Below are 56,480 nucleotides of genomic sequence, written 5' to 3' on the forward strand. Positions count from 1 at the left end.
GGTAACCGGTCAAAGTCCGTTCCGCAAAGCGCAGACGCCAGGACAGCATGGCTTGTGCGTAGCGCAGAACCTCGGATGCTCGACTTGGATCGGCCGCAAGAGACGTGAATTGGCCCGGATCCTGAACCAGGTCGAAGTAGAGGCTCGGCAGTTTGGTGAAGTGAACGTACTTGCCGGCCTCGTCCTCGACGACAGCGAGGCTCGCCTCGTCGAGATCGACGCCCAGCACTTCCTCCGGCCGCGACGCGCTCATGAATACATTGCGATAGTCGTACTCGTAGTACACATGGCGCCGCCAGTCAGGCGGTGCGGCGCCCTCGCGCACGAACGGCAGGAGCGAACGGCCGTCGACCGTGCGCGGCGTCTCCAGACCGAGCCAATTCAGTATCGTCGGCATGATGTCGATGGACTCGGTAAAAGAGTCCACGACGGTGCCACGCGTTGCATCCGCGCTCGCATCAGGGTCGCGGACGATGAGCGGGATATGGAAGCTCTCGTCGAAGTAGCCGACTTTGCCGAGAATGTAGTGGTCGCCGAGCTGCTCGCCATGATCGCTCGTCAGGATGATGAGCGTATCGTCCCACTGCCCGCTATCGCGGAGGAACTGGAGCACGCGGCCGATCTCGGCGTCGCACTCGGAAATCAGGCCGTAGTACGTCGCGCGCATCTGACGGACTTCGGCCACGCTCATCGAGCTTGCAAGCCCTTTGCCGTTCTCGAAGAACCGCCGCTTGTCGATCGAATCCAGGAAGAATCTGAGCAGAGGGTGCTGGCGCGCTTCCTCCTCGGGCGTCGATGCGCGCACGGGCGCCGGCGCATCTTCGATCGAGTACATGTCATGGTAGGGCGCAGGAGCCGCGAACGGCGGATGCGGGCGATAGTAGCCGAGATGCAGAAACCAAGGACGCTTCGCAGCGCCCAGCAGATAGATGAGCGCCCGCTCGGTGAACCAGCGCGTATCCGAAAGGTGCGCAGGAATGCGCGACGGCTTGCGCGTGGCGCCCAGCTCCTCCTCGGTCACGCCTTCGGGAAGCCAGATGTCGCCCCGGTTCTCGGGAAGCTTGTAGCCCTGGCTCGCCACCCAGGCGAAGTAGCCTTCCATGCGCGGCTCGAAGGCGCCGACCGGCCGCCATCCATGCATAAGATCACCGAGAACGGTGAAGGCCGGATCCATGGCCGGCCATTCGCGCGGATCGGGCGTGGTCGTCGTGTAGCCGACAATGGCGGGATCCCAGCCGCCCTTTCGGACTTCCATCGCCAGATTGGTGTGGCGCGCGTCGAGCGGGATGGTGTTCTGCACGGCGCGGTGGTTCATCGCGTACATGCCGGTCAGGAGCGATGCGCGCGCCGGCCCGCACGGCGAGGTGACCGTGTAGTGCCGCCGGAACGTCACGCTCTCGGCCACCAGCGCATCGATGTTGGGCGTGCGGATCGACTTGTGCCCGGCGGCCTTCAGCGTGTCGCCGCGCCACTGGTCGACGACGATGAGAAGGACATTCTTGCGCTTGGGATCGGCAATCGTTGGCATGGAGAGCGGTTCCAGTGGCTGGAGAGCAAGGCCGCGGCCGGGATGGTCCCCGGCCACGGCCTCTCAGATCGTCACTTATTAACTTTCAGATTGTGAGCGCGAAAGTCCATAGCCAGCGTCGGCGAGTACTTCCACTCTAGATCCTTCCGCTTGCCGTAGAAAAGCACCGTGCGGTGGAGGACCGTATAGCCCGGATCATCGCGCTCGATGATCTCGAGCATGCGCCGGAACATGGCCGGACGCTTGGTCTGATCGGTCGACGTCTCGAGCTCGGCGCACAGCTTGTTGAACTCGTCGTTCGCCCACTCGCCGACCTGCTGCTGCTGCCCACGCGGGCAATGCTGGGTTACCATCGACGACACGGGATCGTTGAAGGCCGCCGAGTTCGACCAGTCGCGAACGGCACGCGGGTTATCCTTGGCGAAGATCTGCTGCCAGTTCTCCTTCATCTCGATCCGAACGTTCGCCCCCACGGCACGCCACATTTCCTGCAGGATCTGAGCCGTCGGCACCTGGTTCGCATAGTAGTTGTTGAGGACGCGGAAGGGGATCGGCTCGCCGTTGTAGCCGGCTTCCTTCAGCAGCTTCTTGGCGAGATCCGGATTGTACTCCGGGGCCTGCCAGTCCTTGACGAACATGGGGCCGTAGTATTCCCACTGCAGGCCCTGCGGGATCGACGTCCGCCCCGACCAGAGCGTATCGACGATCAGCTTCCGGTCGATGGCCAGAGTGAGAGCGCGGCGGATGCGCGGGTCCTGAAGTTGCGGATGGTTCTTGTCGAACACCACGATGCGGTGATTGAGGACGGGACCGCCCACGACTTCGTGCTTCTGGCTCGCCTCGATGGTCTTGATCTGATCGGGCGGGATGTCGGTGACGAAGTCGTACTGACCCGAGATCAGGCCGTTGACGCGCCCGGCAACCTCGGGAACCACAATGAAGCGAACCTCGCGCACGCTCGGCTTGCCGCCCCAGTAGTCGTCATGGGCCGTGAGGACGAGGACGTTGTCGGGCTTGAACTCCTTGACCTTGAAGGGGCCGGTCGCGACAGGCGCGGACGCGAAGGTCTTCCAGTCGGGAGCCGCGAGAAACGCCTTCTTCGAGACGACGTTCATGCCAGTGCGGGTCAAGCGCCCCTCGAGCGTGACGTCGGGCGTCTTGTTGTGAAAGCGCACGGTATGGCTATCGACGATCTCGATGCGCTCGAAGTCGGGCAGGAGGCGGCGCGCCACGGCGTGCACCTCGGGCGGCGCTGCAGTCGACTGGCCGGCCGTCTGGGAGAAAAGCACCTGCCCCGTCTTGGCGGCTTCACCGGGCTTCGCAAATCCCCACATCCGCTCCGGGCCGAAGGAGAACACGACGTCCTCGGCGGTCATCTCCTCGCCGTTGTGGAACTTGACGCCCTTCCTCAGCTTGAACTCGATCGTCTTGTCGTCGATGCGCGTCCAGCTCTCGGCGAGAGCGGGCTGCTGCGAGAGATCACCCTGGCGATCCACCTGGATGAGCGTATCGAAGATGCTCGCAAAGATGCGCGATCCGACATTGGATTGCTCGCGCAGCGTATCGAGAACGCCCGCATTGACGATCTGCTGCACCGCGACGGTGATGACCGGGCGGTCATCGGCGCGCGCCGACGGCGCAATCGCGCTTAAGCCTGCTGCAACGACCGCGATGGCGGCGCTCGATCTCGCGCAATGGAAAAGGCTGCGTCTGCCCATCTCTCTTCCTTTCTGGCTTCAATACTCGGGGGCGGCATAGGGACGAACCATCTCAGCGTTGTGACGCTGTGCATTGCGAGCGGCGCTGGGGGTGCCTTCAGCGCAGCGTGGGGTCGAGGCGATCGCGCAGCCAGTCACCAAGGATGGATACGGAGAGTGTGGTCACGATGATCACGACGGCAGGGGCGAGCAGTATCCAGGCCGCGGTCTGCATGTACTCGCGGCCATATCCGACCATGTTGCCGAGGGAAGTGAGCGGCGGCTGCACCCCCAGGCCAAGAAAGGAGAGACCGGACTCAAGGAGGATCACCTCGGGGAAGTTCAGCGTCATCGAGACGATCAGCGTCGCGGCGATGTTCGGAAGGATATGCCGCCCGTAGATCCGCCATGGACCGGCGCCGAGATCGCGCACGGCAGACGCGTAGCCCTGCTCGTTGGCCGAGATGGCAAGACCGCGCGAGATGCGCGCGATACGCTCCCAGCCGTGCAAGCCCATCAGGAGCACGAACAGCATGAGGGAATTGCCGAAGAAGGCCAGCACCGCAAGCGCGATGATCAGGAACGGCATGGAAGCCTGCAGATCGATCAGCACCTGCACGAGCTGCTCGACGATGCCTCTGAAGTGCGCTGCGGCGAACCCGAGGAGCACACCGACGACGGCGGCGATCAGCGTCGAGGCCAGCGCGATCAGCAGCGACACGCGGATCGACTCGATGAGCCGCGAGAGGACATCGCGACCGAGCTCATCGGAGCCGAGGATGTGCCGCCAGCTCCCGCCCATGAAGACGGGCGGCTGTAGCCGGCCGCGCAGGTCGAGCGCCTTGAAGTCATACGGCCGGATGTAGTCGGCAGCGAGGGCGATGATGAGCATCAGAGTGAGCCAAGCGATAGCCATCAGAACCATCGGCGGCCACGCGTCGAAGAACCGGCGAACAGCCGAGCGTCGATGCGTGATGCTTTCCGGAAGAGGTCGCGGTTCGGCATCGCGCCGCTGCTGCAGGTCGCTCGGCATCGTTCCCCTCCTCAGGTCTTCCTGCTGCCGCTGCGGCCGCGCAGCCGCGGGTCGATCAGGCCATATGCGATGTCGACGAGAAGGTTCGACGTGACCATGCAGACCGCCACAAGCAGCAGAATGGCCTGAACGATCATGAGGTCGCGGTTAGCAACGGCGGATATCAGCAGGCGCCCCACACCCGGCCACGAAAACACGCTTTCGACGACGACGGCGCCAGCAATGAGCGAGCCAACCATCAAGCCGACGACCGTGAGCGTCGGAATGGCGGCGTTCGGCAGCGCATGACGCCGCACGGCTTTGGGCCAAGGCACGCCCTTGGCGCGCGCGGTGCGAATGTAAGGCTGGCCCAGAACCTCCAGCATGGCGGAACGCGTGTAGCGGGCGATGATCGCCGCGCCCGCCGTGCCGAGCGTGACGATCGGGAGAATGGCATGGCGCCATGTGTCCTGGCCGCCGGAGGGCAATACGCCGAGGTTCACGGCAAAGACCAGGATCAGAATGAGGCCGAGCACGAAGCTCGGCACGGTGTAGCCGGCGACCGAGATCATCATGACCAGACGATCGAGGAACGAGTTACGATGGAGGGCCGCGTAGATGCCAGCCGGAATTCCGATGCCGATCTTCAGGAGGAACGCGGGCACGGTCAGCGCGAGCGTGAGCGGAATGCGCTCGACGACGACATCCCAGGCATCTCGGCCATCGCGCAGGGATTGACCAAAGTTGCCCTGCAGCAGGTTCCCCAGATAGCCGATGTACTGCTGCCAGACGGACGCATCGAGGCCGTACCGCTCGCGAAATGCTTCGATCGCCTCTGGCGGCGCATCGACGGACATGATGAGCAGTGCCGGATCCCCAGTCGCGGCCAGGATCGTGAACGAGAAGGTCAGCACGAGAGAGATCGTGAAGATCGCGCGCCCGACACGCGTCGCGATATAGGCCAGCATGAGCGCGTCTTCCTCTGAGTTTATGCGGCGCCGCGCGCCGATGTGATGCTCACTCCCGCGCGATGACAGGCGACGTGACGTTGCTCGCCGAACGGGCGCAGCTCCGGCGCCTCGCTGCGGCAGCGGTCGGTCGCGAGCGGGCAGCGCGGGTGAAACGCACAGCCCTTGGGAATATCCACGGGACTTGGCGGATCGCCTTCGAGCACGATGCGTTCCTTGCCGCGCGCGCGGGGGCTCGGCACGGCCGATATCAAAGCCTGCGAATAAGGATGCGCCGGCGCGCGCATGATTGCCTCGGGCCGACCGCTCTCCACAATCCGGCCGAGGTACATGACGGCGACGCGGTGGCTGACGTGCCGCACGACCTTCAGGTCATGACTGATGAAGAGATAGGCGACACCGAGCTGCTCCTGGAGATCCTTCAGGAGATTGATGACTTGAGCCTGGATGGACACATCGAGCGCCGAAATGGGCTCATCGCACACGAGAAGACTTGGCCTCAGCATCAAGGCGCGCGCGAGAACGACGCGCTGGCGCTGACCGCCGGACAGCTCATGAGGATAGCGATCGACGCTCGTGCGCGGGAGGCCCACGGCATCGAATAGCGCGAGCATCCGATCGCGACGCTCGGCCTTCGTCCCCTCGCCAAATATGTCCAGCGGCTCCATGGCCTGGGCCCCGACCGGCAGACGGCGGTCGAGGGCGCCGAGCGGATCCTGGTAGACCATCTGCATGCGCCGGCGCTGCTCGCGCCATGCGCGCTTGCTGTCGGCGGCCACGGGCTTGCCTTCGAAAACGACCTTGCCCGATGTCGCTGGAATGAGACCGAGGACCAGCTTCGCGGTCGTGGACTTTCCGCAGCCCGACTCGCCGACGAGCCCGAGCGTCTCGCCCGGACGGATATCGAAGGAAACACCGTCGACGGCCTTGAGCTCGGCTGTCGGCGAGAACCACCCGCCCGTGGTCTTGACCTTGTAGGTTCGGCGCAGCTCGCTCACCGAGATCAGCGGCGCGCTCGTCATGCCAATTCCAAAGAGCGGAGAGCCTCGGGCTTGGCTGTATGGATCAAGGCGCAGGCCGCGGCATGATCTTGCGCGATCGCGCGCATAGTAGGCACAGTCTCGTCGCAGACATTCGCATTGGCTTGCGCACACCGCGGCGCGAACGGACATCCCGGCGGCAATTTGTGAGGTTCCGGGACCTGCCCCGGTATGGCGACCAGACGCTCGAGGGCGCCGTCGATCTCGGGGAGAGCAGCGAGCAGCCCGCGCGTGTAGGGATGGCGGGGCGCATCGAAAATACGGCTGACCGGCGCCGTTTCAACGGGCCGCCCCGCATACATGACCACTACTCGATCCGCGAGCTCCGCAACGATCCCGAGGTCATGGCTGATGATCACCAGCCCCATCCCGGTCTCGCGGCGCATCTCCTTGAGCACTTCGAGGATCTGAGCCTGGATGGTGACATCGAGAGCGGTCGTCGGCTCATCGGCAATGAGGAGATCCGGCTCGCCGGCGAGCGCCATGGCGATCATCACCCGCTGGTTCATCCCGCCGGAAAGCTCGTGCGGATACTCCGAAAGCCGCTGCGCGGCGGCCGCGATCTGCACACGCTCGAGGAGACGCCGTGCTTCGGCGCTCGCTGAGCGCGCGCTCATGCCGCGATGGAGCACGAGGCTCTCGACCAACTGCCGGCCGATGCGGTGGACGGGATTGAGAGAGGACGTGGGATCCTGGAAAATCATGGCGACGCGCTTGCCGCGGATCGCGGCCATTTCGCGCTCACCGAGGCCGAGGATCTCACGCCCATCGAGCCGCACGCTGCCGGCTACGCGGGCGCGCGGGCCGAGCAATCCCAAAGCGCCGAGCCACGTGATGCTTTTGCCTGATCCCGACTCGCCGACGATGCCGACCGCTTCGCCCTTCTCGATCTGGAGGTCGAACCCATGAAGGGCTCGCACGTTGGATTGGCCAGTATCGAAGTCAATGGTCAGCCCATTGATGCGAACGAGCGGTTCCCGCATGCCGCCGTACTCCTCAATGTCTCGGACGTTGAGCCGTGTTTGGTGAGCGCGTAACGACCCTGTGCGACATACGGATGACGGTTCAGTGGTCCGGCACGCCATGGCGGCGCTGCGTCCGCGCCCCCGCGCGACGCCATAGAAGAGCGCAGGAAAAGCACCGGCGTTCCGGTGTCACAAATCCGAAGTAACGCCCGATTACTGTTCCACAATTTCTAGAGTGGCCTTAGTCAATGGATCGGGTTGTGTGGAACGTTCGGGCGTATCGGTCGTGCAGAGCGCACTAGCTGCCGCCCGAGTCGGAGTCTTGAAGACCTGCCTCGGGCTCTCGGCCGTTCTTGTGCCCGTGGTCCCCGCCGAAGCGCGACAGCTCGCGCAGAATTCCCGTGCTTTTGCCTCTCCCGCGCTCCCGTCCGCTACCTTGGCTCGCGAAAAAGCGTGCGATGAGCCGCGCGTGCAGTTGATGCCCGAGCGGGGCGGGCGCACACGCATTGCCATCGACACGGCCTGCCGCGCCCAGCAATTCGTCGTGCTCGAATACGCCGGCGCCGTCTTCATCAGATTGCTCGATGTCAACGGCAGCGATCTGTTCGTGCTCGATTGCTTCGCCGGCGAGGTGGAAACCATCGCCATCAAGTTCGAGGACAATACAAAGATCGTGCGGCAGCCCGTCGCCGCAGACATGCGCGATGTCTCCAAGGTCGCGATCGTGTGGAGCGACGGGGTGGATCTGGATCTGCACGCCTTCGAATACGCAGCTGAATTCGGCGGCGCCGGCCACGTCTGGTCGGGGGAGCCCGGCACACAGGAAGAGGCGAGCGCACGTGCTTTGCGTGACGGGCGCGGGCAGGGCTTCATCAGCACCAGCGGCGCAGGCGGCGAGATTGGCATGAATTTCGAAGTCTACACGTTCATGCATCGGCCCGGACAGACGGCCGGAGCCGTCAAGCTCGCCGTCGACTACAAGACGAGGGGCAGCCGCCCCGCCGACAAATTCTGCGGCACGGGGACGTTGGCGGAAGTTCGCTTCAAGGCCTACGTCATGGAGCGGGGCAGACCGGCACGCCAACTCGATCTCGCATTCTCCGCCGTGCCGTGCGGCGCGGACCTCAGCGCGAGAGCGCGTTTCAATTCCAGACTCATTCCTGACCTGGCCATCCGAGGATGAGAGGCATGTATGGACGCGTGCTCAAAGCGACGCTGCTGAGCCTGTGCCTCGGCTTGGTGACGAGCAAGAACTTGTGCGCACAGGATACGGCGCGCTTCGGCATTTATGGCTCAAATACGATCGGGGCCCGGCTCATGCCGAACCTGGTCGAAGCCTATGCCGCGTCAGCCGGCGCAAGCACGGCGCGGTCGGCCAGCAACGATCCAGAGCAGGTCGAGCTCAATCTCACCAACCGGACGGGCGCACCTCTCGCCCAGGTCGACATCCGGTCACATGGCTCGGGCACCGGCATCCCGGCTCTCATTGACGGCAAGGCGTCCATAGCCATGCTGTCCCGCCCGATATCGGAAAAGGAAACGCTGGCTCTCCAGCAGGCCGGCTTGCCGGATCTGCGCAGCGCGGAGTATGCGCACGTCCTAGCCATGGACGGAATCCTCGTCTTCGTCTCTCCCAAGAACCCTTTGTCGACGCTGTCGCTCGATGAAATTGCGGGCATCTTTGCCGGGACGATCCGCGATTGGGCGGCGGTAGGGGGCGTCCCTGGCTCCATCAACGTTTATGCGAGGGACAACAAGTCCGGCACCTTCGATACGTTCAACTCGCTGGTGCTCAGAACCCGCAACCTCGCCCTGCGCAAGGACGCAAAACAATTCGAGTCCAGCGAGGAGCTGTCCGACGAAGTCGCCCGCGATCCGAACGGTATTGGGTTCTCGGGGTTCGCCTACCTGCGCAGCGCCAAAGCCCTCGACATCGCCACGGAGTGCGGCATCACGAGCAAGCCGACGACCTTCAACGTGAAATCGGAGGAGTATCCGCTCTCGCGCCGGCTGTTCCTTTACACCAAGCCGCTGGCAAACGGCACGGTGCCGGCCAACGTCCTGCGCTACGCGCTATCGATGGACGCTCGCCCGAGCATCCTCGCTGCCGGTTACATCGACCAGGAATTCGAGTGGCTCGACAAGGGCGAACATATGCTGCGCTTCGCCAAATCCTTGGCGCTGAGCGATCCGGACATCGACGCCGCCCTTCTGAAGCAACTGGCGGGCGACCTCCAGGCCTACTCGCGCATGTCGACGACGTTCCGCTTCGATTCGAATTCCGCAACACTCGACAACAAGTCCATCGCCGACGTGCAAAGACTGGCGCGCTTCGTGAGATTCCTGGTCGAGACGAGGCAAAGCAGGACGATCATTCTCGCCGGCTTCACGGACTCGGTCGGCGATTTTGCCAGCAACGCCACGCTCTCGCTGACCCGGGCCGAGCAGGTCAAGGCAGCGGTCATCAAAGCCGCAGGAGTGGCCGTCCCGGCCGAGACGATCATCACGCGCGGCTACAGCAAGCTCCTGCCGACCGCGTGCAATTCCTCCGATGCGGGACGCCACAGCAATCGCCGCGTCGAGAGCTGGTTCAGGTAGCGCCGGACCTCAGTCAGGTTCGGGGCGATCGCGCCGCATCTGTTCCTCATGACCAGATAGCCAGCCCGCAACAATAGAGCGCGGCCGCTTCGGTTGGGAGCCGGCGCGGCAAGATCGCTCCGAACGACGTGCGGGCGCATTCCTTGATCCTGCGCAATCTCAGCAGTCATTGGACTTGGCATTCTTCAAATCGATCGGAACCGCAAGCCAAGCCCGTGACATCGTGAAAAATATCAAGCTGACGTTCATCGCGCTCCTCCTCGCGCTTACGGTTCTGTGGTTGCTGGCGGATACGGTCGCGCCTCAACCGTTCACCTACTTCTCGTTTCGAGCCGTCGTGGTGCAGTACACGGGCATCATCGCGATCGTCGCCATGAGCATCGCGCTGCTGCTCGCTCTTCGCCCGAGATGGATCGAGCCCAAGCTCGATGGGCTCGACAAGATGTACCGGTTGCACAAGTGGCTGGGCGTCACCGCGCTCGTCTTCGGCGTGATCCACTGGTGGTGGGCGCAAGGGACGAAGTGGATGGTCGGCTGGGGCTGGCTCGCAAGGCCGGAGCGCGGCCCACCGGCTGGGGCGATGCCAACCCTGGGTCCTGTCGAGAGCTGGTTGCGCGCACAGCGGGGCCTGGCTGAGTCTCTCGGCGAGTGGGCGTTCTATGCGGCAGTGGTGCTGATCGCTCTGGCCCTGTGGAAGCGGTTTCCGTACCACCTGTTTGCCAAAACCCATAAATGGCTGGCGGCGACGTATCTCGTTTTCGTCTACCACGCCGCCGTCCTTGTGAAGTTCGAATACTGGGCGGAGCCGATCGGCTGGGCGATCGCCGCCTTTCTGCTCGCCGGCACAGTGGCGGCACTAGCGTCCCTGCTCGGTCTCATAGGCTTTGGACGCAAGACGGACGGGGAAGTCGAAACGATCATCCACTATCCGGGCTTGCGCGTGCTCGAGACATCCGTTCGGCTGCTCGATGGATCATGGTCCGGTCATGCGCCCGGTCAGTTTGCGTTCGTCACGTCCAGGAAGGATGAGAGCGCGCATCCTTACACCATCGCGTCCGCTTGGAATCCTAGCGAACGGCGCATCGTCTTCATCACCAAGGAGCTTGGCGATCACACCAGCCGGCTGAAGGACTACGTGAAAGCTGGCCTGCCCGTGACGGTGGAAGGCCCCTATGGCTGTTTCAATTTTCGCGGTGAGCATCCTCTGCAGATCTGGATCGGAGCCGGTATCGGCATCACGCCTTTCATCGCCCGCATGAAGCATCTGGCCCGCGCACCACGGGCGCAGAAGGTCGTTCTGTTCCATCCAACGGCCGATTTCCAGCAGGATGCCATCGACAAGCTCACGGTCGATGCAAAGGCCGCAAACGTGGAGCTGCACGTCCTCGTCGATGCGAAAAACGGACTGCTGAGCGGCGAGCGCATCCGAGCAGCCGTGCCGGACTGGCACTCGGCGAGCATCTGGTTCTGCGGTCCGCCCAGATTCGGCGAAGCTCTGCGCCAGGATTTTGCCAGGCATGGCTTCTCGGCCGCCGATTTTCATCAGGAGCTGTTTGAAATGCGCTGAACTCGCTGACGGCCGCACAGCCGAACGCTGTCAGAACCGACCCGACTTTATAGTCCGGCGATGTATCCAGGCCCGGGTTGGCACGCCGAGCAGCGGACTTTCGTTCCGCGTATCGAGGTGCTAGCGCGGAGGCTCAGCATCTTCCCCAAGCAGGAAGGCGGTCACCTCATCGGAGAACTGCTTGCGTCTGCCATTGATGATGACGCTCGCGGGATCGTCGGGATCCCGGTGTGCGGTCGGCATCCCGTGGCTGACGAGAGCGTCGGCGCAGGCCAACCAGTCGCCACCCTCGACCGGCTGGTTGAGCGAGGCCCAGCTCAAGGTGCCGCACGCATTGTCTCCGAAGCCATGCTCCTCAGTCCACGACGCACCGTGCTCGAGCAGGAAGCGCGCGAGCGCGCCATCGCCGCGAAACACCGCATGGTTCAAGGCGCTGGCACTCCAATCGCCACCACGAACAGCAACAGGCCAGCCGAGCTCGATCATCACCCGGACCGGCTCGGCGCAACCGGCGGCCGCCAACTCGGGAAGGAGCTGCAGTTGCGCCTCATTCAGCGCCAGTGGAAGATCGGGCCGCCGCGCCTTGATATGTCGGGCCGCGTCGGCATCGCCGCGCGCGCACGCGGCCACGAAAAGATCTTCATCCGACACGTCCTCCATCGCACCTGCGTTGTGCAGAACATCGGCAACGTCCGACAACCCGTAACGCAGAGCTTGCGTATACGCGCTGACACCGTCCCGAGTTTTGACTGACGGATCCACGCCGGCCGCGAGCAATGCCTCGATGTGTGCCGGCGATCGTCGCCGCCTGATCGCCCACAGAAGCAGCCGCCCTTCGCTCAGCTCCCTGGCACCACGTGCGTGCGACAGCAGCAGTCGGAACGTGTCGATGTCATCGAGGTCCAGGGCGCGCAAGAGCGCGTTTGTGCCGCTGACGATCGCGCCAGCCTCCAGGAGGAGGCGCGTACAGGCCGGCGCTTCCAGCGAATGATAAAGCGACTCCCCGTCGTTTGGATCGGCACCCGCCGCGAGCAGGACACGGGTCAGATCCGGATCGTGGTTCTGTCCAGCCGCACCGTAAAGTGCTGTGAGCTTGTGGTCTTGCGACGGCGCATTCAGCGACGCAGGCGACCAACGGCTACCCACGGCCTGATTGGGATCTGCACCCTTCTCGAGCAGCAAGTCGATGGTCTCATGCAATCGATCCCTGTATTCCGCCCGGCGCAGCAGGCTCGAATGCGTCGCGGCAACAAGAGGCGGCAGATTGAGCGGGCCCCCCGGCCGATTGATCCACGACGGGTCCACATCGATCTGGCGCCGGACCACGGCGACATCTCCGGCAGTACACGCGAGCCATGGATTCTGCGCGATGAGGCTCGGATTGTCGGCAAGCAGTCGAGCCGCGGCACTCGGCCGAGCGCGGTTCGTGCCGCCCGTGATGTCGCCGGCATAAACCAAGCGCGCGAACACAGCCTCGAGCACCGCTGGCTCGGATGCTTGGAGGCGGGTCGCGTCGACGAAGCTGCTGAGATCGACCCAGGAAGCAAATCCGTATTCGCGCGCAATGCACGACTGCGCATCATGCAGCCGCAAACGCAATTGCGCGATCGCCTGATCATCGCGGCCAACTGCTGCCGGCAACGATTTGCGGAAGCGTTCCGTAGCTTCTGGATTGCCGCGCCTATATTCGGCCAGCAACTCTTTCGCCTGGCGCTTCAACTGATCGATGTCGGGCCGGCGGGGAAGCGACTTCATGAGAACCTCCGTGCATCTGACGCCGACGACCCGCAATACGGCTGCACAAAGGTTGGAATTTGTCAGCTTTTCGCTGCAAGTGGGCTCTGCCCTTCCCGCGGGTCCGGAAGCGGCTTGCACCGCTACCAGCAGGCTATGAGAGTGATCCCGCGCTGTCAAATATTGCGGAAGCTCGCCATCAAAGCCGTCGCGCTCCACTGTCGCGCCGACCACAGAAGCTGGATCGCAAGCTGGATGCCGGTCCCTAGGCGAGCTTCGCTGATGTCAGCGCTTCGAAGTCTGACATCCAAGTACGAATACCCCGGCTGGTTGCCTGATAGGTAGCCGCTCCTGCAGCCTCACCGATCGCCGTATGCAGCCCCGCATAGGGCGCACCGTCGATGCCCGGTGGCGCAACGATGACCACGCAATCGGTTCCGGTTCCTGTTACGGCGACGCCTCCCCGCCGCGCACCAGAGTCGAGGACAGCCGCCGTCCGCGCCTGCACGACAATCGAGAGCGTCTCCAGCATGGCCGCTTCCGATAGCGGCAAGGACAGATGAAGCATCGTATTTATTGTCCCAGGGAGCCGCACAGGCTCAGCACATCTCCCGCCGACACGCTCACCATTCGAAAGCCCGACCGTCGTCAGGCACGTAGCTACTACTCCTTCGATGAGCGACTGCTCAATTTGATGACGACGCACGTCGCGCGAAGTCATGAGGGCGAGCGCGTCCGTGAGATCGTACTCCCCAATGCGGCGCTTCACGTATGCGATGGGATCTACTCCCTCGGGCAAATCGCAATTGCGCACCTGGAGCCAAGCCACATCGCGCGCTTTCTGAAAGCCCGGTCGCGTTATGGACCAGCTCAGCATCTGCTGTGGCTCGCTAAACGATGCCACCAATAGCGGAGGCTTGCATGTAAGTCGGAAAGGAAGTGCCACCTCGAAGTGATCCAACGCCGCGATGATCTTTGTTCTCTACAGGCTTGTGCCTAGCACTCGTAGTCTCTGGCAATCCGAGCCAAAACTCAGAGCACCATCATCGTGAGCACGCCGCGAAGCAAGCCCATTGCGATCTCCTGTGCAGGCGCCGAGGCGCGGCTCGGCACTCCGTGTGCGCGAGCTTGTCGCCTGCGCTCAAAAATTGGCTGGAGCGGTGGTTTCGGGATGGCGGGGAGCTGACAGGGACTGCCTCCCCCGATACCTCTTCGTCTTGAGGCATGTGACTATTTTGTATCTCGGCGTAGACCCCGATGAAGGCTGAGTGCTTTCAGGTTGACAGTGGGCGTGACTTGAGGCGCATTGGTGAACGTGACGGTGAAGTCACATGCGCGTAAGGCATGTGACTGACAGGGAACACGGTGAGACGCCTGCAACGTCGAAACCGAGGCTGCGCCCGCAACTGTAAGCGGCGAGTTGACTCCAAAGATGCCACTGATCGTTGGCAACAATGATCGGGAAGGCTGGAGAGCAACGCTAGAGCCGCGAGCCAGGAGACCGACCGGCACGAGTCGCCCATCCTCCGTGCGGGCCGCGCGGTGGAACGGTTACCCGTAGTGGCGACTGATGTGCAACCGATTGGGAGCGACGTCAGCAATGCCCGGGGTCTTCATCTCACTCTGACATGTTGAGATCCTTCTGCTCGTAAGAGCGAGCCCGCATAGAAGGCGTGCCCTTAGCGCGCCCGAGCGGTCGCCTTTTTGCTGCAGGAGATTCTGGGCCTATGAGCGCCGTTGCTTCCGTCATCATTGGCGACGGGGGTAGGGGGAAAATGAGAGGCAAGTATCGTGTCTGCGCTGCTGCGCGGGCGTCTAGCGTATCAGTTGTTGCTCTTGCGGTGGCCTGCGCGTTTTTGCCAGCATCTTCGGCCAACGCCCAAGATGTCACTCCCCTCGAAGGGATCGTGATCTACTCGGCTAACCGGACGCCTACCGACGCGGCCAAGGTCGGCTCATCGGTCGAGGTGATTACCGAAGAAGAGATCAAGGCGCGAGCACAGACCTACGTTAAGGACTACATCGAGACGCTGCCCGGCGTAAATTTCTCGCAGGCCGGCGGTCCCGGTGGGACTTCCACAATCAGCCTTCGCGGGACCACGGGCGGCTATGTCAAGGTCCTGGTCGACGGCATCGATATCAGCGACCCATCGAACACCGTGACTGCTGCACACTTCGAGCATCTGCTCGTTGGGGACGTCGCGCGCATCGAGGTCCTGAAGGGCTCACAAAGCGGCCTCTATGGCGGCGACGCCGTCGGCGGTGTCATCACCATTGAGACGAAAGCTGCACGCAAGCTCGGCTTCTCGCAGAGTGGTGGCGCAGAGTATGGCGCTTACAATACATGGCGCGGCGCCTATACCGCCGGTTACTTGGCTGCCGATGGCAGCAACATATCACTCACGGTGCAGGGGGTGAGTACGGACGGCTTTTCGTCCGCAGCCGTAGGCCGGGAGGACGACGGCTACAAGAACCTGACATTCTCCGGTCGCGGCGAGTACTACTTGTCGCCGAGCGCCAAAATTTTCTTCGCGGCTCGCTCCATGCGCGCGCGATACGAATACGACGGCTTCCTATCTGTACCACCCTACACGTTTGGCGATGCAAATAACTACGGGACGGTCACCCAGCACGCTGGGCGCGTTGGCACCGAGTTCAAACTGCTCGACGGCGCCTTCACCAACACACTGGCCATTCAGGGCATGCGCATCGAGCGGGATAGGTATGAATGGGATGCGTTTGCTGGAGGTTTCTCGCATGGTTGGTTCGAGGGGGATCGGGTCAAGGGCGAGTACAAGGGTGTTCTGCGCTTCAACGAATCCCTCTCGCTCCTCGCGGGCGCTGACTGGGAGCGGACGGGTGCGAGGACCGAGAACACGGCGGGCCGGAACACAGCCGATGTGAGTGGCGTGTATGCCCAGCTCATGCTCGAGCCGATCGCGGGTCTCGTTCTCACGGCCGGTGGGCGCATCGACGAGCACAGTGCTTTCGGAAACTTCAACACTTATCGCCTGACCGGCGCCTATCTCGTCCCAGGCACGGAAACCAAGTTCCGAGGCAGCATGGGCACCGGCTTCCGTGCCCCGAGCCTTGATGAGTTGTACGGATCATACAGTTTTGCGCCCGAGTACGGGAACCCCAATCTTCTCCCTGAGGAAAGCGAGAGCTGGGATGCTGGCGTCGAGCAGGGCTTCCTCAATGGGCGTTTCAAAGTTGGGGCCACCTACTTCGAGATCGATACCCTCAATCTCATCACGTACAGGCCGACCTGCGGACCTCCCGGTGTGATCTGCCTGTACAATGCACCCGGCATAACCCATCGCCAGGGCGTTGAACTCTCGGGGGGCGCAAAAATCTCGTCCGGCATTACGGTGACGGCCGGCTATACCTACACCGATACAGAAAGAGCTGATGGCGCCCGGCTTTCACGCGTGCCGCGGCATGCGCTTGCCGTGGGGCTCAATCTCAAGCCGATGGACAAGGTCGAAGCCAATGTCCTCGTCAAATATGTTGCCGGCACGGTCGACGGCGCCAGGGAACTCGACGACTACTTGTTGGTCAATGCCAAGCTCGCTTACGAGTTCAGCCCAGGCGTGAAGGCCTATATTCGCGGCGAGAACCTGTTGGATGAGAAGTATCAAACGGTTTTCGGCTACAACACGCCTGGGCTCTCGGTTTACGGCGGTATTCAGTTTGCGTTGCCGAACAACTAAGATGGTCTGAAGGGCCATCTGCAGGTGGATTTGACCGGTGGATCCCTCGATCCGCCGGTCAATGTGCGTTTCACTTGCGCCGTCTTTGGAATTGAATCGGACCGCATGACGATGTCGCGCGACTGGGACGCAGTCGTTCTAGCTGTTCAACCAGGTGGGCAATCGCTCGCCGGGGCGCAGGACGATTTACGACCTGTCATTCCGCCTTCCACAGAAGAAGGCGGCCTGCTGCGCGCAGTGTTCAAGTGTGTAAGCTTCGCCAGCTCTCTGGCACTGCATGTCGGAGCTGCCGCGGCGATGCTCGTCTGGTTCGAGCCCAAGCCCGGCGCCATCTCCGTCCCCACAGACGCCATCACGGTGGAGATCATCGCGAGTGATGTCATCGAGGCCATGGAACTCGCACCGTTGACTACGACGTCAGCGACAACAAGCGCTCCTGACGTCCAGGCCGGGAGCGCGCATGAGGCGCCGGCTAAGCAACAATCAGACAAGATCACACCCGCAGCGGCCGATCCGGCAAACGAGGCTGCCGAGGAGGCCGATCCTAAGCCTTCGCAAGAGACAGAGCCAGTACGCGCGGCAGTCCCTCACGAGGCGGAACCGCTCGATGAAGTGCCTAAGGCCTCCGAGCAGGCTGCAGCGCGAGAGCAAGTCACAGCGAAGCTCGATGAGGCGCTGGAGAAGGTCGTGCCAAGCGGAGAGGAAGCGCCGGCCAATCCCCCTGACTTGCCCGAACAGCTCCAACCGAAGGAGAGCCGCGAAGATGACAGTCCCGCTGCTGTGAAGCCGCCTCATAAGCCGCCACCGCAAAAAGACGCGAAGGAAAAAACAGCGCAAAGCAAACAGGCAGCTAGTACGCCGTCACGCAAGGGGGGCGATCCGTCGCGCGCGACACGAACCTCGAAGGCCAATCCTTCCCGTGCCTCTGCCAGCGCAGGCGCGGCTATCAACTACGCCGCGATCGTCCGCGCTCGTGTGGCATCGCGTCGACCTCCCGGACAGGGACAGCGGGGCACTGTGTACGTTACGTTCGGCGTATCCCTGTCGGGGGGGCTCTCGTTCGCGAGCATTTCACGCTCGTCGGGCGATCCGAACCTTGATCGAAGCGTCTTGGCGGCTGTACGCAGTGCCGCGCCTTTTCCGGCACCGCCCGCGGGAGCGTCTTTGCGGCAGCGACAGTTCAGCATGCCGTTTCATTTCCAGTGAGAGCTGAGCGCGACTATGGATGATTGGATTCACCTGCCTTGCCTTGGCCCGTCAGCCGAACATGCAGCCATCGCCGAAGCTCGCCAGAACCAATTGACGAAACCGCGCGGCGCTCTGGGGCTTCTTGAAAAGCTGGCCATCAATCTGGCCGCTCTGCAATCAACCGAGCGCCCGAGCGCCGATCGTGTGCGCATTGTAATTTTTGCCGGCGATCATGGCGTCACGGCGCAAGGCGTCTCGGCTTATCCCGCCGCCGTAACGGTGGAGATGCTTCGCAATTTCGTCAGAGGTGGCGCGGCCATATCTGTGCTCGCGCGCGAGATCGGCGCCCCGCTCGAGGTCGTAGACGTCGGAACTCGCGCCCCTGAGCCGATCACCGGCGTAACGACGGACAAGCCGCGCTGCGGCACGCGCGACTTCTCTCTTGAAGCAGCAATGACGGCGGAGGAGGTGGCCGCATCACTTGCCAGCGGTCGCCGTGCTGTCGAGCGCGCCGCGACGGCAGGTGCCGATATTCTCATCCTTGGCGAGATGGGTATCGGCAATACGACGTCGGCAACAGCCATTGCTGCAGCCCTGCTTGCGCTGCCGCCTTCCGCATTGACCGGAGCGGGCACCGGTCTCGACGATGTGGGCATCCGCCACAAGGCCGACGTGGTGGCGCGGGCCGTGAGACGTCATGGCTTGCTGGAAGGAAACGCTGATCCACTTGACGTGCTGGTGCGCGTCGGTGGATTTGAGATCGCGGCGCTGACGGGGGCGCTCATCGCTTCTGCGCAGGCGAATGTACCCGTGCTCGTCGACGGCTTCATCGTCTCCGTTGCTGCTCTGCTGGCCGTTCGGCTGAATCCGAGTTGTCGGCCATGGCTCCTGTTTTCGCATCGCTCATCGGAAACCGGACATCAGCACGTATTGTCCGCCCTCGGTGCGGAGCCTCTTCTCGATCTCAAAATGAGATTGGGCGAAGGATCGGGAGCCGCGCTCGTGTTACCTGTCATTCGACTAGCCTGCGCGCTTCACAATCAGATGGCGACATTCGAGGAAGCGAGTGTATCGGATGCCATGTGATGCCGCTCATTGATCTTATCCGACATGGTGAAGTAGAAGAGCGAGGCTTGCTTCTCGGTCGGACTGACACCGCGTTGTCGACACGCGGGTGGGACCAGTTCGAGCGGCAGACAGCCAATCGAACGTGGGCCTCAATCAGGACTTCGCCACTGCGTCGTGCACGCGAGCCCGCAGAAAAGCTCGCCGCGCTCCTCGAGCTGCCCATCGCGATTGACGGGGACTGGGCAGAGATGGACTTCGGCGCCTGGGATGGCCGTTCGATATTGGAACTGCGCACGGATGCTCGTATTGCCGAGCAGCTCGACGCACTCTACCGATCCTCGGATGCAGGCAGCGCGCCGGATGGGGAGAGCGGCTCGGATCTGCGGCTGCGCATTCGGCGGGCTCTCACCGCATTGGCTGAAGCGCCGGCGTCGGATCGTATTCTCGTCGCTACTCATGGAGGACCGATCCGAGCGGCGATCTCGATCGCCTGCGATATCGCCTTCGAGCGGACCTGGGCCTTTCGGATCGACTACGGAACGCGCGTTACGCTCGCCCTGGGACGTGCCGCAAACGGCTCTACATGGGGTGAAATCATAGAGGTTGCCCAGCCATGAACGTGCGCGGCCTCACACTTGCCCTGCAGTTCCTGACGCGCCTGCCGACGCCACAAGTCGAGGACTTTCGCGCTGAAGATCTATCGCGCTCGGCTGATTGGTTTCCGCTGGTAGGACTGCTGATCGGCGGGTGCGTGGCTGCCGGCGTGTGGGCAGGAAGCCATGGCACACAGTGGCTTGGCGCGCTCGTGGGCCTCGTCATCTGGGTCTGGATCACTGGCGCTCTGCATATCGACGGACTAGGTGACGTCGCCGATGCGCTTGCAGCAGCACACCGCACCCCGGAGCGCTTTCTCGAGGTTCTGCGTGACCCGCACATTGGTGCGTTCGGCGCCATCGCAATCGTCCTGCTGCTCATGGCAAAGCTCGTACTGCTGGCCGAGATCTCGCATTCGTCAACGCTCGTCGCTCTCGTACTCGTGCCGGCATGGGCTCGCTGGGGGACGCTCGTATGGAGCTCCACCGTGCCGCCTTTGGCGAGCGGAACGGGCGAGCGGTTCTCGTGGCGCATCAGCCAACTCAGCACGATCGCACAGGGGATTGGGCTTGCGGTGCTCAGCATCTGGCTGGCCCCGGTCCTGCTTTCGGCGCTGATCGTTGTCCCGGCGCTGAGCCTGTACTGGCGAATGCGCCTCGGTGGCATCACGGGCGATTGCCTGGGTGCCAGCGTCGAGGTGACCGAAACTCTGCTTCTGGTCGGAGTTGTGCTTGCAGCATCAAAAACCCTGTAAATATGCGATCGGGCACATGCCCGCTCGCATCCACTCGCGCGACCAATGGAGATGGATATAGACATGGCTCAGCGGGAACTTGGCATGGAGCGGCGCCTGCTCTGGATCGGTCTGCTGACGGCGGCGAGCGTGGTGATGAGTGGCGTGTATGCCTGCGCAACGCCCTTCGCAGCTCTGGGCGCGTTGGCTGCTCTCGACAGCAACCGACGGGATGGTCTCCTGCTGATCGCCGTTGTGTGGCTGGCCAACCAGATTGTCGGCTTCGGCTTCCTCGGCTATCCGCACGAGCTTCAGGCATATGGATGGGGAATTGCCATCCTGACAGCGGCAGTCATTGGCTTCCTGGCCGCGCGCGCACTCGTCACGGCGCTCGCACCAGTGAACGCACTGGCGACCGTCGGCGCCGCCTTCCTGATCGCCTTCGTCGGCTATCAGCTCGGGCTCTACGCGGCCGCGTTTGTGCTGCCGAGCAGCTCCGGCGCATTCAGCTATGCGGTCGTGAGCTACGTGGCGACCGTCAATGCGATCGCCTTCATCGCGCTCCTGGCACTTCACTGGCTGGCATCGATGGTTGGCCTTGTACGGCCGAACACCGTGGAAGCCCGGCTCGTCGCCGCCGGCTGATCACACGGCTAGGCCGGCGGCGGGCCTGGATAGAATATTGCGACTGGCGCTGCGTAGTCCGGCAGCGCCAGTGCGCTTGGAAGCTCTTCCCCCGATGCGAGGAACTGCGGCAGAAAATGCGTGTGCGCCCCGGCTGGCGATTTCCCGCCAGGCGGCGGGATAGGCGAGAATACCTCTATCCGTGCAAGCTGCGACTCCACTACGCGCGCCGGGCTTTCGGCGAGGATTGCCGCACCCGCCTTGCTGAAGACGTCCCCCCACGGCAGCCCAGCAAGCTGATTTAGCCGCATGAACAGTTCTGCGTTGCCCGTTCGGATGCAGAAACGGCTGAAGCGGCGACCGAGGCCGAAATCGAACAGCAGCTCACGGTTGTGCCGTGCATCGATCGCATTCTGATCCGGCCCGAGCGGCGTAAACTGGCTCAGCGGCGCATCGTTGGCACGCGCGCGAGAAAATCCGATCACGATCGGACCACCTTGCTCGAAAGCGAATGCCCTCAACCGATCGGATGCACGCAGCCGAAAGAGTGCGTCATCGGCGCGGCCAATGAGCTCCTCAGCGCCGATATGAACAGTCAGGTCCCGGCCGGGCTCGCAGGGGAATTCTGCAATCGCGCCGGGCATTCCCGTGACCCATGTCCCCTGCCGATCAATGATGGTGCGTGCAGTCCACTCGATGATTTCGCTGCCAGTCCAAGGCATGAGCCGAACGCGCAGCGCGAGCGACGCCACGCGCTCGGGCAGCTTCTGCCAGATCGCGTCGCGGCCCTGCTCATCCAGAGAGCTCCAGGAGGCAATCTCAGCGCCGGAGCGAGCACAGCCGAGGCAGAGGCCGGTCGCCTCGTCCAGCTTGCAGACACCGATACAGGGAGAGTGGCGCGAGCGTGGAGGGAGTGCAGCAGATGTCGTCATAGTGCATCTCACGCACAACAATCATGCCGCGGCAAGGCCTGTGTGCGGTCTACGTGGCCCTTATAGTATGCAGGGCATCTTCCAGACGCCGCCATGCGTGTTCGTCCGCCGGGAGACCGAACCGAAGCCACGTCGGGTGTCCGTGGAACTGCCGCACGTGAATGCCGTGCTGCCCGAGGGTAGCAGCCAACTCTGCAGCAGCCTGATGCTCGAACAGCCGGAACAGCAACGTGCCGCCAATGAGTGCGCATCCGCAGGCTAAAAGCAGAGCGTCGAGGCGACGTTGGTCCTCCTGCAAACGGCGAACCGCGACCTTGAGCCATTGGTCATCGGCGAGCGCCACTGTACCGATGTGGAGCGCAGGTCCCGAGACGGCCCATGGCCCGAGATAGTCGCGCAGGCGAACGGCCATGAGCGGCTGCGAGATCGCGAAGCCAAGGCGCAGGCCTGCCAGGCCGTACATTTTTCCGAACGAGCGGAGGACGATTGTCGCGTTCGGAATGTCGGCAACGAGGCTCGCTTCAGCAGGCAGGACGTCCGCGAAGGCTTCATCGACGACAAGGAGGCCGCCACGGGAGTCGAGTTCGCGCGCAAGCGCGTGGAGCAAGGGCCGCGGAATAAGCCGACCCGTAGGATTATTGGGATTGACCAGCACGACGACGCGCGCTCGGCGAATGGAGCTGAGGTCCGGCACCTCGCGGACGTCGTGCCCCTCACGGCGCCATGCAACGGCGTGCTCGGCATAAGTCGGCGCGAGCACGGCAACATCACTCCGATCTACGAGCCGCGGCAGGATCTGGATGAGCGCTTGAGTGCCCGGCGCGGAAACGATCATGCCAGGATCGCCCGCGCCATAGCGGTGCGCCGCCGCCGCCCTCAACGCCAGCTCCTCGGAAGCGAACGGGAGGCGTGACCAGCACATGGGCGACATGTCAGGCAATGGATAGGGAATGGGATTGATGCCTGTCGACAGGTCGATCCAGGGTTCCTGCGCATGAGGCCAGCGGGCGCGGGCACTATCGAGATCGCCGCCATGCGGGACCGGTTCCGGCGACGCGCGAGACATGCTAGCTCCGGCGCGCCCGTCCGGGCACAGGATAGACAGCCATGTTTTTCACGCTCGCCCTCACGTCTCTCATTTTGGAAGCTGCGGTCGGATACCCGCAATCGCTGTACCGGCGGATCGGCCATCCCGTCAGTTGGGTCGGCCATTTGATAGCATGGTGCGATACCCGCTGGAACAATACGCAGGATGCATTTGCCACAAGGCGCCTCTGGGGCGTCGTGACGCTCGCCCTTTGCCTAGCCGTCGTATTCGTTGCGAGCATGGCTTGCGTGCTTGCCGTCGGCAACGCCATCGCATGGCCAGTCAATCTCATCCTGCTGGCTCTGCTGGCGAGCTCGCTGATCGCACAGCGCAGCCTCCATGATCACGTCGCAGCAGTCGCCGTGGCTCTGGAGCAGCACGGCCTCGATGATGCCCGTAAAGCCGTCTCGATGATCGTCGGGCGGGACCCTGCTTCGCTCGACACACACGCCGTGAGCCGCGCGGCGATCGAGAGCCTTTCGGAGAACTTCTCCGATGGCATTGTCGCTCCCACTTTCTGGGTTGTCCTGGGAGGATTGCCCGGGGCGGCGCTGTACAAGGCAGTCAACACCGCCGACAGCATGATCGGGCACAAGAGCGAGCGCTATCGCGCCTTTGGATGGGCCGCCGCGCGCCTTGATGATCTGATCAATCTTCCTGCTTCGCGTCTCTCGGCGTTTTGGATCGTGCTTGCAGCTTGCCTTCTGCGCGATACGAGCGGTCCGGCTTCACTCAAGGCTGTGCTCAGGGATGCCTCGGCTCATCGCTCACCAAACGCAGGTTGGCCCGAGTCTGCGATGGCAGGCGCGCTCGGCCTAAAGCTCGCGGGGCCGCGTGTGTACGCGGGCGTGAAGGTGGAGGATCACTGGATGGGTGATGGTCGCGCCGAAGCGCAGGCCGCCGATATTCGTCGCGCACTCAGCGTCTATCGGCTCGCCTGCTTGCTACAGGCAGGTGTAATCGCGGCCCTGGCGATGTTGTTCAGCACCTGATCGCGGCGATGCGCGCGATTTGCAGGAGAGCCCCTATATCGAGGCGCTCCTCCAGATGCGATACCTTGAACCATGATGGCCTTGGCCGGCGGCCCCAGCTATTTCAGAAGAAGGGGCAATCCCGCGACCACCAGCGCGGCGCGATCTGCGATCTGTGCCACGCGTTGGTTCAACCGCCCTTGCTCATCTCGAAAGCGCCGCCCGAGAGGTGTCTCGGGCACGATGCCGAAGCCGACTTCGTTCGAAACCACCACGAGCGGCCCTGGCGCCTTCTCGAGGGCCACTATGAGCCGATCGCTTGCCGCATCCAAATCGAGGTCGGCGAGCAGACAGTTGCTGAGCCAGAGAGTAAGGCAGTCAACCAAGATCGGACGGCGCAAGTGCTCGAGACTTTGCAGCACTTCCGGCAGATCGCGGGGCGCATCCACAGTCTGCCATCGATCATCTCGTCGGCTGCGATGATGAGCGATGCGCTCGCGCATTTCATCGTCCAACGCCTCTCCCGTCGCGACATAAATCCACGGCGGAGGCAATTCACTCACGATGGACTCGGCATATCGGCTCTTCCCGGAGCGTGCTCCGCCAAGAACGATCGTCAGGCGATGATGCTTGGACATGGGACGGATCAGGGCTCAACCTTGAGAGACGACCATCCATGTATACGGGATCTGTCGTTCCCAGTCAGGTCGAACTGGCTGCACCTCATGATGTGGGCTGGCGAAGTCCCCGGGCGCTGACGGGAGCCACTCCCGCGCTCGCGCGAGCGGGACAGACGTCGATCCGTGCCGCGCCCATTCGGCTCAGGCATCGGCTTACCGGCTCGATCATCGTTCGAGCCACGCGAAGGCGCGCTCAAGGTACGCCTTGCCGTCGCAAGTCACAGGCGTTCCATGCGCCATCAGCACCTTTCTTGTCGGCCACGCGAGAATGCGCGCGAGAGGCGCCCGCGCCGCGCGCCGGTCGGTGAACGCAATCCGAAACTTTCGCGGCACAGACGGCTCGGGCTCGAGCATCAGATCCCACTTGGCGAGCGCGGCCCGCCAGCCGGAGAACCAGCGCGGGGGAAACTGCTGGAGAAGATCCGTAAAGAGAACCGTCCCGCTTCTGGCGTGAAAGAAGACGATCTCCGTCGTGATGCGGTTGCCGTGCATCGCGACCTGATCGATATCCGCGCACCAATCGTGATCCTCGGCTCGCCCCAGGTCGCAATCGAAGGCGATGTCCTTGCGCTTCTGCCGCAAGCCGGGGGGCGCGTACAGCTTGGCATGTGGGTAGGCGCGCTTCCAGTCGGGGATGAACACGTGATGGAGCGAATTGGGAGCGACGATGTGGCGGACCGGGCCGAGGGCATCGATGGCCGCACCGAGGCTCTGCGTGAGCGCAACCGGTGACCAAATGAAGAGATCGCCGTCGGACAACCGGATGATGGCCATGCGCGTCGGATAGCGAAAGCCGACGACCGCCACTTCGGGCCCATCGGCAATCCAGATCTCGTCGTCGAAGGGCGTCAGCATCGCTTATCCTGGTGGGAGGCACCAAATCTTTATCGCGCGAGCGCCCGCTGCAGAACCGGCATCACCCGCCGGTCGTCGCAGTGCGCCACATTGAACCGCATGAAATCAGCCGCGGACTGCGAAGCACTAAAGACATTTCCGGGCGCGAGCACGACGTTCTCTGTGAGCGCCGACCGCGCCACGTCGGCCGAGTCGCGCCCCTCTGGAAGACGGCACCACAAATAGAAGCCGCCGCGCGGCATCAGCCATGGCTCGATACCCAAACGCAGAAGCTTCTCGGCGGCGTTGCGCCGCGACCGCGCCAAGCGGCGGCGCAGTTCGTCCATGTGCTTGCGGTAGCTGCCGCCGGCGAGAACGGATGCAATGATCTCGGTGGCGACCGGACTCGGCCCGCCAAAACTGGTTGCGACCTGCAGGTCGACGAGATCAGCGATCCACTCCGGCCGGGCGGCGATGTACCCGCAGCGTAGGGAGGCGGACAGCGTCTTGGAAAAGCTGCCAATGCGGATGACGCGCCTCAGCCCGTCGAGGACGGCCAGCCGCGCCGAGGGCTCGGGCTCGAAATCGGCGAAGATGTCGTCCTCGACGATCGTCAGGTCGTGAGTGGCGGCGGCCGTCAGCAAACGATGCGCAGCGCGGGCCGACAGCGTTGCACCGGTCGGATTATGCAGCGCCGAGTTGGTGATGTAGAGGCGTGGCCGCTCGGCGGCGAGGACGGCTTCGAAGCGATCGATGTCCGGTCCCGAAGCGGTGTAGGGCACACCGACGATCTTCACCTGATGCGCGCGCAGCAACGCCCGAAAGTTGAAATAGCAGGGATCGTCCACCACGACCGTATCGCCGGGGCGAAGCAGAAAGCGGCAGATGAGGTCGATGGCCTGCGTGCCGGAAGCCGTCAGCAAAAGTTGATCGGCGGACACGTCGAGCCCGTCCTCGGCAAAGCGCCCCATCAGGAGACGCCGGAGCGCGAGCGAGCCGCGCGTCGCACCATAGTCGGCGAGCACGGCGGGCTCAGCCCGCGCGAGGGCGCGCATCGCGCGGCGTAGAGCATCGACCGGCATCCAGTCGGCCGGCAACCAGCCGCAGCCCGGCTTCGGCATCGTCGCGTCGGTGTCGAGCGATTGGCGGGAAACCCAGAGCGGATCGACGGCGCGATCCATCGGCGGCCGGTCGTCGGCCAGAGACAGCGGCGGAAGAGCAGTGGAAGACACGTAGAAGCCGGAGCCGCGCCGGGCCCGGACCAGGCCCTCGGCCACCAGGCGGTCATAGGCCTCCACCACGGTCGAGGGCGAGACGCGCATAGTCGCCGCGAAGCTGCGGATCGACGGCAGGCGGTCGCCGGCCGTGAGCGCGCGGCTCGCCACTTTGGCGCGGATCGCCCGCATCACGCCGGCGGTTCGCGTCATCTCCTCGACTTCGGGCTTGCTCAAAGCGTATGGCTTTCTTCAGGCATACAGTTTGACGATATTGTACTGATCTGTAGCTCCCATGGCTATCAGGAGCCGCCTATTCTCGCGCCGAAAAAGCGAGGAGCCATGGACGAGCTCAAGGCATCGATCGGAGCTTGGGGCAGCGGCCTCCTGGGCGTGATCATTTTCAGCGGATCTCTGCCGGCGACGCGCGTCGCCGTGGCCGGGTTCTCCCCGCTGTTCCTGACGTCCGCACGAGCCATCATCGCTGCGCTCCTCGCGGCGGCCCTGCTCGTGCTGTTGCGCCAGCCGCGCCCCGAACAGCGCGACCTCGCCTCTCTGGCGATCGTGGCCCTCGGCGTCGTCATCGGTTTTCCGCTGCTGACGGCCCTGGCCCTTCAACACATCACGTCCGCCCGCTCAATCGTCTTCATCGGCCTGCTGCCGCTCGCGACTGCCGTCTTCGGCGTCCTGCGCGGCGGCGAGCGGCCGAGGCCGGTCTTCTGGCTGTTTGCATGTCTGGGGAGCGCCACCGTCGCCGCCTTTGCGTTCTCCAGCGATGGATCGGGCGCGCTGATCGGCGATCTTCTGATGATCGCCGCCATTATTCTCTGCGGCCTTGGCTATGCGGACGGGGCGGTGCTCTCCCGGCGGCTCGGGGGCTGGCAGGTCATCTCGTGGGCACTGGTCCTCGCCGCACCGCTGATGTCGCTGCTGACGATCATGACGCTGCCCACGTCATGGCAGGGCATCGGCGTTCCTGCCTGGCTCAGCCTCGCTTATGTGTCGGTCTTCAGCATGCTGGTCGGCTTCGTGTTCTGGTACCGGGGGCTGGCGCTCGGTGGCATCGCAGCCGTCGGCCAACTGCAATTGCTCCAGCCGTTCTTCGGCCTGGCTCTCGCCGGCCTGCTACTCGGCGAGCCGGTTGCCTGGACCATGATCGCGGCGACCGGACTCGTCGTCGTGTTCGTGGCCTTCGCCCGGAGGTTCGCCTGAGAAGCGACTGACGCCGCTTCGGCATCCAGCCATCACCCGTCGCCGGGCACGCTCTGCAGTGGGGGCCACAGCATCTGCTTGTCGGGCAGGATGGGAGCGTTGGTGACAACATTTGCGATTTCGGCGGCCGCGCGCTTGAGCCGCTTGGCAGCGCGCTTTGCGAATGCGGCCGTGCCGTCGATCGCCTTCTCATAGGCAATCAAGCCCACAGAGTACGAGACCGCTCCACTTCCCTCGTGGACCGGGCAGGCAATGCCCCACAAGCCCGCTTCACTCTCCCCGGCGGACAGCGCGTAACCCAGGCGTCGGATGTCCTTCAAATGTGCGATGAAAGCGTCCGGGTCGGTAATGGTGCGCGCCGTAAAGCGTTCGAGCGGCTTGGCCAGGAGCTGCCGAAGTATCCAGCTTGGCTGATAGGCGAGGAGGGCCTTTCCGCCGGCCAAAGCATGGATCTTGAAGTGGCGGCCGGGATGGACGGTCGGGGCCTTTGCGGTGCGAGGCGACTGCACCGCCAGGATGTAGGCCTCGAACTCGAATAGACCCGCGATGTAGGCGACCATGCCGAACTCATCCGCGATCTCTTGCGCGATCGGCCGCGTTCTGTCGACAATGGATCCGCTGCCGGCGATCGTTTGGGCAATGCGTCCGAGGCGCGCCCCGACGATGTATTTTGCGCCGCGGCCCTCACCCTCGAGGACGCCGAGTTCGCTGAGCCGCTGCAGTAGCCGGTAAGCCGTCACGAGCGGCAGGTTCATGTGATGCGCGACCTCCGAGGCCGTCAGCCCGCCGCTCGACATGGCGACGAGCTCGATCACGCCGAACGCGCGCCAGAGCGGCAGCGAGCTGGCAATATCCTTCGTGTCGCTTTTGGCCGTGCTGCGGCTCATCGGCATATTTCCGACTTCATCGACGTCGGATCCTCGTGTGATGATCGTCGTCCCAGGCAAGTTACCTCAGACGAGTTGACATTTCAAAATATGAAAGCGTAACTTGCAAAAAATGAATGCAAAGCCACGGAGAGCCTTCGAATGGTCAGCCGCGTTGGTTCAGATATCGGCGGTACATTCACGGATATCGTGATCCTGTCCGAGGATGGCTCCACTTTCGAAATCGGCAAGGTCCTGACGACCCCTGACAATCCCGACGAGGCCGTGGTCGTCGGCATTTCGGAGGCGCTGGCTTCTTCCGGCGTGCCGCCTGGCGATATCTCCTACGCCGCACACGCCACGACCCTGTTCACCAATGCACTTATCGAGCGCAAGGGCGCGCGAACGGCACTCATAACAACGCTTGGCTTTCGCGATGCCATCGAGATCGCCCGCGAGCATCGCTACGACATGTACGATCTGCGCATGGAGCGCCCGCGCCCGTTGGCGGCGCGTCATCTGCGCTTCGAGCTCGACGAGCGCGTGCTGGCCGACGGCAGCGTGCGAAAGGCACCTGATGACGCCGATATCCTGTCGATCATCGAGCAACTCAAAGCTGAAAAGATCGAAGCCGTCGGCGTCTGTCTCATTCACTCATACGTGTGTCCTGCGCACGAGCAGCGTGTCGCCGAGCTTCTCGCGCGCGAGCTTCCGTCGGTTGCAGTGACCATTTCGTCGGAGCTCGTGCCGGAGATCCGCGAGTACGACCGTACATCGACGACGCTCGCCAATGTTTACGTGAAAGGTATTGCCGAGCGGTACTTGAAGCAGCTCAGCCGGCGCATTCGTGACGAGCTGGGGATCGAGTGCGCGCTCTTCATCATGCAGTCCAATGGTGGGGTCAGCGAGATCGAAGCGGCGCGCCGATATCCGATCCGCCTCGTCGAGTCCGGACCCGCAGCCGGCGCACAGGCAGCCGCCTACTTCGGCCAGCTTCTCGGCCACCCGAACCTTTTATCGTTCGACATGGGAGGAACCACCGCCAAGGCTTGCGTGATCGCCGATGGCGAGCCGCTCATTGCGCCGGAATTCGAGGTCGACCGGCAGTATCAGTTCAAGAAGGGTAGCGGCCTGCCGGTGAAGATCCCCGCCATCGAGATGATCGAGATCGGGACAGGCGGCGGCTCGATCGCGCAAGTGGATGCTCTTCGCCGCCTGCAGGTCGGTCCCAGAAGCGCGGGCTCGAAGCCAGGGCCCGTCAGCTATGGACTGGGCGGTACCGAGCCGACCGTGACGGATGCGGATCTCGTTCTCGGCTATCTCGATCCGAAGTTCTTCCTCGGCGGCAAGATGTCGTTGGATGCCGACGGTGCGCGGCGCGCCCTGGTGGAGAGGATCGGCAAGCCGCTCAATCTCGAGGTAACCGAAGCCGCATGGGGTGTGCATCAGCTCGCCAACGAGAGCATGGCGTCTGCTGCGCGCATTCACGCCATCGAACGCGGCAAGGACGTCCAGAAGTTTCCCATTTTTGCCTTCGGGGGCGCGGGCCCCGTTCATGCTTATGGCGTCGCGCGGATCCTGCGCAGTCCGAAGGTGCTTTATCCGGTTGGCGCCGGCGTCCTGTCGGCCATCGGCCTGCTCACAGCGCCGCTCGCGTTCGACTTCGTGCGTTCTTTGCCAGGGCCGCTCGATAACCTCGATCTGGATGCGGTCAATGCGCTCTACGAGCAGATGGAGGCGGAGGCGCGCGAGATCCTGAGCCGCACCGTGCCTGTCGACAAGATCACATTCCGCCGCTTTGCCGACATGCGCTATCGCAAGCAGGGTTACGAGATCCGCGTGCCATTCGCGGGCGGGAAGCTCGCCGCCGCAAGCATTCCGACGCTCCGTCAGAGCTTCGAGGAGCACTATCGCGATCTCTACGGTCACACTGTGCCGAACGCATCGGTGGATACGGTGTCTTGGCGCTTGGTGGCGCTCGGACCTCGCCCGGAGCTCAAGCTCCCCAAGATTCCGGCGTCAGGAACGGATGCCAAGGCTGCACTGAAGGGTACGCGCCAGATCTACCTCGCCGATGCGCGGCACTTCGGGGAGGTCCCGGTCTATGATCGCTACAAGATCGGCGCGGGGACGAAGCTGTCCGGGCCCGCCGTTATCGAAGAGCGCGAGTCCACGGTCGTGATCAATGGGCCGGGGCTCATCTCCGTCGACGAGATCGGAACCTTGAGTGTCGATCTCGAGAACAAGAGCTGATCGCCCCCGCCTCGGAGTCTCAAGCATGTCTATTGACCAGATTACGCTCGATGTCCTCTGGAGCCGACTGATCTCGACGGTGAACGAGCAGGCAGCCGCACTGATCCGCTCGTCGTTCACATCGATCGTCCGCGAGGCGGGCGATCTTTCCGCAGGCGTCTTCGATAGGCGCGGGCGCATGGTGGCGCAGGCCGTCACGGGAACGCCCGGCCACATCAATTCCATGGCGACGGGGATGATTCATTTTCTCGACCGCTTCCCGATCGAGGACCTGAAACCTGGCGATGTGCTGGTCACCAATGATCCCTGGAAAACGGCCTCCCAGCTCAATGACATCACGATTGCGACGCCCGTCTTCAAGAACGGTCGCCTCGTTGCGTTCTTTGCGAGCTGCTGTCACGCGCTCGATATCGGCGGACGCGGCCTCTCGGCCGACTCGCGCTCGGTCTACGAGGAAGGTCTCTTCATTCCGGTGATGAAGCTGCGCGAAGAGGGCAAGCTCGTATCACCCATTCTGGAGCTGCTTGCGGCCAATGTGCGCACGCCCGAGGAAGTGCTCGGCGATATCCACTCCCAGATCATCGGCAACGAGGTGGGCGCGCGCCAGCTCCTGTCGTTTCTGGATGAATTCGGTCTCGATGATATCGAGGCCTTGTCCGACGAGATCGTCGATCGTTCCGAACGCGCCATGCGTGAACGCATACGTGCACTGCCCGATGGCGAGTACAGCTACTCGATGACCGTCGATGGCTTCGACGAGCCGATCGTGATTGCAGCGAAGATCAACGTGGCTGGTGATGAGCTGACGGTCGACTATGCCGGATCTTCCGGCCCGGTCCCCATCGGCATCAACGTCACGCTCAACTATACGCGCGCCTATACGACGTATGGCATCAAGTGCGCCATCTCTCCCGACGTGCCGAACAACGAAGGGAGCTTCCGTCCGGTCAAGGTCGTTGCGCCCGAAGGCGGCCTGCTCAACTGCAGCTATCCGGCGCCCGTCGGCGGCCGCCACCTCGTCGGCCATTTCCTACCTTCTGCAGTCATGGGCGCGCTTGCCGGCGCTCTGCCGGAGAATGTCATTGCACCGGGCTTCGATGCGCTCTGGGATACGCACCTTGCCGGTGTCGATCGCGCGAGCGGCAAGCACTTCTCTTTCACCTGGTTCTCGGCGGGCGGCGCGGGCGCGCTGCACGGCAAGGACGGACTGTCGGCAACAGCCTATCCGAGCGGCATCGCGGGCGTACCTGCCGAAGTGATCGAGGCGCTCGCGCCTGTCGTCGTGCGCCGACGCGAGCTGCGCACGGATTCCGGAGGCGCCGGCACAAGTCGCGGTGGTCTGGGCCAGACCATGGAGGTCGAGGTCCTCACGGACGAGCCATATCTCTTCTCGGGACTCTACGATCGCGCCAAGCATCCGGCTCCCGGTATTGCCGGCGGGCACGATGGGGCCGTGGGACATCTCTCGACGAACAATGGCGTGAAAGTTCAGCCGAAGCTGAGCGTCGTGCTTCCACCCGATACGGTCTTCACGCTGGAGATGCCGGGAGGTGGTGGGTTCGGTCCGCCATTCGAGCGCGCGCCGGAGCAGGTCTTGGCCGATGTGAAAGCTGGGTATGTCAGCGTCGCCGCGGCGAAGAAGGACTACGGCGTGGTCATCGACGACAGGCGTTGGATCGTCGATGAGGAAGCCACCGCGGCCGCGCGTAGATCAGCGTTGCATGTCTGACCGGGAGAAGGATCATGCTTCAGAGAAACGACAATCCCGAGCGCCAGCGGACGCGGGCGCGCGACGTGCGTGCGAGCATTCGGAGCGGCACTTGGCGGCAGCAGACGTCCGGCCTGACGCCTGGCATCGTGCAAGGCAACGTTGCCATCGTGCCGGCAGCCTACGCAGGAGACTTCGAGGAATTCTGCAACGCGAACGATCGCCCCTGCCCGATCATCGCGAAGTCCAAGATCGGTGACCCGATGCTGCCGGCGCTCGGGGCGGATATCGATATCCGCACAGATCTGCCGATGTACAATGTGTATCGCAACGGCGCTCTCGAGAACGAAGTGCACGACATCACGAGCCTTTGGCAGGACGATCTCGTGACCTTCGTGTTCGGTTGCTCGTTCTCGTTCGAGGAGAACCTCATCGCCGGCGGCGTGCCGCTGCACCATATCGATGCCGGCGTGAGCTGTCCGGTCTATCTGAGCTCGATCGATACGACGCCGGTCGGCCCGTTCTTCGGCAAGCTGGTCGTATCCATGCGCTCGTTCACGCCGGCCGATGCCGAGCGTGCGGACGCCATCACCTCGCGTTACCCCCTGCTGCACGGCGGCCCCATTCACAAGGGCGATCCGACAGCGATCGGCATCGCCGATCTCAATGCACCCGACTGGGGCGATGTCGTACCTGTGCCCGAGGGCGAGGCGCCCTTGTTCTGGGCGTGCGGCGTGACGCCTCACGTCGTGCTCATGAATGCCAAGCTGCCGTTCTGCATGACGCACAAGGCGAGCCACATGCTCGTCACCGACCTCCTGACCTCACAGATGGCTGCCGCTTAGTCGGCCGAGGAAGTTCCCTGATGTCCATGAATACGGCCAAGATCGCCGCGCTCGACAAGGCAAGCGTTCTTCATCCCTTCACGCAGCTCAAGGACTTTGCCACCGGCAAGCTCGGCGATCCTACGATCGTCGAGACGGGCAAAGGCATTCGTATCAAGGATGCCACCGGGCGCGAGTACATCGATGGCTTCGCCGGCCTCTACTGCGTGAACATCGGCTACGGAAGAACCGAGGTCGCGGAAGCGATCTCGCGTCAGGCCTATCGACTTGCCTACTACCACTCCTATGCCGCCCATACGACGGACGAGCTCGCCATCCTCTCAGACCGGCTGGTGCGTATGGCGCCGGGAAAGATGAGCAAGGTCTTCTATGGCCTGTCCGGATCGGACGCCAACGAAACGCAGGTGAAGCTCGTCTGGTATTACAACAACCTGCGCGGCCAGCCCAAAAAGAAGAAGATCATCTCGCGCCATCGCGGCTATCACGGCTGCAGCGTGATCTCGGGCTCGCTCACGGGCATGAGCTTCTATCATGACCACATGGATCTGCCGGTGTCCGGCATCCTCCATACGGGCACGCCGCATCACTACTGGGAGGCGCATGAAGGCGAGAGCGAAGCCGAGTTCTCCAAGCGCCGCGCCGAGGAGCTCGAGACATTGATCCTGCGTGAAGGCCCCGAGACGGTGGGTGCCTTCATCGGAGAGCCCGTGCTCGGCACGGGTGGCATCACGCCACCGCCCGAGGGTTATTGGCCCGCCATACAGGCTGTTCTGCGCAAATACGATGTACTGCTGATCGCCGATGAGGTCATCACCGGCTTTGGCCGCATTGGGACACCTTTCGGCTCGCACCTCTACGGCATCGAGCCCGACCTTGTGACGGTCGCGAAGGGCCTGACTTCGGCTTACTTCCCGCTGTCGGGCGCGATCGTCGGCGAGAAGGTTTTCAAGGTGCTCGAAGAGGGTGCCGATCGCGTCGGCGCGTTCTCCCACGGGTTCACCTATTCAGGTCATCCGATCGGCGCGGCGGCGGCAAACGCTGTGCTCGATATCGTGGAGAAGGAAGATCTTGCAGGAAAGGCGCGGACGGTCGGCGCATATTTCCAAGCGCGGCTGAAGGAGGCATTCGGACAACTGCCGATCGTTGGCGAAGTGCGCGGTGTCGGCATGCTGGGCGCCGTGGAGTTCGTGCCGGACCGATCCGTACGCAAGCGGTTCGATCCTGCACACAAAGTGGGGGCGCGGATCTCGGCAGCCGCCCGCGAGCGCGGCCTGATCGCGCGTGCCATGCCGCACGGAGACATTCTTGGATTCGCACCGCCGCTCGTGACGACAGAAAGCGAGATCGACGAAATCGTCGACATTGCAGAGAAGGCCGTTCGGTACGTCATGGACGAGCTCGCCAAGGAAGGTGTGCTGCGTTGAGGATCCCGTTGCGCAGAGGCGGCGTCGTTCGTACGGTAAGTACGCCGCCTGGCCTTCGGGGCAGGCCGGCATACTCACAGTCACACGTCCTAGCCGGGCCCGCTGACGATCAAGGGCTTTCGAGTTTCGCGGCGCGTGCGATTTCGCCGACCGTGATCGGCTTGAGCGGCGGCCGAATGTTCAGATAGCCGACGCTGTCCATATCCTTGCCGCTCTCGGAGCCAGCGATCTGCGAGATCACGAGCCCGCACTGCCGGCCCTGACAGGGCCCCATTCCAGCGCGGGTGAATGCTTTGATCTGGTTGGGCCCGGAACCGCGGACATGCGCAGCCTGTCTGATGCTGCGTGCGGTCACCTCCTCACACCGGCACACGATCGTGTCATCGTCCGGCACGAGGACGGCACGTCGCGGGAGGAAGAGGGCGTCGAGAAAGCAGCGGAATGCCGTCTCCCGTTCTAGCCGCGCCCGCAGCACAGCGCTCTCTCGCTCGCGATCCTTTGCCGAAGACCTGTCCATTCGCGCAAGAATGCCGAGCGCCGCCAGCTCACCGGTAAGCCCGGCGGCCCGTGCACCGAGGATGCCGCCGCCGTCGCCGACGGCGTAGAGATCATCGCGGGAGGTCATGCCGAAAGCATCGAGCTGCGGCACAAAACACTGCTGCTGGCTGCTCCAGCGATGTGCGCAGCCGAGAGCAACGGTGGCATGGATATTCGGCACGACACCTTCATGGACCAGCAGCAAGCTTGCATCCACGCGGTGCATCTTCCCGCGGGTCGTCGTGTAGCGGATCGTTTCGAGCCGCCCATCTCCCTCGGCAGCGACATCGCACACGTCGATGATCGGCACATCCGATAGCGCCAGTTGTGCGCGCCACGCCATGCCTTTTGCCAGATCCGGTGCATTTCGGAACATGGCCGGCCAATGCCGGAGGGCGGCCCATAGATTGGAACTGGGTGCCGTATTCAGCCAGCCGGCGATCCGCCCGCCGAATGCCCGGAGCTGAGTGATATAGAGCAGCACCAGAGGACCGGCCCCTGCAATCCAGACCCCGTCCTGAGGTATTTGCCGCGCGCCCTTGAGCAACGTTTGTGCCCCGCCGACGGTCATCACGCCGGGGAGCGTCCAGCCCGGAAAAGGAACCGGGCGTTCCAAGGCGCCGGTCGCAAGCACGACGGCCTTGGCGTCGATGCGATCAAGGGCGCCGCGATGCTTGGTGAATGCGCGCCAGCCGTCGTCAAGCCGCCAGACTTCGGTTTCGGCGAGGTACCTAGCGCCGGACGCACGGAAACGGCCAATGGCCTCTCGTCCAGCGCGGTAATCAGCACCAAGAACCGAGGCCATGCTGTCAGCACTTTGCTCGGCGGCGCGCCAGACCTGCCCGCCAGGCGCCCGCGCATCGTCCACGACAATGACGTCAATCTGGGCTTTGCGTAGACGCATCGCCGCGGCCATGCCGGCCGGGCCGGCGCCGACGATGAGGACATCACATGTCATCATGGTGTCTGCGTCCGCTTTCCCTGCTGTCGCACCACACGCATGCCCTCGCAGACCGCGATCATGCAGGTTCGTTGGGAAGCAACACCATCGACGATGGCCATGCAGTCGAAGCAGGCTCCCATCAAGCAATAAGGCGCTCTCGGTGCACCAGTCACTGTGGTCGTGCGTGCGGTGAATGGCGCGGTGCGCAGCAGTACGGCAGCGACCGGCTCCCCCTTGCGCGCGCTCACGTCCACGCCGTCAATCGTGATGCGCACGAACTCGTCTGTTGGATCAGTTAGCAGCCGAAACATGGAAGCGATCCGGGTGAAACGGTTTGAGATGATCGGGGAGGACATCACCCATCAGCGCTGCCGCGATCTCCAGGGCGTGCGCAGCAGCCAGGGTCACGCCGGAATGGCAGATGGTGCAGAAGGCGCCGGGGAAAGTCGGCGATTGGGCATAAATCGGGTGACCATCCGGCGTCATCACGCGCAAGCCGGCCCAGTGCCGGACGATGTTGACGTTTTCGAGCGCCGGAAGGATACGGCACGCGCGCTCGGCCATGCGTCCGGCGCCAGCAGTGTTGGTTCCTGTATCGAAACCGACTTCTTCCTGCGTCGAGCCGATCAGGATGCTTCCCTCGGCGGTTTGCCGGAGAGGAACGGTCGGCAGCGGAAATATCGGCGCCATCCGCTCTGTGACCAGCAATTGCCCGCGCTGCGGCCGGATCGGGATATCCAATCCGACCTGCTGGGCAAGCTCGCGCGTCCCATTGCCGGCAGCCAGGATGAGTTTCGGTGTGTGATACGTGCAAGTGGCGGTCGTCACGATGAAGGAGCCCGTGCGGGGCACGATCGACGTCACGTTCTCATCGCCAAGGACTGAGCCGCCGAGTGTTGTAATGGCCGTCTGCAAGGCGTGCAGCAACCGAAGTGGATTGACCTCGCCATCGCGCCCGCAGTGTACGGCGCCCACCACATCCTGGCCGAGCCGGAGATCCGGCAGCAGTCGCTCGACGACGCTGCGCTCGATCATCTCGGTGTCGTAGGTTGCCTCGCCGAACTCCTCGCTCATCCGCTGAACGACTGCTGAGCGCGCCGAGAATTCGTCTGCGCCCAGGCAGAAGGAGAGGCCGCCCGTGCAGCGATAGTCCAGCCCAATGCCGGTGAACTCTCTCAGGTCTCTGGCGAAGTCCGGCCATAGATCGGAGCTGCGCCGCGTCAGTCTTTGGTAGGCCGGCATCCCGGGACCTTTGCCCTGGACCCAGATGATGCCGAAGTTGGCACGCGCCGCGCGGATGTCGCGATCGCCGCCGTCGAGCACGAGAGGCTTGCATCCTTGTCGTGCCAGTCCGTAGGCGATCGCCGTTCCGACCAGACCGCCGCCAATAATGATGGTCTCCGCATCCCGGGAGGTGACAACCGTCATTTCGTTCCCATGTCAGGCAGCAAACCGGCTGGCGGAATAGGGCGTGAGATCGATGGAGTTGGATGGCTTGTTGGCGACCAGCTCGGCAACGAGGCGTCCGGTCGTCGGCGCGCCGGTGACACCGAAGTGAGAGTGGCCGAAGGCAAACACGATGTTGCGATGCTGCGACGACCGGCTGATGATGGGCAATCCATCGGGCAACGTCGGCCGATGCCCCATCCACTCGGTAAAGCTCGAAGTCGCGACGCCCGGATACATGCGGGTTGCGTGCTTCAGAAGAACACGAGCACGGCCCCAGTTCGGCGCCGCGTCGAGCCCACCATATTCTGCGGTGCCCGCGAGACGCAGCCCCATTTCCATTGGCGCAGTGGCGAAGCTGAAGTCGCGATTGGTGACGGGAAGGCGCGGCATCAATCCAGGCTCGGTGAGCGTGATGTGATAGCCGCGCTCCGCTTCGAGAGGCACGTCGAGGCCGAGCTGCTTCGACAGCCGGTTCGACCATGCGCCGGCGGCCAGGACGAGGTTCTTGAAGGGGACTTCGCCAAGCGACGTCAGCGCTGCGACCGGGCCGTCCGGACCGAACCTGAACGAATGAACCTCACCTTCGAGAATCTCCGCCCCGTTGCGTCGGACGTGATCGGCAATCGCCTGAACGAGGCGTTGCGGATTGAGGCAGGTTCCGTTGTCGGGCAGCAGCAGGCCGGTTTGATATTCGCCCGAAAGCGTCGGCTCGAGCTCGCGAAGAGCACCGCCCGTGATGGCTTCCGCGCGGATCCCAGCAGTTTTGCGCAATTCACGCGCCAGCTCGCTATCCATCGGCCCAGATTTGGCGGAGACATAGAGCTGCCCGCTCATCTCGATGAGCTCCGGCGCGCCAGCTTCCTTGAGGAGAGGCAGATAGCCCTCGAAGACAGGCTGGTGCAGCGCGAGCATGGCACGCGAGATGGCGCGCACATTGTCCGGCCGGCTTGCCCGCATCCAGCGCAGCAGCCAGCGGATCAGCTTGGGCAGATGGGCCGGGCGCACGGCCAGCGGCCCCAGAGGATCAAGCAACCAGCGCGGGACATTCCAGAGCGTGCCGGGCATCGAATAGGGCACGACCGCGCCTGGACTGACGTTGCCAGCATTCCCGAACGAGCAGCCATTTCCAGGTGCCAGGCGATCGATCAGCGTGACGCGGAATCCGGCGCGCTGAAGATACGCCGCGCAGCAAACGCCGACGATTCCCGCGCCGACGATCAGAACCTCGGCCGCCGCCGCATCACGATTGCTTGTCGCAGCATTCGAGCTCATCTGTTGCCGCCTTGCTTGCGCCTGCGCTCGGAGATCAGCTCGCCGCCGACCGCCCAATTGTGGGGTTTCACGTCCTCGAACACGACGAACACGCTCTCCGGCGTTGCGGCCGCACACTCGACCATCGCCTGAGTGATGCGCCGCGCAAGTTCTGCCTTCTTCTCTTCATCCCGGCCTTCAATGAGTTCGACGCGGACGTAGGGCATACGACTCTCCGATGCTATCCGAAGTACTTCTTGCGGTATTTGGCCTCCAGCACGTTCGCGAGGAACGTGAGCGGCAGGATGATGGCGAGGAAGATCAGCGCGACGATCGTCAGAACTTCCAGCGGACGAAAGGTTCTGATGCTGATCTGCTGCCCCTGATAGAGGATTTCAGCCACCGCGATGTAGCCGGCGAGTGAGGTGTTCTTGATCACCAGCACGCACTGGCTGACGAGCGGAGGAAAGATGCGTTGGAAGGCGAGCGGACCGGTGATCCGGCGCAGGATCTGCGTGCGCGTCATGCCAACCGAGAAGGCCGCCTCGATCTGCCCCTTCTCGATCGACTGGAAGCCGGCGCGGAAAATCTCCGAGTAGAAGGCCGCGCTGTACAGCGACAGCGCCAGAACGCCGGTCTGGAATCCGTTCAGAGAAAGGCCCGTGAGAATTGGCATGCAGTAGTAGATCCAGACCAGCAGAACGAGCGGCGGGACGGCGCGCAAAACCTCGACGATGGCGGTGATCAACAGATAGACCGGGCGCCATGTGTTGGCTCGCAGCAGGTAGAGCACGAGCCCGAGGGCCATCCCGCAGATAATGATCGTGACTGCAAGGGCGAGCGTCGTGCCGATGGCGCGGAGGAAGACCTCGCGATACTGCAGGACGACACCAAAGTCCCATTCATAGCCAGATTGCATGGGGCCGGAGTTCCAGAGTTCAGCCGTTGCGTTCGAGGTAGCGGCTCAAAAATTCCAGCGTCCGCTTGTTGGTCGTGCCGCCGAAGATATGCTCCGCCGGGCCGATGTCGGCGATGACGCCCTGATCCAGAAAAACGACCGTGTCGCAGATCTGATGGGCGAAGTGCATCTCGTGGGTGACGATCACCATGCTCATCCCCTCTTCGGCGAGCTGGCTGATGACCCTCAGCACATCGCCGACGAGCTCGGGATCCAGCGCCGACGTCGGTTCGTCGAACAGCATGACCTTGGGTTGCAGCGCCAGCGCGCGGGCGATGGCTACGCGCTGCTGCTGGCCGCCTGACAATCGGCTTGGGTAGCTGTGGAGGCGGTCCTCCAGCCCGACCTTCTTGAGAAGGCCGACGGCGCGTTCCTCGACCTCCGCTTTGGGCGCCTTCTGCACGATCAGAGGGCCTTCCATCACGTTCTCCAGGGCCGTCTTGTGAGGCCAGAGATTGAACTGCTGAAACACCATCGCCATCTGACGACGCTGTCGGCTGATCTCGCCGGAGCTGAGCTTGGTGTGCTTGCCGCCGCGATCGGAAAAGCCGATGAGCTCACCCTCCAGCCGGATTTCTCCGGCTGTGGGCTCCTCGAGAAAGTTGATGCACCTCAGCAGCGTCGACTTGCCCGAACCGCTCGCTCCGATAAAGCCGACAACCTGGTTGCGACCAATATCGAGATCGATCCCCTTGAGGACTTCGATGGCGCCGAAGCTCTTGCGGAGCTTGCGAATGCTCAGCAGCGCATTCGCAGCGGTTTGGGTGCCGTGCATCGAGGCGGCCATCAATTCGTGCCGAGATACTTGTTCCAGATTGCCGTCACGTCGCCGGAGATCTTGTAGTACTCGAGCGCGATGTTCACCCACTCCTGCAGCTCTTTGGAGTTCTTGCGCATGCCGAAATTGATCGGCTGGGCTCGGACGGGCGTCGGAATGACAAGCTCGCCCTTCTTCTTCGCTTTGAGGAAGAGTGCAAGCGTCGGCTCGTTGGAGAGAATGACGTCGACGCGACCGCTCTCCATCTCCAGCACCATGGCATCGGTAGACTTCACGAGCGTCCATGTCGCCTTGGGAAGGAAGGCTTGAGCCGCACGCGTCGTCGACGCCCCATCAACTGCGGCAATCTTGACGGTCGGCGTGTTGACTGCATCCCACGTCGTCAGCCCCTTCACCTTGTCGGTAAGGCCGACGATGGAGATCTTGCTATCGGCAACGATGCCCGAGAAGCCCACGGCCAGAGCACGCTGAGGCGTCGCGTTGAAACCACCGACCAAGTCGAATTTGTCAGACTGCAGTCCCGCGGCCGCAGTGCCCCATTCGGTAGGCACAAACTCCACTTTGACACCGATGCTGCCGAACATCAGACGCGTGAGATCAGGGATAATGCCTTCCCATTCCCCGCTTGCGAGATCCTTACGATAGTAGGGGAAGGCTTCGATCGCGCCGACCCGCACGACCTTCGTGCTGGTGATGCGCTCGAGATCGTTTTTGTCCTGCGCCGAGACCGTGTGCGTCAGCCCGATGATCGCCAACGCGGTGACTAAACCATACCAAACCAGGCCTTCCATGCGACGCTGCATGCGATAATTCCCCTCGTTCCGGTTGCGAGCGAACCCCATCGAAGACGAACGCTACGGCCAGCAGGACGGGCTGTGAAATTGAATCTCTGCATAGGTTATGCAAAATTTGTATAAGGCTGGCCAGAGGTGCAGGATGCCTACTTGTCGGGCACACGGAGGAGAGAATGGAAATTGCCTGGCTCGAGGATTTTCTCGCACTCAGCGCGACGTTGAACTTTTCCCGCGCGGCCGAAATGCGAAACCTGACGCAGCCGACGTTCAGCCGCCGCATAAGAAATCTGGAGGGCTGGCTGGGCGTCGCGCTCATCGACCGCAGCACGTTTCCAGCGACCTTAACGCCGGAGGGCAAAAGCTTCAGGAAGACGGCTGAGGAAATGGTCCAGATGATCTACCGCGAGCGGGACCACTACCAGGGCGTCAGCCGCAGCCGTAGCGCGTTCGTCTCGTTCGCCACGTTGCACACCATTGCGATCAGTTTTTATCCTGACTGGATCCGCGAGATCGAGACGACGCTCGGGCCGATGCGCGCGCGGATGGTCTGCGCACCGCTGCATGATTGCGTCGACGCGCTATCGTCCGGCGGGTGTGACTTCATGCTGTGCTATTTTCATCCGTCTGGCCCCCTCCTGCTGAACGGCGCGGATTACCCGTCGCTCAAGGTCGCGCAGGAGCGTCTCGTTCCCGTGTCGGCTCCGGACAGGAATGGGAAGCCGCTGCACGCGCTCAAAGGGCCGGGCGGTCACCGCGTCGCGTATCTGGACTACGCACCGCACACCTTCATCATCAAGTTGATCAACAAGCTCGTCGCCAATCAGCCACGCGCGCCGGTGTTGGATCCGGTCTATGAGAACGGCCTGGCGGTGGCGCTCAAGGCGATGGCTCTCAAAGGGCTGGGGATGACCTGGCTGCCGGAAACATCCGTTGCGGCAGAGCTAGCGGAAGGCCAACTGGTCTACGCAGGCGGGCCATCGTGGACGACGATGATGGAGCTACGGATCTATCGCTCTGCGAAGTCGGGCAAACGAGAAGCCGAGCGATTGTGGAACCTGCTTGAAACTCAAGCAAGGCCCGTTCCTGCTTGATATCGGCGGCAGGGCATCCAGCTTCCGCATACGTCTCGGCCTGGAATTGGCGACGCTATCGCTCGCGATGGTCTATGTTGCGCCCCATCTCGCGGTCCGGCTACGCAACCAGACGCTTTCGGAAGTGATAGCGGCGAATACCTCCGCCAATGGTTTTGTTGCTTGCTGCCTCCGCGAGCTCCTCCTGCTCGAGCTCGTAGCCGTTGTTGCGATAGAGAGCGAGGGCCGCCTGCTGCAGCTCCGACGTGCTTAGAACTAGCCACTCGGCCCCCGCGAGCCGACTCTGCTGCTCAGCAAACTTCAGCAACGTCGCCGCAATGCCTCGCCGCTGCGCTGTCGGAGCGACGTACATGCGGCGAAGCTCCAAGGTTCTCGACGCAACGGCCTCGAGCCCGAACATGCCGACAAGTTCTCCCGACAAGGTGGCAATCCAGAAGGAGCCACCACGCTCCGAGTAGTACGCCGGAATTCGCTCGATCTCCTCGCGCAGTGAGCGCGCGACATAACTCTCGAAGCGCTCGCGCAGCTCCGAAGGCGCCATCAGCCTATTCACGTCAATGAACAGCTCGCGAACGGGGCCAGCATACTGCTCGGCGTAGGGCTGAATAAGCAGCGCTGCTCCATCAGCGAGGAGTTGCGTTCGCGTCATTTGACCAAGCCCCACTATTCCACACTCCGTCGCCGTAGTTGGATCGCGACCGGCCCCGGCTGGCCAAGCTGTTGCAAGACGTGCGCGACGCCTTCGAGCTTGCAGTGAGGGCGCCTCACTGAGCGACTGCTGTATTCGTCAGCAAACACCAAAGTTCTGGATCATACGGTGGACCGCGCTTCGTCGGGCCGCAATGTCAATACGCGGACACCGTCACGGGTGACCGCAACCGTATGCTCGAATTGCGCGGAGAGCTTCCCGTCCACTGTGACGACAGTCCATCCGTCCTCCTCGGTCCGAACCGTCTTTCGCCCTTGGTTCAACATGGGCTCGATCGTGAAGACCATGCCCTCTCGCAGCGTAAGGCCGGTTCCCGGCTTTCCGAAATGCAGCACCTGCGGTGCTTCGTGCATCTCGCGCCCAATCCCATGGCCGCAGTATTCTCGCACGACCGAATAGCCGCTCCGCTTTGCGTGCCGCTCGATGGCGTAGCCGATGTCGCCAAGCTTTGCGCCCGGGCGCACGGCGCGGATGCCCTTCCACATAGCCTCATAGGTGGTTCGGACGAGCCGCCTCGCCATGGGCGTCACATTCCCGATGAGGAAGGTCTTGCTGGAATCCGCGATATAGCCCTGCTTCTCGAGCGTGATGTCGATATTGACGATATCGCCGTCCTGCAAAACCTCGTCGCTCGACGGCACGCCGTGGCAGACGACCTCGTTCCTCGAACTGTTCAGCACGAAACCATAGCCATATTGACCCTTGCTGGCGGGCCGCGCGCCGAGCTGATCGACGATGAAAGCCTCGACGAGGTCGTTGACCTGCAGCGTGCTCAATCCCGCGAGGGGCTGTCCATCCAGGTGCACGAACACCGATGCGAGCAGTCGCCCCGCCTCCGCAAGCAGCTCCACTTCGGCCGGCGTCTTCGTCATGTGGCCGCAGCCGCGAGATCAACGGCGTCGACGCCCGCTTCCTTCAGCTCACGCGCCACAAGCTCTTGGAAGGTAAGGCCTGGATTCAGCTCGCACAGCATGCCGATCTTGATCCAGAACGCCGCCTGGGCGTTGATTGACCGACAGCACGTCTTGCTCGCCCGGCGTAGCTGCTCGTGCAGCCCATCCTCGATATTGACGATACCCACTGCGCACCCCTCGAATATATGATTCGCATATGTTTTATATGCGCGAGCCTTGAGCGGGACAAGTGGTCCGCAAGCGGCTGAGCTCTGCACCGGATGCCTTTCCGAACCACTCATTGAGCAGGTGGCGAACTCTCCATCTGCCCGAGGCGGCCTACGCGTCTCATGCCAGAATTGGTTACCGATCTGCCGCGGCCCCGCGCCGTTCAGCACCAATTCGCTTCATCGGACAGGCAATCTGCGAGTTGCGCGGCTCTTCCTCGGTCATTCGAAGATCGAGAGCACGGTTTGGTAACTCGGCATTGAATTCGACGACGCGATCGAGATCGCATGGGGTGCAATTCCCGCGCATCATTACCCAATATCCCGGATAGCGCGCGAGGAAAGCGCGCTGCCATTCTGATCGTCGCTGTCCGAGGAAGCTTGCGACCAACCTTCTCTCGAAGACACGTGGCTACGAACACCTGCCGTTCAGAGATCGGACAGCAATCGTCCCACGAAGATTGAAGCTCAAAGAGAAATAGAGAGGAGAGTATAATGGCGAAGGTGCTGAGATATGTTGCCGCGACTGCAATAGTGTCCGCATCCGCGTTTATCGCCGGATCAATGGCGGCCGAAGCCCAATGCCGCGATTGCCCGCGCCCCGGCACGACCACGAGCTATTCGACCAAAACTACGAGACCAGTTACGCAAAGCACGCGCTATCGGGATGTCAATAACACCCGATACGTAACGCATACACGCCGCGTCGTGAATGTTACCCGGGTGCAGCCCGTCACACGCGTCAATGTGGTCACGCGCATTCGCTATCAGAACCGGATCGTCAACAAGCGCGAGAATGTTGCTCGCACCAGGACGCTCCCAGCGCAAACGGTCACGACGGGCCGGACCCAAGTCGTCAGCCAAGGGACCGGCAGCGATCGCGTGCAGACCGTGTATCGGTACAATACCGTTCAAAGGGTCAGCAACGTCACCCGTTATCGCGATGTCAATCGGGTCAATTATGTGAACCGGGTCCACCGTCATATTACGACAACCGAAGTTCGGCCGATCCACCGAGTGAACGTCGTCACGCGCGTTCACAATCGGGTCGTGGTCCGCAATCGCGTCGAGAATGTCGCCCGAACGGAGACGCTTCCGGCTCGGACCATTACCACGGCACGAACGGTCAATCTCGGCTGCCGCTGCTAGCGTTTCATGGCGTGATCGCAGCACTAAAATACATTCGATCCACTTCCCCAAGGCCGGCTTCCACTGGAAACCGGCCTTGTATACAGCTCCGCAATCGCGTTCAATTGGCGTTTAATTGGACGGCACGCCGTTCAATGCAATCATTACCAATTATTAAGCGTGGACGCCTGAGTAGTTCATTTCCCCTTCATTTCCCGCAACATTTGCAACCTCTCCAATAGGCGGCCCTTTTCGCGCCGTTATTTGGCCGATGCAGGGCCACCCTGACGACAAACTGACGAAAGCAAGTCCGCCCCTCGCGTGAGTAAACAAGCAAGGGGCGTAGTTCTATGCGTGGTTTACGGGGAAGAGGGATCCTTCTCGGGATCATAATGGCGGCCGGTGTGATGGCACCGGCCGGCGCTGTAGAGAACAGGAGCGGGAGCTGCCAGGCTCAAGCTCTACGCGAGCTCGAGCGATTGTCGCCGCAGGGCTTTGCCGTTTACAGGGCAATCGGAGACAAGAAGTTCTTCACGAACTGGATATCGTGCAACCGTGCCCAGCTCGACCTGACGACTGCCGTGCACGAGTCGGTGCACTACCTCAGCGCCAGCAAGAATGGCTACTACCTGATAGATGGGCGTGTGCTGCCCCGTCCACCGGGGCTCGCGCGGCTGGCACCACCGAGGCTGATCGCAAGCAGCTTCCGCAATGACACGTACGTGCAAACCTATCTGCGTCCCGGCGCTGCCACTTCGGCCGCCGACCTGACCTACCTGCTCGACGAGCTCAATGCCTACACGCACGATCTCAACGTGGCCGTGAACCTCGTCTCGCTGAGCAAGCCGAGCGACGGCAGCATTTCCAATCGTGATGGTCTTGGCGCTCTCATGTCGTTTGTCATGAAGTACGCCGATACGGCCAAACAATCGAACCCGGCGACGTGGAGCGCGCTGAAGTCTCCCGGAACGCGGCAAGCAGTTCGCACCCTCTGGGAGCAGGCCGAGAAGGTCCTGGCATCCTCCTGCGGCATCCCCCGATTTGGCGTGAATGATCGCCACTACATCTCCTTCATCTGCAACAGCACGAACGGCGATGCGCTTCGGGAGATCCTGGGGCGATCGGCACAATGTCCACGATCATGCCTAGGTACGACGTCGGCATCCCGCTAGCCGCCGGAGGCGACCACGAGCCTCCTCGTGCGCGGGGATGCTCGGTCACTCCTCCTTCCGACTAACCGGCTTCGGCAGGGATCCCGACGCAATCTGGCACTCCATGCTCGGTGGCCGTGAGCCGCCGGCGTCCCCTCCTGGCCAATCAACCCAAACCTCTCGAAGCGGCGTCAAACGGCGCGCGCAAAACCACGGGGAATTCTCGATGAACAAGACGATCAATCTGCTTGGAAAGCACGGGGCCAGCGGCGCAAAACGCTCAACGACCCTAGCCGGTGTCGGGCTGCTTTCCCTGATCTGCGCGGCAGGCATTCCAACAGCTTCATCAGCGTCGCCCAATCGCAATCCGGAAAACAAGACGGCCTCGGCTTCCTCGCGCTTCAAGCTGCCATTCACGAATGGGCGAGTTACCAGCCACTTCCACCAGGGACGATGGCATCCAGGCATTGATTTGGCAGCACCGATGGGCACCCCGATAGCGGCCACGACATCGGGTCAGAAGGTCACTTTTGCGGGGCGCAGGGGCGGCTATGGCAACGCCGTCATTACGCGGGACAGCAATGGCCGAACGCATCTCTACGGGCACTTGCAGCGCATTACCGTAAGAAGCGGACAAACTCTCAATCAGGGACAGAAGCTCGGCACCGTCGGAAGCACGGGCTACTCCACCGGCCCGCATCTTCACTACGAGGTGTCGAACGTTGCAGGCACACGCGTCAACCCCGCGCCGCTCCTGTTTCCTCAAAGTGCGACGGTCGCTCGTCCACGAGGCTAGATGTGTTTGGCGCGACGGCACGATCGCACTTGCCACAGAGATAGCGATATCGCCGCCGATGCTGGACGCCGAATGGAGGACATCGACCGTCGGTTGATGTGATCCATGACCGACCACAGGTCGCCGACGAGACGGGCCAGGAGCAGACAGCTCCCGGCACCGTCTCTCGTCGGTCTTGGATCGACAGTTCGCGGCTTTTCGCGTCTCGCATCCGCGCCTTCTGTGCGCGCGACGGCGCCATTCCTCCCGAGGGTGCGCAGCAATGCACGCTGCCGCGCATCCCAGACCTTCCCGGTGTCACCCTTGACTGCGAGGACGGGATTGGCAAGGTGACGGCCCTACCATACGCAGGGGCCAATGATACAGGGATCGTTTGCCGCCAGCCTCGCGCGCAGGCTGCCGTTTTATTATGGCTGGGTCGTCCTCGGCGTCGTGTGTTGCGCGTCGATCGCGCGCGTCGGCCCCGCCGTCGCAACGCTGTCGGTGTTCATTGGCCCGATGACGGCGGAGTTCGGCTGGTCGCGGACCGAGCTTTCAGGTGCCGTCTCCCTTGGCGGCATTCTGGCCGCCATCACATCGCCGATGCTCGGCTCGTTTCTCGACCGCAAGGGGCCGCGCACCATTCTTCTCATGGCGGTGCTGACGACCGGCATCACGATTCTACTGCTCTCGCAGATTAGAAATCTGGCCGCGTTCTATCTGCTCTTCTGCATTGCGCGAATGAACTTCGCCGGCCCCTTCGACCTCGGCACGCTCGGAGCCGTCGTAAACTGGTTCGTCGCGCGACGGCCGCTGGCACTCTCGATGTCTATGCTGGCGCAAATGGCCGGCCTTACGCTGATGCCGCTCATCGCGTTCTCGGCGATGGAGCATGGTGGCTGGCGCGCGGGCTGGGTCGCGGTGGGCGCGACGGTGCTCGCTGTGGGATTTCTGCCGACTTGGCTGTTGATGGTCGGGCGACCTGAAGATCTGGGGCTCAAGCCCGATGCGGCGCAGCCAGACACCGGAACAACACCCGGAAAAGTGGCCGAACCTGAGCCGACCTTTACGCGATCCGAGGCTCTCGCCACGCCGACGTTCTGGCTGCTCGCGATCTTTACAATCCTTGTGTGGCCGGTGCAGGCAGGCGTCAGCTTGCACCAAGCCGTCCATTTCACCGAGCGTGGCCTCAGCCCGAGCACAGCGGTGATGGGCGTCACGCTCTTCTCGGCGGCGTCAGGCATCTGCGCGCTGCTGCTCGGTCTGGGACTGCGCCGGATCGGCGTACGCGCGGGCCTCGTCCTTTCGGCTTGCGGCATGGCCGTTGGAACGGCACTCATCGGAAACGTGTCGAGTCACAGCGATGTGCTGCTGGCTGCTAGCATCTTCGGGGCCTCTCTCGGCGGCCTGCAAACCTGCTTGCCGGTGGCCTGGGCGGACTACTTCGGCCGCAGAAACTTCGGGGCCATTCGCGGGGTGGCACTCACGATCCAGGTGACGGCCCAGGCCATAGGCCCGCTGCTGTCGGGCGTGCTGCGGGACTGGACGGGCAGCTACGCGGCTTCCCACGCGACGTTCACGTCTCTCGCTGGCCTCGCCATTCTGGTTGCGCTCCTCATCAGAGCGCCGAAACAACCGCACAGGACCAAGTGAGCGCAGCAGGCGGGAGCGCTTGAAGTCCGCTTCGGGTTGGAAAGGTCGGCTGATATCCGATCCTGTGGAAGATGCGATCTGCATCCGGACTTGTCGTCGCTTCGGCGGGAATTTAACTGAGCACGCGGCGCAGGCCCATCAGGCGTTCGATGGTTGCAACTGCGATGCATGAGATCAGAATCAGGATCACGGAGATACTCGCAATCGTCGGATCCGAATTGAACTCGGCATAGTTGAAGATCTCGATCGGCAGCGTGGTCAGGCCGGGACCGGTCAGGAAAAGCGATACGGTGAACTCGTCCATCGAAATGATGAACGAGAAGATTGCGCCCGCAGCGATGCCTGGTCGCAGAAGAGGAAGCATGACGTACCAGAAGAGCTGGGCCGGGCGTGCGCCAAGCGTCAGCGCCGCATCTTCGATCGCAACGCTGATCTCGCGCAAAGATGCGCCAATCGTGCGGATCGCATAGGGCATCGTTATGAGCACGTGCGCGATGAGGAGCCCCCAGAAATCGCGCAACAAGCCCGCGGTGCTCATCACCATCGCAAGCGACAGGGCCAAGGCGATAGCCGGGAAAACCAGCGGTGTCATGAACAGAGCTTCGAGTGCAGAGCGCCCCCAAAAGTCAAAGCGAAATAGTGCATAGGCAGCGAACAACCCCACAATCAGCGAGATAGCAGTTGCCAGGAATGCAACGGTGATGCTCAGTCGGGCAGCCGACAGAAATTCCCCCCTGGAGAGCAGGTTCTCAAACCAACGCGTGGAGAAACCTTGCGGAGGAAACGACAGCGCCACGTCCGAGCTGAAAGCGGAAGGCAGCACCACGACGATGGGGGCGAGCAGAAACACGACAATCGCCGCCACGAAGGCATCAAGATACCGCAGCCGCGCGCGACTTCGCATATGCCCTCCTACCGCCTCGTCATTCGCCGTATGGACGCGAGGAAGATTGCCATAAACACCAATGCCATGATCGTAAGCAGCACCGCAGACGTCGCTGCGGCGGGCCATTCGACCGAGATCAGCGCTTGTTCATGGATTGAGACCGCGAGCACATTGACGTTGCCGCGCCCCAGCCAAATGGGTGTCAGATACGTGCCGATCGTTAAAGCGAACACGATGATCGATCCGGCGGCAACGCCCTGCATGGACATCGGGAGCGTGATCTTCAAGAAGGCTGTCGCCGGACGAGCGCCGAGAAGCATCGCAGCTTCGATGACGTCATCGTCTATCTTGCTGAGCACCGAAGCGATCGACAAAATCATGAACGGTAGGAGGACGTGAACCAGCCCCACGACAACCGTCCAGAAGCTTCGCATGAGCTGAAGCGAAGAATCGATGACACCGAGGCTCATCAGAAGAGCATTCACGAGGCCTTCGTTGCCAAGAATGATAATCCAGCCGACCGTGCGGACGACGATGCTCACCAGAAGCGGAGCCAGCACGATGAGAAACACGGCATTGCGAAACCGCGTGTCGCGCTTGACCAGGAACCACGCGACCGGGTAGCCCAGAACCACGCAGATGGCTGTGACCACGAGGCCCAGTGCCATGGTCTGATAGGCAGCCTTGAGAAGAAACGGCTGGGACAGGAAGGCGATATAGTTCGCCAGCGTCACTTGCAGGTCGCCAGGGAACTGCCGCAGGAACGAAATGCCGAGCGTCGTCGCGATCGCGGCGATCATGACCATGCTGATGAGCACTGCCGGCGCAAGCAGCAGGGCTATCAGAAGCTTTGATCGGACCGTGCGCATCGGGGACGCGTCGCCTCGCCGTGCTTAGTTGATCCAGAGGCCACCATCGACGTCGATGACCTCCCCGGTGATGTAGTTCGGCTCGACGGTGGCGAGGAACTCAACGACGGCCGCCACATCTTCGGGTTTGCCGACACGCCGCAAGGGCGCGGCCTCTTCCACTGCAGCCCCCCGCTTCTTGACCAGTGCCGCGGTCAACTGCGTGTCGATCAGGCCCGGGCAGACTGCGGATACCGTAATGTGCGGCCCCAGCTCCTGGGCCAATCCGCGTGTCAGCCCGAGAACCCCGGCCTTCGACGCCGCGTACGCAAACTTGCTCACCGCTGACGGCGATCCGCCCGTGTGCGCATTGACCGAGGAAATATTGATGATGCGCCCGCGTTTCTGGCGAAGCATGTGCGGGACCACCGCCTTGCACCAATTGAAGGTGCCCTTCAGGTTCACGTCCATCACGAGATCCCAGTCCTTCTCCGTGATGTCGACGATGCCCTTCGGCTGCGAAATGCCAGCGGAATTGACGAGCACATCGATCTGCCCCCATGCCTCAATCACCGAGGCCACGCACTTCTGAGCCTCGCTATGGCTGCGCACATCGTTGACGAGGCTCAGCACCTCGCCGCCGGTGGCCGCGATCGCCTGGGCGGCGGCGGCAATAGCGTCCGATGCGATGTCGCAGATGGCAACACGGAAACCCTTGGAGACGAGGCGCTGCGCCGAGGCGAGGCCGATGCCGTTGGCGCCGCCGGTTATGATAGCGACCGGCTTTTTTCTTTCTTTGGCCATTCGAATTCCCTTTGCATCATGCCGGCAGGACTAGTGCACGCGGATGCCGGCGCGAAGCAAGATCGGCATGACTTCTTCGAGGATCGGTGGGAGCTCACCCACGTAGTCGACCATGCTGATCGCCGTGCCGGCGTACCCTGCGCGAGCGATCTCGATCAGTCCGTCCGCAACATCGCGCGGTGTTCCGATCAGCGGATATCCGCCATTGCCCGCCGCAAATCTCAGGCGCATTTCGCGCTCCTCCTGCTCGGGCATGGTCGCATTCTTCGATCGGCCGGCCATGTAGTAGTCGATGGCGGGCTTGTCCGCGCGCACCTCGGCATAGTACCGGTGATAGGCCTCGGCCTCAGCACGCGTCTTCCTGCAGACGACGTAGCTCACGGCGACGAGACCGACCGGCTCGGAGCGCCCAGCAGCCGCGGATTGTGCTTCGATATCGGCGACCAGCTTCTTGCCGGCGTCAAACGATGTGTAGTAGGTGAACAGCAGGTCGGACGTCTTCATCGCGAACTCGCGGCCATCAGGCGAAGCGGCTGCGGAGATGACGACAGGGCGCGGACGCTGGATCGATCCCGGCAGTGCGACGAGGGCTTTGTGATCGGGAAAGAACTTCGTGTCGAAGTCGAACGGCTCTTCCGCACCTTCGATGAGCCGCGACCAGATCTGGTACCAATCCCAAGCTTGCTTGTAGCGCTCGCTGTGAGGCAGTGTCTGGCGCCCGAACATATCGAAGTCGTCGGTGTTCCAGCCGCAGACGATGTTCAAGCCGGATCGACCGTTGCTGACATGATCGACGGTCGTCATGCACTTCGCCGCGATTATCGGATGTATGAGCGGCGTGTGGACGGTGGAGAGGACGGCAATCCGCTCTGTCATGGCGCCGAGGGCGGCGGCCTGCGTCAGCGTCTCGTATGAGTGCAAGCGCTGCATGAGCGCGCCCGGGACGCCCTTCCAGCGCGAGATCGGCAGCATGAAGTCGAGCCCACCTGCATCGGCCATCTTGGCCAGACGCAGGATGTCGGGCCAGCGGGCAAGCCACCGCTCCGGCACCGTCGTGAAGCAGTTTCCGCCTTCATGGAGGTAGCCGAACAGCCCGATCTTGAAGTGATTGGGCCGGCGCATGGGGTTGATGTCGTTGGCTGAGCTCATCGGCTGGCCTCCTGCATTGATCACTCAAGATGTGCGCCGAGCGCCCGCTTCGAGAGCCGGCATCAGCAGGGCGTCCGTCTCATCCCAGTCGAGCGACAGCTCGTCTCCGATCCGGATGGCGTTCGAGTCTTGCGGCTTCTGGCTCAGGGACGCGACAACCGGCTTCGCAAGGCCGACGGACACGTGCGCATACGTCGAGGCGCCGGCGTAGACGATATGCTCCACCGTCCCCGATAGTTTGCCGCTCGGGCTCCCGGCGTTCGGCGCGAGCTTGACGCTCTCGGGCCGGACGAACACGTCGACATCGCTGGGATGGGCGAGGTTTCCCTCTGCCTTCGTGACGTAGCTGCGGCCATTGGGGAAGCTGACGCTCACTCGATCTCCATCGGCGCTCGAGGTGCGTGCCCGCATCAGATTCGACATGCCGACGAAATCGGCGACGAACTGATTGGCCGGCCGGTTATAGATGTCGCTGGGCGAGCCGATCTGGACGATCTCTCCTGAGGACATGACGACGATCCGGTCGGATAGCGTCAGGGCTTCCTCCTGATCGTGCGTCACCAGAACGGTCGTCACGCCAGCTTGGCGCTGGATCAGCTTCAGCTCGACCTGCATCTGCTCGCGGAGCTTGCGGTCCAGGGCGCCGAGGGGCTCGTCCAGGAGCAATACGCGCGGCTTGATCACCAGCGCGCGCGCCAGAGCAACACGCTGGCGCTGGCCGCCGGATAGTTGCGATGGAAGACGATCCGGCAGCTCGCTCAAATGGACGAGCGCCATGGCTTCATCAACCGCCGTCTTGATGTTCTGCGCCGGCTCGCCCCGCATTTTGAGACCAAAGGCAATATTCTCGAACACGGTCATATGCGGAAACAAGGCGTAGCTCTGGAAGACCATGCCGATACCGCGCGACCAGGGTGGCGTGCTGTTCACGACGGCGCCGCCGATCCTGATGGTTCCGCTATCAGGCACCTCGAGACCGGCGATCATCCGCAATGTCGTGGTCTTGCCGCAGCCACTTGGTCCAAGAAGGCTGACGAATTCGCCGGGCACGATGGAGAGCGAGATGGCTCGAACGGCCTCCACGCCTTGATAGCGCTTACCGACGCCGTCAATCTCGACCGCAACACCACCCGCGGCGACCGCCTCAATGTTCAGCCGCTGCACCAAGCTCAGCCTTTCAGTGTCTGGTCGATCTGCGCCTTGATAGCCGCGAAGTTGGCGCCGAGATGCCGGGCGTCGAGACGATAGAGCTTGCTCGCCGCCTCGGGAGAGACGACCGCGGCATTCGACTTGAGCTCGTCAGGGATCTTGATCGTGCCGACAGCGGGGGAAATGAACGCCTTCGTCAGCCATGCCATCTGGCAGGACTCGGACAGCCATGTGTTGAAGTAGCGCTGAATGATCTCCGTCGCCTTAGACGAGAAGCCGACACTGCAGTGCATCTGGTTCGACCACAGTGTGGCGCCTTCCTTCGGAACTGTGAAGGCAACCTTTTTTCCAGCGCTCCTTGCCTGCTCGGCCCAAGCTCCCCAATGTGGCGACAGCCACACCTCGCCACGATGCAGAAGATCCACTTCGGCAATCGGCGACTTGACCCAGGCGCCGACATTCGCCTTGTGCGGCACCCAGGCCTTTATACCTTCCTCGACGCTCGGGCCTTTTCCCGTCACCACACCCGCCATGGCAAAGGCGTCGAAATAGCTGTCCCACATCGAAACGCGCCCCTTGTATTCGGGCTTCCACAGGTCCGCCCAGGACTTCGGCGCCTCGACGCGATCGGGATTGTAGGCGATGCCGAATGGCGTCTGGTGGATGGTGATGCCTTCTCCGCCGGGCAAAAGCAGAGAAGACGGAATTTGCGCGGCATTCGGTACGAATTCCGGATTGAACTTCTCCCACATCTTGTCGGCCGTGCCGCGGAGAGAGAAGAGATCGTTGAACATGCCGCCGGCGATGACCGGATTGCTGCGCTGAGCCAGCATGCGCGGATAGGTCACCGCATTCGAGGAGACGAGCAGCTCGACGGGCACATTGGGATGGCTCTTGGCAAAAATGCTGTTGGCTTCCGCCTTGATGATGTCACCCACGGGCCCGCCCTGAACGAGGGCAACGATCTTCTCGATGTCCTTGTCGCTTGCCTGCGCGAGGGCCTTCTCCATATCCAGGAGCGCCGCGCCCGCGACGCCCGAGACAACAAATAGCCGCAGCAGCGTGCGGCGATCGACAGAAAGATTTCCGAAGTCCTTCTCGGAAAAGTCCGACATGCTACCACCTCCGTGCTTGCTCATGCTGCGGTTAGGTCCGGGTTGCGCGGCAGAGACTGCTGTTCACTCTTCTCACCAAGATCCCAGAACAAGCCCGTCATGATGCGCAGTCCCTCATTCAGGACCGACACGGGCATGTTCTCGTTTGCACCATGGTTGCACGCACCAGGATAAGAATGGGGAATCCAGATCGTTCGGCCGCCGGTCAGCTCCGCCATGATGTCATTTGGGAGAGAGCCCCCAACATTCGGCAGAATGGCGGGCTTCTTTCCTGTCGTACCCTCGAGCGACCGAGCGGCCCATCGAACCCAGGCGTCACCCGTGTCCAATCTCGTTGCCGGAAAGCGGCCATCCAGCTTCTCGCGGATGCGCACCATCGAGAACCCATGTCTGTCGAGGTGCCGACGAAGCGTTGGCAGGATCAGCTCCTCATCGATATCGACGACATAGCGAAGCTGACAGCAGGCCTCCGCCGCATCGGGAACCGCGCTCATGGGCGCACTGGGATTTCCGGCCCCCAAAGAAAGAATGTCGAAGGAACACCAGCCGTAGACCTGTTCGGCAGCCGTGAGGCCTCGCTCCCCCCAGTTCGGATCGATCTCGGGCCCGTCGGGCCCGCCATCGACCTCGCAACCCGCCAGCGCCGCGCGAACGCTCTCGGAAAGACGCTCGGGCACCCATTGCGGAATGAGAATCTGCCCGGTCGGGGAACTGATAGTTCCCAGAGCGTGTACGAGCTGTATGGCCGGATCGCTGAGCAGACCGCCCCAATTTCCAGAGTGATGCGTGCCGTCGCGCGCCTTTACCGAGAGGTAGAAGGTTCGCGCGCCTCGCGCACCGAGATAGATCGTCGGCCGCGCTTCGCTGACGCGTGGCCCATCTGACGCGATCAGCGCATCGGCACGCAGCCGCGCCACGTTATCTCGGCAGAACTCCCGCAAGCCCGGTGAGCCGACCTCCTCGCCCATCTCGATCAGGCACACCACATTGAAGCCGAGCTTGCCTCGCGCGAGAGCCACGGCCTGGAGTGCGGCGAGATTGATCGTATGCTGTCCCTTGTTGTCGACGATGCCTCGTCCGAACAGCCTTCCGTCCCGCTCGACAAGCTGCCAGGGAGAGCCGTCGCAGTCCCACTGC

Annotated in this window: 52 protein-coding genes and 1 riboswitch (2 of these 53 cut by a window edge); of the genes, 20 read left to right on the forward strand and 32 right to left on the reverse strand. The window is 62.8% G+C overall.

Annotated features, from left to right (window positions below):
- The 6 genes from CS1BSM3_RS24740 to CS1BSM3_RS24765 all read right to left on the reverse strand — a co-directional run.
- Positions 1–1,528 carry the 5' portion of an alkaline phosphatase family protein gene (locus CS1BSM3_RS24740; RefSeq protein ID WP_072392305.1) on the reverse strand. The gene continues 35 nt to the left of window position 1, outside the view, so 1,528 of the gene's 1,563 nt are visible here — the first part of the coding sequence; its start codon is at positions 1,526–1,528; the stop codon falls past the left edge of the window.
- Positions 1,529–1,599: 71 nt separating this feature from the next.
- A complete protein-coding gene (locus tag CS1BSM3_RS24745; RefSeq protein WP_072392307.1) occupies positions 1,600–3,246 on the reverse strand; it encodes an ABC transporter substrate-binding protein in 1,647 nt (548 codons plus the stop codon).
- Between the two features lie 97 nt (positions 3,247–3,343).
- Positions 3,344–4,150: an ABC transporter permease gene (locus CS1BSM3_RS24750; RefSeq protein ID WP_210188857.1), complete on the reverse strand. Its 807-nt coding sequence runs from the start codon at positions 4,148–4,150 to the stop codon at positions 3,344–3,346.
- Positions 4,151–4,269: 119 nt separating this feature from the next.
- The gene (locus CS1BSM3_RS24755) at positions 4,270–5,205 is read right to left on the reverse strand and encodes an ABC transporter permease (RefSeq protein WP_072392310.1); all 936 of its coding nucleotides are present in this window, start codon (positions 5,203–5,205) and stop codon (positions 4,270–4,272) included.
- Between the two features lie 20 nt (positions 5,206–5,225).
- Entirely contained in the window at positions 5,226–6,227 is a 1,002-nt protein-coding gene (locus tag CS1BSM3_RS24760; protein ID WP_072392313.1) for an ABC transporter ATP-binding protein, read from the reverse strand.
- Positions 6,224–7,228 carry an ABC transporter ATP-binding protein gene (locus CS1BSM3_RS24765; protein WP_072392316.1) on the reverse strand — a complete coding sequence of 335 codons (1,005 nt, stop codon included), beginning with the start codon at positions 7,226–7,228 and terminating at the stop codon, positions 6,224–6,226. Before CS1BSM3_RS24765 ends, CS1BSM3_RS24760 begins: the two co-directional genes overlap by 4 nt.
- Positions 7,229–7,679: 451 nt before the next feature.
- Here CS1BSM3_RS24765 and CS1BSM3_RS24770 point away from each other — a divergent pair, with 451 nt between their 5' ends.
- The 3 genes from CS1BSM3_RS24770 (at position 7,680) to CS1BSM3_RS24780 (ending at position 11,375) form a co-directional block, all read left to right on the forward strand.
- The gene (locus tag CS1BSM3_RS24770; protein ID WP_143149341.1) at positions 7,680–8,393 is read left to right on the forward strand and encodes a hypothetical protein; all 714 of its coding nucleotides are present in this window, start codon (positions 7,680–7,682) and stop codon (positions 8,391–8,393) included.
- Positions 8,394–8,398: 5 nt separating this feature from the next.
- A complete protein-coding gene (locus CS1BSM3_RS24775) occupies positions 8,399–9,808 on the forward strand; it encodes a substrate-binding domain-containing protein (RefSeq protein WP_072392323.1) in 1,410 nt (469 codons plus the stop codon).
- Positions 9,809–10,031: 223 nt separating this feature from the next.
- Positions 10,032–11,375 (forward strand): ferredoxin reductase family protein, encoded by a 1,344-nt coding sequence (locus tag CS1BSM3_RS24780; protein ID WP_072394527.1) that lies wholly within the window; start codon positions 10,032–10,034, stop codon positions 11,373–11,375.
- Between the two features lie 120 nt (positions 11,376–11,495).
- Here CS1BSM3_RS24780 and CS1BSM3_RS24785 read toward each other — a convergent pair whose 3' ends face one another.
- On the reverse strand, positions 11,496–13,343 hold the full coding sequence (locus tag CS1BSM3_RS24785; protein WP_244540603.1) for an ankyrin repeat domain-containing protein: 1,848 nt from the start codon (positions 13,341–13,343) through the stop codon (positions 11,496–11,498).
- Between the two features lie 31 nt (positions 13,344–13,374).
- Positions 13,375–14,055, reverse strand: coding sequence for an adenosylcobinamide amidohydrolase (locus CS1BSM3_RS24790; protein ID WP_072392329.1), 681 nt, complete (start codon positions 14,053–14,055; stop codon positions 13,375–13,377).
- A gap of 356 nt (positions 14,056–14,411) precedes the next feature.
- A riboswitch (cobalamin riboswitch) is annotated at positions 14,412–14,634 on the forward strand.
- 202 nt (positions 14,635–14,836) lie between these two features.
- Between CS1BSM3_RS24790 and CS1BSM3_RS24795 the strand changes: the two genes are divergently transcribed.
- The 6 genes from CS1BSM3_RS24795 (at position 14,837) to CS1BSM3_RS24820 (ending at position 21,050) form a co-directional block, all read left to right on the forward strand.
- Positions 14,837–16,822 carry a TonB-dependent receptor plug domain-containing protein gene (locus CS1BSM3_RS24795; protein WP_244540605.1) on the forward strand — a complete coding sequence of 662 codons (1,986 nt, stop codon included), beginning with the start codon at positions 14,837–14,839 and terminating at the stop codon, positions 16,820–16,822.
- A 24-nt stretch (positions 16,823–16,846) separates the two neighbouring features.
- Entirely contained in the window at positions 16,847–18,028 is a 1,182-nt protein-coding gene (locus CS1BSM3_RS24800; protein WP_143149342.1) for a cell envelope integrity protein TolA, read from the forward strand.
- A 15-nt stretch (positions 18,029–18,043) separates the two neighbouring features.
- On the forward strand, positions 18,044–19,096 hold the full coding sequence (gene cobT, locus CS1BSM3_RS24805; protein WP_072392334.1) for a nicotinate-nucleotide--dimethylbenzimidazole phosphoribosyltransferase: 1,053 nt from the start codon (positions 18,044–18,046) through the stop codon (positions 19,094–19,096).
- Positions 19,096–19,695 carry a histidine phosphatase family protein gene (locus CS1BSM3_RS24810; RefSeq protein ID WP_072392337.1) on the forward strand — a complete coding sequence of 200 codons (600 nt, stop codon included), beginning with the start codon at positions 19,096–19,098 and terminating at the stop codon, positions 19,693–19,695. Before cobT ends, CS1BSM3_RS24810 begins: the two co-directional genes overlap by 1 nt.
- The gene (cobS, locus tag CS1BSM3_RS24815; RefSeq protein ID WP_072392340.1) at positions 19,692–20,426 is read left to right on the forward strand and encodes an adenosylcobinamide-GDP ribazoletransferase; all 735 of its coding nucleotides are present in this window, start codon (positions 19,692–19,694) and stop codon (positions 20,424–20,426) included. Before CS1BSM3_RS24810 ends, cobS begins: the two co-directional genes overlap by 4 nt.
- A 63-nt stretch (positions 20,427–20,489) precedes the next feature.
- Positions 20,490–21,050 (forward strand): hypothetical protein, encoded by a 561-nt coding sequence (locus CS1BSM3_RS24820; RefSeq protein WP_143149343.1) that lies wholly within the window; start codon positions 20,490–20,492, stop codon positions 21,048–21,050.
- Positions 21,051–21,058: 8 nt separating this feature from the next.
- Here CS1BSM3_RS24820 and CS1BSM3_RS24825 read toward each other — a convergent pair whose 3' ends face one another.
- Complete coding sequence (locus tag CS1BSM3_RS24825; RefSeq protein ID WP_072392346.1) at positions 21,059–21,961, reverse strand: DUF1289 domain-containing protein; 903 nt, start codon at positions 21,959–21,961, stop codon at positions 21,059–21,061.
- A 49-nt stretch (positions 21,962–22,010) separates the two neighbouring features.
- On the reverse strand, positions 22,011–23,027 hold the full coding sequence (cobD, locus tag CS1BSM3_RS24830) for a threonine-phosphate decarboxylase CobD (protein WP_072392349.1): 1,017 nt from the start codon (positions 23,025–23,027) through the stop codon (positions 22,011–22,013).
- A gap of 41 nt (positions 23,028–23,068) precedes the next feature.
- Between cobD and cbiB the strand changes: the two genes are divergently transcribed.
- Complete coding sequence (gene cbiB / locus CS1BSM3_RS24835; protein ID WP_072392352.1) at positions 23,069–24,040, forward strand: adenosylcobinamide-phosphate synthase CbiB; 972 nt, start codon at positions 23,069–23,071, stop codon at positions 24,038–24,040.
- A gap of 98 nt (positions 24,041–24,138) precedes the next feature.
- Here the strand turns inward: cbiB and cobU are convergent, their stop codons facing one another.
- The 3 genes from cobU to CS1BSM3_RS24850 form a co-directional block, all read right to left on the reverse strand.
- Entirely contained in the window at positions 24,139–24,657 is a 519-nt protein-coding gene (gene cobU, locus CS1BSM3_RS24840) for a bifunctional adenosylcobinamide kinase/adenosylcobinamide-phosphate guanylyltransferase (RefSeq protein WP_072392355.1), read from the reverse strand.
- Between the two features lie 207 nt (positions 24,658–24,864).
- The gene (locus CS1BSM3_RS24845) at positions 24,865–25,554 is read right to left on the reverse strand and encodes a DUF4336 domain-containing protein (protein WP_072392358.1); all 690 of its coding nucleotides are present in this window, start codon (positions 25,552–25,554) and stop codon (positions 24,865–24,867) included.
- Positions 25,555–25,583: 29 nt separating this feature from the next.
- A complete protein-coding gene (locus CS1BSM3_RS24850) occupies positions 25,584–26,939 on the reverse strand; it encodes an aminotransferase-like domain-containing protein (RefSeq protein WP_072394529.1) in 1,356 nt (451 codons plus the stop codon).
- A gap of 150 nt (positions 26,940–27,089) precedes the next feature.
- On the opposite strand from CS1BSM3_RS24850, the gene CS1BSM3_RS24855 reads away from it, so the two are divergent.
- Complete coding sequence (locus CS1BSM3_RS24855) at positions 27,090–27,959, forward strand: DMT family transporter (protein ID WP_072392361.1); 870 nt, start codon at positions 27,090–27,092, stop codon at positions 27,957–27,959.
- A 32-nt stretch (positions 27,960–27,991) separates the two neighbouring features.
- On the opposite strand, the gene CS1BSM3_RS24860 is transcribed toward CS1BSM3_RS24855, so the two are convergent.
- Complete coding sequence (locus tag CS1BSM3_RS24860; protein ID WP_174263779.1) at positions 27,992–28,846, reverse strand: IclR family transcriptional regulator; 855 nt, start codon at positions 28,844–28,846, stop codon at positions 27,992–27,994.
- 141 nt (positions 28,847–28,987) lie between these two features.
- Between CS1BSM3_RS24860 and CS1BSM3_RS24865 the strand changes: the two genes are divergently transcribed.
- The 4 genes from CS1BSM3_RS24865 to CS1BSM3_RS24880 are packed head-to-tail and all read left to right on the forward strand — an operon-like array spanning position 28,988 to position 35,055.
- Complete coding sequence (locus CS1BSM3_RS24865) at positions 28,988–31,078, forward strand: hydantoinase/oxoprolinase family protein (RefSeq protein WP_072392367.1); 2,091 nt, start codon at positions 28,988–28,990, stop codon at positions 31,076–31,078.
- A 25-nt stretch (positions 31,079–31,103) separates the two neighbouring features.
- Positions 31,104–32,807: a hydantoinase B/oxoprolinase family protein gene (locus CS1BSM3_RS24870; RefSeq protein WP_072392370.1), complete on the forward strand. Its 1,704-nt coding sequence runs from the start codon at positions 31,104–31,106 to the stop codon at positions 32,805–32,807.
- Positions 32,808–32,821: 14 nt separating this feature from the next.
- Positions 32,822–33,631, forward strand: a complete 810-nt coding sequence (locus tag CS1BSM3_RS24875) for a putative hydro-lyase (protein ID WP_143149344.1) — start codon at positions 32,822–32,824, stop codon at positions 33,629–33,631.
- 20 nt (positions 33,632–33,651) lie between these two features.
- The gene (locus CS1BSM3_RS24880) at positions 33,652–35,055 is read left to right on the forward strand and encodes an aspartate aminotransferase family protein (protein WP_072392373.1); all 1,404 of its coding nucleotides are present in this window, start codon (positions 33,652–33,654) and stop codon (positions 35,053–35,055) included.
- A gap of 109 nt (positions 35,056–35,164) precedes the next feature.
- Here the strand turns inward: CS1BSM3_RS24880 and CS1BSM3_RS24885 are convergent, their stop codons facing one another.
- Genes CS1BSM3_RS24885 through CS1BSM3_RS24920 form a run of 8 tightly spaced genes read right to left on the reverse strand, consistent with a single transcriptional unit; the run spans position 35,165 to position 41,774 of the window.
- Positions 35,165–36,553 (reverse strand): FAD/NAD(P)-dependent oxidoreductase, encoded by a 1,389-nt coding sequence (locus CS1BSM3_RS24885; RefSeq protein WP_244540606.1) that lies wholly within the window; start codon positions 36,551–36,553, stop codon positions 35,165–35,167.
- Positions 36,550–36,891 carry a (2Fe-2S)-binding protein gene (locus CS1BSM3_RS24890; RefSeq protein ID WP_348532916.1) on the reverse strand — a complete coding sequence of 114 codons (342 nt, stop codon included), beginning with the start codon at positions 36,889–36,891 and terminating at the stop codon, positions 36,550–36,552. The genes CS1BSM3_RS24885 and CS1BSM3_RS24890 overlap by 4 nt, the downstream gene beginning before the upstream one ends.
- Entirely contained in the window at positions 36,827–37,963 is a 1,137-nt protein-coding gene (locus tag CS1BSM3_RS24895) for an NAD(P)/FAD-dependent oxidoreductase (RefSeq protein WP_072392379.1), read from the reverse strand. Before CS1BSM3_RS24895 ends, CS1BSM3_RS24890 begins: the two co-directional genes overlap by 65 nt.
- Before the next feature lie 12 nt (positions 37,964–37,975).
- Complete coding sequence (locus tag CS1BSM3_RS24900; protein WP_072392381.1) at positions 37,976–39,256, reverse strand: NAD(P)/FAD-dependent oxidoreductase; 1,281 nt, start codon at positions 39,254–39,256, stop codon at positions 37,976–37,978.
- A complete protein-coding gene (locus CS1BSM3_RS24905) occupies positions 39,253–39,462 on the reverse strand; it encodes a 2-hydroxymuconate tautomerase (RefSeq protein ID WP_072392384.1) in 210 nt (69 codons plus the stop codon). Before CS1BSM3_RS24905 ends, CS1BSM3_RS24900 begins: the two co-directional genes overlap by 4 nt.
- Before the next feature lie 14 nt (positions 39,463–39,476).
- Positions 39,477–40,154, reverse strand: a complete 678-nt coding sequence (locus CS1BSM3_RS24910) for an amino acid ABC transporter permease (protein WP_072392387.1) — start codon at positions 40,152–40,154, stop codon at positions 39,477–39,479.
- A gap of 19 nt (positions 40,155–40,173) precedes the next feature.
- Positions 40,174–41,061 carry an amino acid ABC transporter ATP-binding protein gene (locus CS1BSM3_RS24915; RefSeq protein ID WP_280174773.1) on the reverse strand — a complete coding sequence of 296 codons (888 nt, stop codon included), beginning with the start codon at positions 41,059–41,061 and terminating at the stop codon, positions 40,174–40,176.
- The gene (locus CS1BSM3_RS24920) at positions 40,980–41,774 is read right to left on the reverse strand and encodes a transporter substrate-binding domain-containing protein (RefSeq protein WP_174263780.1); all 795 of its coding nucleotides are present in this window, start codon (positions 41,772–41,774) and stop codon (positions 40,980–40,982) included. The genes CS1BSM3_RS24915 and CS1BSM3_RS24920 overlap by 82 nt, the downstream gene beginning before the upstream one ends.
- A gap of 164 nt (positions 41,775–41,938) precedes the next feature.
- Between CS1BSM3_RS24920 and CS1BSM3_RS24925 the strand changes: the two genes are divergently transcribed.
- On the forward strand, positions 41,939–42,856 hold the full coding sequence (locus tag CS1BSM3_RS24925) for a LysR family transcriptional regulator (protein WP_072392393.1): 918 nt from the start codon (positions 41,939–41,941) through the stop codon (positions 42,854–42,856).
- A gap of 100 nt (positions 42,857–42,956) precedes the next feature.
- Here the strand turns inward: CS1BSM3_RS24925 and CS1BSM3_RS24930 are convergent, their stop codons facing one another.
- The 3 genes from CS1BSM3_RS24930 to CS1BSM3_RS24940 form a co-directional block, all read right to left on the reverse strand.
- Positions 42,957–43,505, reverse strand: a complete 549-nt coding sequence (locus CS1BSM3_RS24930) for a GNAT family N-acetyltransferase (RefSeq protein ID WP_072392396.1) — start codon at positions 43,503–43,505, stop codon at positions 42,957–42,959.
- A gap of 161 nt (positions 43,506–43,666) precedes the next feature.
- Positions 43,667–44,437, reverse strand: coding sequence for a type I methionyl aminopeptidase (gene map, locus CS1BSM3_RS24935; RefSeq protein ID WP_072392399.1), 771 nt, complete (start codon positions 44,435–44,437; stop codon positions 43,667–43,669).
- Complete coding sequence (locus tag CS1BSM3_RS24940) at positions 44,434–44,646, reverse strand: ParD-like family protein (protein WP_072392402.1); 213 nt, start codon at positions 44,644–44,646, stop codon at positions 44,434–44,436. The genes map and CS1BSM3_RS24940 overlap by 4 nt, the downstream gene beginning before the upstream one ends.
- Positions 44,647–45,180: 534 nt before the next feature.
- On the opposite strand from CS1BSM3_RS24940, the gene CS1BSM3_RS24945 reads away from it, so the two are divergent.
- From CS1BSM3_RS24945 to CS1BSM3_RS24960, 4 genes are all read left to right on the forward strand, one after another.
- Positions 45,181–45,834, forward strand: coding sequence for a hypothetical protein (locus CS1BSM3_RS24945; protein WP_143149345.1), 654 nt, complete (start codon positions 45,181–45,183; stop codon positions 45,832–45,834).
- Between the two features lie 371 nt (positions 45,835–46,205).
- Complete coding sequence (locus tag CS1BSM3_RS24950) at positions 46,206–46,985, forward strand: hypothetical protein (RefSeq protein WP_143149346.1); 780 nt, start codon at positions 46,206–46,208, stop codon at positions 46,983–46,985.
- Positions 46,986–47,190: 205 nt separating this feature from the next.
- Entirely contained in the window at positions 47,191–47,760 is a 570-nt protein-coding gene (locus CS1BSM3_RS24955) for a M23 family metallopeptidase (RefSeq protein ID WP_072392410.1), read from the forward strand.
- Between the two features lie 357 nt (positions 47,761–48,117).
- Positions 48,118–49,392: an MFS transporter gene (locus CS1BSM3_RS24960; RefSeq protein WP_072392413.1), complete on the forward strand. Its 1,275-nt coding sequence runs from the start codon at positions 48,118–48,120 to the stop codon at positions 49,390–49,392.
- 112 nt (positions 49,393–49,504) lie between these two features.
- Here CS1BSM3_RS24960 and CS1BSM3_RS24965 read toward each other — a convergent pair whose 3' ends face one another.
- The 7 genes from CS1BSM3_RS24965 to CS1BSM3_RS24995 all read right to left on the reverse strand — a co-directional run.
- A complete protein-coding gene (locus CS1BSM3_RS24965; protein ID WP_083528881.1) occupies positions 49,505–50,404 on the reverse strand; it encodes an ABC transporter permease in 900 nt (299 codons plus the stop codon).
- Complete coding sequence (locus tag CS1BSM3_RS24970) at positions 50,305–51,078, reverse strand: ABC transporter permease (protein ID WP_174263781.1); 774 nt, start codon at positions 51,076–51,078, stop codon at positions 50,305–50,307. The genes CS1BSM3_RS24965 and CS1BSM3_RS24970 overlap by 100 nt, the downstream gene beginning before the upstream one ends.
- A gap of 93 nt (positions 51,079–51,171) precedes the next feature.
- A complete protein-coding gene (gene fabG, locus CS1BSM3_RS24975; protein WP_072392421.1) occupies positions 51,172–51,930 on the reverse strand; it encodes an SDR family NAD(P)-dependent oxidoreductase in 759 nt (252 codons plus the stop codon).
- Positions 51,931–51,960: 30 nt separating this feature from the next.
- Positions 51,961–53,079: an LLM class flavin-dependent oxidoreductase gene (locus CS1BSM3_RS24980; protein ID WP_072392424.1), complete on the reverse strand. Its 1,119-nt coding sequence runs from the start codon at positions 53,077–53,079 to the stop codon at positions 51,961–51,963.
- A 24-nt stretch (positions 53,080–53,103) separates the two neighbouring features.
- Positions 53,104–54,243: an ABC transporter ATP-binding protein gene (locus CS1BSM3_RS24985; protein WP_244540607.1), complete on the reverse strand. Its 1,140-nt coding sequence runs from the start codon at positions 54,241–54,243 to the stop codon at positions 53,104–53,106.
- 5 nt (positions 54,244–54,248) lie between these two features.
- Positions 54,249–55,343 (reverse strand): ABC transporter substrate-binding protein, encoded by a 1,095-nt coding sequence (locus CS1BSM3_RS24990; protein WP_072392430.1) that lies wholly within the window; start codon positions 55,341–55,343, stop codon positions 54,249–54,251.
- Positions 55,344–55,363: 20 nt separating this feature from the next.
- A protein-coding gene (locus CS1BSM3_RS24995) for a M20 family metallopeptidase (protein WP_072392433.1) crosses the window boundary here: on the reverse strand, positions 55,364–56,480 show its 3' portion. The gene runs 302 nt beyond the window's last position; the window shows 1,117 of its 1,419 coding nt (coding positions 303–1,419); its start codon lies beyond the right edge, outside the window; the stop codon is at positions 55,364–55,366.

The organism is Hyphomicrobium sp. CS1BSMeth3, assembly GCF_900117415.1.
Lineage (GTDB): Bacteria > Pseudomonadota > Alphaproteobacteria > Rhizobiales > Hyphomicrobiaceae.

Excerpts from the sequence above, each read along its gene's own strand:
- cobT (WP_072392334.1), top strand. The coding sequence starts at position 18,044 with ATGGATGATTGGATTCACCTGCCTTGCCTTGGCCCGTCAGCCGAACAT.
- CS1BSM3_RS24895 (WP_072392379.1), bottom strand. The coding sequence starts at position 37,963 with ATGACGGTTGTCACCTCCCGGGATGCGGAGACCATCATTATTGGCGGC.
- CS1BSM3_RS24795 (WP_244540605.1), top strand. The coding sequence starts at position 14,837 with ATGAGCGCCGTTGCTTCCGTCATCATTGGCGACGGGGGTAGGGGGAAA.
- CS1BSM3_RS24980 (WP_072392424.1), bottom strand. The coding sequence starts at position 53,079 with ATGAGCTCAGCCAACGACATCAACCCCATGCGCCGGCCCAATCACTTC.
- CS1BSM3_RS24930 (WP_072392396.1), bottom strand. The coding sequence starts at position 43,505 with ATGACGCGAACGCAACTCCTCGCTGATGGAGCAGCGCTGCTTATTCAG.
- CS1BSM3_RS24775 (WP_072392323.1), top strand. The coding sequence starts at position 8,399 with ATGTATGGACGCGTGCTCAAAGCGACGCTGCTGAGCCTGTGCCTCGGC.
- CS1BSM3_RS24810 (WP_072392337.1), top strand. The coding sequence starts at position 19,096 with ATGCCGCTCATTGATCTTATCCGACATGGTGAAGTAGAAGAGCGAGGC.
- CS1BSM3_RS24745 (WP_072392307.1), bottom strand. The coding sequence starts at position 3,246 with ATGGGCAGACGCAGCCTTTTCCATTGCGCGAGATCGAGCGCCGCCATC.
- cbiB (WP_072392352.1), top strand. The coding sequence starts at position 23,069 with ATGTTTTTCACGCTCGCCCTCACGTCTCTCATTTTGGAAGCTGCGGTC.
- CS1BSM3_RS24955 (WP_072392410.1), top strand. The coding sequence starts at position 47,191 with ATGAACAAGACGATCAATCTGCTTGGAAAGCACGGGGCCAGCGGCGCA.
- CS1BSM3_RS24875 (WP_143149344.1), top strand. The coding sequence starts at position 32,822 with ATGCTTCAGAGAAACGACAATCCCGAGCGCCAGCGGACGCGGGCGCGC.
- CS1BSM3_RS24965 (WP_083528881.1), bottom strand. The coding sequence starts at position 50,404 with ATGGCCCGCCGCAGCGACGTCTGCGGTGCTGCTTACGATCATGGCATT.
- CS1BSM3_RS24885 (WP_244540606.1), bottom strand. The coding sequence starts at position 36,553 with ATGATGACATGTGATGTCCTCATCGTCGGCGCCGGCCCGGCCGGCATG.
- CS1BSM3_RS24760 (WP_072392313.1), bottom strand. The coding sequence starts at position 6,227 with ATGACGAGCGCGCCGCTGATCTCGGTGAGCGAGCTGCGCCGAACCTAC.
- CS1BSM3_RS24865 (WP_072392367.1), top strand. The coding sequence starts at position 28,988 with ATGGTCAGCCGCGTTGGTTCAGATATCGGCGGTACATTCACGGATATC.
- cobU (WP_072392355.1), bottom strand. The coding sequence starts at position 24,657 with ATGTCCAAGCATCATCGCCTGACGATCGTTCTTGGCGGAGCACGCTCC.
- CS1BSM3_RS24910 (WP_072392387.1), bottom strand. The coding sequence starts at position 40,154 with ATGCAATCTGGCTATGAATGGGACTTTGGTGTCGTCCTGCAGTATCGC.
- CS1BSM3_RS24765 (WP_072392316.1), bottom strand. The coding sequence starts at position 7,228 with ATGCGGGAACCGCTCGTTCGCATCAATGGGCTGACCATTGACTTCGAT.
- fabG (WP_072392421.1), bottom strand. The coding sequence starts at position 51,930 with ATGGCCAAAGAAAGAAAAAAGCCGGTCGCTATCATAACCGGCGGCGCC.
- CS1BSM3_RS24970 (WP_174263781.1), bottom strand. The coding sequence starts at position 51,078 with ATGATCGCCGCGATCGCGACGACGCTCGGCATTTCGTTCCTGCGGCAG.
- CS1BSM3_RS24825 (WP_072392346.1), bottom strand. The coding sequence starts at position 21,961 with ATGACGACATCTGCTGCACTCCCTCCACGCTCGCGCCACTCTCCCTGT.
- cobS (WP_072392340.1), top strand. The coding sequence starts at position 19,692 with ATGAACGTGCGCGGCCTCACACTTGCCCTGCAGTTCCTGACGCGCCTG.
- CS1BSM3_RS24855 (WP_072392361.1), top strand. The coding sequence starts at position 27,090 with ATGGACGAGCTCAAGGCATCGATCGGAGCTTGGGGCAGCGGCCTCCTG.
- CS1BSM3_RS24820 (WP_143149343.1), top strand. The coding sequence starts at position 20,490 with ATGGCTCAGCGGGAACTTGGCATGGAGCGGCGCCTGCTCTGGATCGGT.
- CS1BSM3_RS24845 (WP_072392358.1), bottom strand. The coding sequence starts at position 25,554 with ATGCTGACGCCCTTCGACGACGAGATCTGGATTGCCGATGGGCCCGAA.
- CS1BSM3_RS24920 (WP_174263780.1), bottom strand. The coding sequence starts at position 41,774 with ATGCAGCGTCGCATGGAAGGCCTGGTTTGGTATGGTTTAGTCACCGCG.
- CS1BSM3_RS24945 (WP_143149345.1), top strand. The coding sequence starts at position 45,181 with ATGGCGAAGGTGCTGAGATATGTTGCCGCGACTGCAATAGTGTCCGCA.
- CS1BSM3_RS24890 (WP_348532916.1), bottom strand. The coding sequence starts at position 36,891 with ATGTCCTCCCCGATCATCTCAAACCGTTTCACCCGGATCGCTTCCATG.
- CS1BSM3_RS24755 (WP_072392310.1), bottom strand. The coding sequence starts at position 5,205 with ATGCTGGCCTATATCGCGACGCGTGTCGGGCGCGCGATCTTCACGATC.
- CS1BSM3_RS24900 (WP_072392381.1), bottom strand. The coding sequence starts at position 39,256 with ATGAGCTCGAATGCTGCGACAAGCAATCGTGATGCGGCGGCGGCCGAG.
- cobD (WP_072392349.1), bottom strand. The coding sequence starts at position 23,027 with ATGTCTCGCGCGTCGCCGGAACCGGTCCCGCATGGCGGCGATCTCGAT.
- CS1BSM3_RS24950 (WP_143149346.1), top strand. The coding sequence starts at position 46,206 with ATGGCGGCCGGTGTGATGGCACCGGCCGGCGCTGTAGAGAACAGGAGC.
- CS1BSM3_RS24860 (WP_174263779.1), bottom strand. The coding sequence starts at position 28,846 with ATGAGCCGCAGCACGGCCAAAAGCGACACGAAGGATATTGCCAGCTCG.
- CS1BSM3_RS24880 (WP_072392373.1), top strand. The coding sequence starts at position 33,652 with ATGTCCATGAATACGGCCAAGATCGCCGCGCTCGACAAGGCAAGCGTT.
- CS1BSM3_RS24750 (WP_210188857.1), bottom strand. The coding sequence starts at position 4,150 with ATGGTTCTGATGGCTATCGCTTGGCTCACTCTGATGCTCATCATCGCC.
- CS1BSM3_RS24905 (WP_072392384.1), bottom strand. The coding sequence starts at position 39,462 with ATGCCCTACGTCCGCGTCGAACTCATTGAAGGCCGGGATGAAGAGAAG.
- CS1BSM3_RS24850 (WP_072394529.1), bottom strand. The coding sequence starts at position 26,939 with ATGCGGGCGATCCGCGCCAAAGTGGCGAGCCGCGCGCTCACGGCCGGC.
- CS1BSM3_RS24990 (WP_072392430.1), bottom strand. The coding sequence starts at position 55,343 with ATGTCGGACTTTTCCGAGAAGGACTTCGGAAATCTTTCTGTCGATCGC.
- CS1BSM3_RS24960 (WP_072392413.1), top strand. The coding sequence starts at position 48,118 with ATGATACAGGGATCGTTTGCCGCCAGCCTCGCGCGCAGGCTGCCGTTT.
- CS1BSM3_RS24870 (WP_072392370.1), top strand. The coding sequence starts at position 31,104 with ATGTCTATTGACCAGATTACGCTCGATGTCCTCTGGAGCCGACTGATC.
- CS1BSM3_RS24925 (WP_072392393.1), top strand. The coding sequence starts at position 41,939 with ATGGAAATTGCCTGGCTCGAGGATTTTCTCGCACTCAGCGCGACGTTG.
- map (WP_072392399.1), bottom strand. The coding sequence starts at position 44,437 with ATGACGAAGACGCCGGCCGAAGTGGAGCTGCTTGCGGAGGCGGGGCGA.